At 61.4% G+C, this 57,671-nt stretch carries 51 protein-coding genes and 3 tRNA genes; 16 read left to right on the top strand and 38 right to left on the bottom strand.

Annotation, left to right across the window (positions count from 1 at the left end):
• Positions 1-273: 273 nt before the first annotated feature.
• Complete coding sequence (locus tag QWU44_RS10495; RefSeq protein ID WP_370915632.1) at positions 274-411, top strand: hypothetical protein; 138 nt, start codon at positions 274-276, stop codon at positions 409-411.
• Positions 412-496: 85 nt separating this feature from the next.
• Here the strand turns inward: QWU44_RS10495 and QWU44_RS10490 are convergent, their stop codons facing one another.
• The 3 genes from QWU44_RS10490 to QWU44_RS10480 form a co-directional block, all read right to left on the bottom strand.
• A complete protein-coding gene (locus tag QWU44_RS10490) occupies positions 497-898 on the bottom strand; it encodes a holo-ACP synthase (protein WP_370915731.1) in 402 nt (133 codons plus the stop codon).
• 132 nt (positions 899-1,030) lie between these two features.
• On the bottom strand, positions 1,031-10,144 hold the full coding sequence (locus QWU44_RS10485) for a fatty acid synthase subunit beta domain-containing protein (RefSeq protein WP_370915631.1): 9,114 nt from the start codon (positions 10,142-10,144) through the stop codon (positions 1,031-1,033).
• Between the two features lie 388 nt (positions 10,145-10,532).
• Positions 10,533-10,617, bottom strand: a tRNA-Leu gene (locus QWU44_RS10480).
• 122 nt (positions 10,618-10,739) lie between these two features.
• On the opposite strand from QWU44_RS10480, the gene QWU44_RS10475 reads away from it, so the two are divergent.
• Together QWU44_RS10475 and QWU44_RS10470 are read left to right on the top strand one after the other, a co-directional pair.
• Entirely contained in the window at positions 10,740-11,129 is a 390-nt protein-coding gene (locus tag QWU44_RS10475) for a hypothetical protein (RefSeq protein ID WP_370915630.1), read from the top strand.
• 35 nt (positions 11,130-11,164) lie between these two features.
• On the top strand, positions 11,165-11,503 hold the full coding sequence (locus QWU44_RS10470; RefSeq protein WP_370915629.1) for a DUF3817 domain-containing protein: 339 nt from the start codon (positions 11,165-11,167) through the stop codon (positions 11,501-11,503).
• Between the two features lie 51 nt (positions 11,504-11,554).
• Here QWU44_RS10470 and QWU44_RS10465 read toward each other — a convergent pair whose 3' ends face one another.
• Both QWU44_RS10465 and rph read right to left on the bottom strand, forming a co-directional pair.
• Positions 11,555-12,262, bottom strand: a complete 708-nt coding sequence (locus tag QWU44_RS10465) for a non-canonical purine NTP pyrophosphatase (RefSeq protein WP_370915628.1) — start codon at positions 12,260-12,262, stop codon at positions 11,555-11,557.
• Positions 12,263-12,268: 6 nt separating this feature from the next.
• Positions 12,269-13,012: a ribonuclease PH gene (gene rph, locus QWU44_RS10460; RefSeq protein ID WP_370915627.1), complete on the bottom strand. Its 744-nt coding sequence runs from the start codon at positions 13,010-13,012 to the stop codon at positions 12,269-12,271.
• Positions 13,013-13,364: 352 nt separating this feature from the next.
• Between rph and QWU44_RS10455 the strand changes: the two genes are divergently transcribed.
• A complete protein-coding gene (locus QWU44_RS10455) occupies positions 13,365-14,414 on the top strand; it encodes a zinc-dependent alcohol dehydrogenase family protein (RefSeq protein WP_370915626.1) in 1,050 nt (349 codons plus the stop codon).
• Positions 14,415-14,550: 136 nt separating this feature from the next.
• Here the strand turns inward: QWU44_RS10455 and QWU44_RS10450 are convergent, their stop codons facing one another.
• The 10 genes from QWU44_RS10450 to clpS form a co-directional block, all read right to left on the bottom strand.
• Positions 14,551-14,751, bottom strand: a complete 201-nt coding sequence (locus QWU44_RS10450; RefSeq protein ID WP_370915625.1) for a hypothetical protein — start codon at positions 14,749-14,751, stop codon at positions 14,551-14,553.
• Complete coding sequence (locus tag QWU44_RS10445) at positions 14,739-15,506, bottom strand: hypothetical protein (protein ID WP_370915624.1); 768 nt, start codon at positions 15,504-15,506, stop codon at positions 14,739-14,741. Before QWU44_RS10445 ends, QWU44_RS10450 begins: the two co-directional genes overlap by 13 nt.
• Before the next feature lie 51 nt (positions 15,507-15,557).
• Positions 15,558-15,737: a hypothetical protein gene (locus tag QWU44_RS10440; protein ID WP_370915623.1), complete on the bottom strand. Its 180-nt coding sequence runs from the start codon at positions 15,735-15,737 to the stop codon at positions 15,558-15,560.
• A gap of 401 nt (positions 15,738-16,138) precedes the next feature.
• Positions 16,139-16,906, bottom strand: coding sequence for an MBL fold metallo-hydrolase (locus QWU44_RS10435; RefSeq protein WP_370915622.1), 768 nt, complete (start codon positions 16,904-16,906; stop codon positions 16,139-16,141).
• 72 nt (positions 16,907-16,978) lie between these two features.
• Positions 16,979-17,797: a glutamate racemase gene (gene murI, locus QWU44_RS10430; RefSeq protein WP_370915730.1), complete on the bottom strand. Its 819-nt coding sequence runs from the start codon at positions 17,795-17,797 to the stop codon at positions 16,979-16,981.
• Positions 17,798-17,873: 76 nt separating this feature from the next.
• On the bottom strand, positions 17,874-18,551 hold the full coding sequence (locus QWU44_RS10425) for a hypothetical protein (protein WP_370915621.1): 678 nt from the start codon (positions 18,549-18,551) through the stop codon (positions 17,874-17,876).
• 39 nt (positions 18,552-18,590) lie between these two features.
• On the bottom strand, positions 18,591-19,511 hold the full coding sequence (locus tag QWU44_RS10420) for a hypothetical protein (RefSeq protein ID WP_370915620.1): 921 nt from the start codon (positions 19,509-19,511) through the stop codon (positions 18,591-18,593).
• Positions 19,508-20,182: a rhomboid family intramembrane serine protease gene (locus tag QWU44_RS10415; RefSeq protein ID WP_370915619.1), complete on the bottom strand. Its 675-nt coding sequence runs from the start codon at positions 20,180-20,182 to the stop codon at positions 19,508-19,510. The genes QWU44_RS10420 and QWU44_RS10415 overlap by 4 nt, the downstream gene beginning before the upstream one ends.
• Before the next feature lie 43 nt (positions 20,183-20,225).
• Entirely contained in the window at positions 20,226-20,765 is a 540-nt protein-coding gene (locus QWU44_RS10410) for a DUF2017 domain-containing protein (RefSeq protein WP_370915618.1), read from the bottom strand.
• Between the two features lie 10 nt (positions 20,766-20,775).
• Positions 20,776-21,069, bottom strand: a complete 294-nt coding sequence (clpS, locus tag QWU44_RS10405) for an ATP-dependent Clp protease adapter ClpS (RefSeq protein ID WP_198736867.1) — start codon at positions 21,067-21,069, stop codon at positions 20,776-20,778.
• A 133-nt stretch (positions 21,070-21,202) separates the two neighbouring features.
• Between clpS and QWU44_RS10400 the strand changes: the two genes are divergently transcribed.
• The 4 genes from QWU44_RS10400 (at position 21,203) to QWU44_RS10385 (ending at position 26,697) form a co-directional block, all read left to right on the top strand.
• Entirely contained in the window at positions 21,203-22,525 is a 1,323-nt protein-coding gene (locus tag QWU44_RS10400; RefSeq protein ID WP_370915729.1) for a nicotinate phosphoribosyltransferase, read from the top strand.
• A gap of 177 nt (positions 22,526-22,702) precedes the next feature.
• Positions 22,703-24,667 (top strand): ATP-dependent DNA helicase, encoded by a 1,965-nt coding sequence (locus QWU44_RS10395; RefSeq protein ID WP_370915617.1) that lies wholly within the window; start codon positions 22,703-22,705, stop codon positions 24,665-24,667.
• Positions 24,664-26,094, top strand: coding sequence for a class I adenylate-forming enzyme family protein (locus QWU44_RS10390; RefSeq protein ID WP_370915616.1), 1,431 nt, complete (start codon positions 24,664-24,666; stop codon positions 26,092-26,094). Before QWU44_RS10395 ends, QWU44_RS10390 begins: the two co-directional genes overlap by 4 nt.
• A gap of 48 nt (positions 26,095-26,142) precedes the next feature.
• Positions 26,143-26,697 carry a GNAT family N-acetyltransferase gene (locus QWU44_RS10385; RefSeq protein ID WP_370915615.1) on the top strand — a complete coding sequence of 185 codons (555 nt, stop codon included), beginning with the start codon at positions 26,143-26,145 and terminating at the stop codon, positions 26,695-26,697.
• Between the two features lie 44 nt (positions 26,698-26,741).
• Here QWU44_RS10385 and QWU44_RS10380 read toward each other — a convergent pair whose 3' ends face one another.
• The 3 genes from QWU44_RS10380 to QWU44_RS10370 all read right to left on the bottom strand — a co-directional run bounded on the left by QWU44_RS10380 (position 26,742) and on the right by QWU44_RS10370 (position 28,129).
• The gene (locus QWU44_RS10380) at positions 26,742-26,984 is read right to left on the bottom strand and encodes a helix-turn-helix transcriptional regulator (protein WP_370915728.1); all 243 of its coding nucleotides are present in this window, start codon (positions 26,982-26,984) and stop codon (positions 26,742-26,744) included.
• A gap of 10 nt (positions 26,985-26,994) precedes the next feature.
• Positions 26,995-27,420 (bottom strand): hypothetical protein, encoded by a 426-nt coding sequence (locus QWU44_RS10375; RefSeq protein WP_370915614.1) that lies wholly within the window; start codon positions 27,418-27,420, stop codon positions 26,995-26,997.
• A 574-nt stretch (positions 27,421-27,994) separates the two neighbouring features.
• Positions 27,995-28,129 carry a hypothetical protein gene (locus QWU44_RS10370; RefSeq protein ID WP_370915613.1) on the bottom strand — a complete coding sequence of 45 codons (135 nt, stop codon included), beginning with the start codon at positions 28,127-28,129 and terminating at the stop codon, positions 27,995-27,997.
• A gap of 179 nt (positions 28,130-28,308) precedes the next feature.
• Between QWU44_RS10370 and QWU44_RS10365 the strand changes: the two genes are divergently transcribed.
• Positions 28,309-28,668 carry a hypothetical protein gene (locus tag QWU44_RS10365; RefSeq protein WP_370915612.1) on the top strand — a complete coding sequence of 120 codons (360 nt, stop codon included), beginning with the start codon at positions 28,309-28,311 and terminating at the stop codon, positions 28,666-28,668.
• Positions 28,669-29,357: 689 nt separating this feature from the next.
• On the opposite strand, the gene QWU44_RS10360 is transcribed toward QWU44_RS10365, so the two are convergent.
• The 4 genes from QWU44_RS10360 to nrdF form a co-directional block, all read right to left on the bottom strand.
• Entirely contained in the window at positions 29,358-30,176 is an 819-nt protein-coding gene (locus QWU44_RS10360; RefSeq protein ID WP_370915611.1) for a YwiC-like family protein, read from the bottom strand.
• A 238-nt stretch (positions 30,177-30,414) separates the two neighbouring features.
• On the bottom strand, positions 30,415-31,656 hold the full coding sequence (gene serB, locus QWU44_RS10355) for a phosphoserine phosphatase SerB (protein WP_370915727.1): 1,242 nt from the start codon (positions 31,654-31,656) through the stop codon (positions 30,415-30,417).
• 197 nt (positions 31,657-31,853) lie between these two features.
• Complete coding sequence (gene ctaD, locus QWU44_RS10350) at positions 31,854-33,581, bottom strand: cytochrome c oxidase subunit I (RefSeq protein WP_370915610.1); 1,728 nt, start codon at positions 33,579-33,581, stop codon at positions 31,854-31,856.
• Positions 33,582-34,081: 500 nt separating this feature from the next.
• Positions 34,082-35,095, bottom strand: coding sequence for a class 1b ribonucleoside-diphosphate reductase subunit beta (gene nrdF / locus QWU44_RS10345; RefSeq protein WP_370915609.1), 1,014 nt, complete (start codon positions 35,093-35,095; stop codon positions 34,082-34,084).
• 607 nt (positions 35,096-35,702) lie between these two features.
• Between nrdF and QWU44_RS10340 the strand changes: the two genes are divergently transcribed.
• Positions 35,703-36,206: a ferritin gene (locus QWU44_RS10340; RefSeq protein WP_370915608.1), complete on the top strand. Its 504-nt coding sequence runs from the start codon at positions 35,703-35,705 to the stop codon at positions 36,204-36,206.
• Between the two features lie 63 nt (positions 36,207-36,269).
• Here the strand turns inward: QWU44_RS10340 and QWU44_RS10335 are convergent, their stop codons facing one another.
• Together QWU44_RS10335 and QWU44_RS10330 are read right to left on the bottom strand one after the other, a co-directional pair.
• Positions 36,270-36,797, bottom strand: a complete 528-nt coding sequence (locus tag QWU44_RS10335) for a gluconokinase (RefSeq protein WP_370915607.1) — start codon at positions 36,795-36,797, stop codon at positions 36,270-36,272.
• A 45-nt stretch (positions 36,798-36,842) separates the two neighbouring features.
• Positions 36,843-38,243 carry a GntP family permease gene (locus tag QWU44_RS10330; protein WP_370915606.1) on the bottom strand — a complete coding sequence of 467 codons (1,401 nt, stop codon included), beginning with the start codon at positions 38,241-38,243 and terminating at the stop codon, positions 36,843-36,845.
• Positions 38,244-38,589: 346 nt separating this feature from the next.
• Here QWU44_RS10330 and QWU44_RS10325 point away from each other — a divergent pair, with 346 nt between their 5' ends.
• On the top strand, positions 38,590-39,309 hold the full coding sequence (locus tag QWU44_RS10325) for a FadR/GntR family transcriptional regulator (protein ID WP_370915605.1): 720 nt from the start codon (positions 38,590-38,592) through the stop codon (positions 39,307-39,309).
• A 103-nt stretch (positions 39,310-39,412) separates the two neighbouring features.
• Here QWU44_RS10325 and nrdE read toward each other — a convergent pair whose 3' ends face one another.
• The 4 genes from nrdE to ykgO form a co-directional block, all read right to left on the bottom strand.
• Positions 39,413-41,569, bottom strand: coding sequence for a class 1b ribonucleoside-diphosphate reductase subunit alpha (gene nrdE, locus QWU44_RS10320; RefSeq protein WP_370915604.1), 2,157 nt, complete (start codon positions 41,567-41,569; stop codon positions 39,413-39,415).
• 69 nt (positions 41,570-41,638) lie between these two features.
• Positions 41,639-42,097, bottom strand: a complete 459-nt coding sequence (nrdI, locus tag QWU44_RS10315) for a class Ib ribonucleoside-diphosphate reductase assembly flavoprotein NrdI (protein ID WP_370915603.1) — start codon at positions 42,095-42,097, stop codon at positions 41,639-41,641.
• A 204-nt stretch (positions 42,098-42,301) separates the two neighbouring features.
• Positions 42,302-42,535 (bottom strand): glutaredoxin-like protein NrdH, encoded by a 234-nt coding sequence (gene nrdH, locus QWU44_RS10310; protein WP_370915602.1) that lies wholly within the window; start codon positions 42,533-42,535, stop codon positions 42,302-42,304.
• 439 nt (positions 42,536-42,974) lie between these two features.
• Complete coding sequence (ykgO, locus tag QWU44_RS10305) at positions 42,975-43,097, bottom strand: type B 50S ribosomal protein L36 (protein ID WP_012732041.1); 123 nt, start codon at positions 43,095-43,097, stop codon at positions 42,975-42,977.
• A gap of 239 nt (positions 43,098-43,336) precedes the next feature.
• Between ykgO and nadE the strand changes: the two genes are divergently transcribed.
• Positions 43,337-44,179 (top strand): ammonia-dependent NAD(+) synthetase, encoded by an 843-nt coding sequence (gene nadE, locus QWU44_RS10300; protein ID WP_370915601.1) that lies wholly within the window; start codon positions 43,337-43,339, stop codon positions 44,177-44,179.
• Positions 44,180-44,189: 10 nt separating this feature from the next.
• Here nadE and QWU44_RS10295 read toward each other — a convergent pair whose 3' ends face one another.
• The 4 genes from QWU44_RS10295 to QWU44_RS10280 form a co-directional block, all read right to left on the bottom strand.
• Positions 44,190-44,981: a fructosamine kinase family protein gene (locus QWU44_RS10295; protein WP_370915600.1), complete on the bottom strand. Its 792-nt coding sequence runs from the start codon at positions 44,979-44,981 to the stop codon at positions 44,190-44,192.
• Complete coding sequence (locus QWU44_RS10290; protein ID WP_370915599.1) at positions 44,962-45,384, bottom strand: pyridoxamine 5'-phosphate oxidase family protein; 423 nt, start codon at positions 45,382-45,384, stop codon at positions 44,962-44,964. The genes QWU44_RS10295 and QWU44_RS10290 overlap by 20 nt, the downstream gene beginning before the upstream one ends.
• A gap of 154 nt (positions 45,385-45,538) precedes the next feature.
• Entirely contained in the window at positions 45,539-46,528 is a 990-nt protein-coding gene (locus tag QWU44_RS10285; RefSeq protein WP_370915598.1) for an MDR family oxidoreductase, read from the bottom strand.
• A 37-nt stretch (positions 46,529-46,565) separates the two neighbouring features.
• A complete protein-coding gene (locus QWU44_RS10280) occupies positions 46,566-47,999 on the bottom strand; it encodes an MFS transporter (RefSeq protein WP_370915597.1) in 1,434 nt (477 codons plus the stop codon).
• A gap of 152 nt (positions 48,000-48,151) precedes the next feature.
• Between QWU44_RS10280 and QWU44_RS10275 the strand changes: the two genes are divergently transcribed.
• The gene (locus QWU44_RS10275) at positions 48,152-48,811 is read left to right on the top strand and encodes a TetR/AcrR family transcriptional regulator (RefSeq protein WP_370915596.1); all 660 of its coding nucleotides are present in this window, start codon (positions 48,152-48,154) and stop codon (positions 48,809-48,811) included.
• Between the two features lie 91 nt (positions 48,812-48,902).
• Here QWU44_RS10275 and QWU44_RS10270 read toward each other — a convergent pair.
• From QWU44_RS10270 to pgm, 5 genes are all read right to left on the bottom strand, one after another.
• A tRNA-Ala gene (locus QWU44_RS10270) sits at positions 48,903-48,975 on the bottom strand.
• Positions 48,976-49,052: 77 nt separating this feature from the next.
• Positions 49,053-49,125: transfer RNA gene (locus tag QWU44_RS10265), tRNA-Ala, on the bottom strand.
• A gap of 130 nt (positions 49,126-49,255) precedes the next feature.
• Positions 49,256-49,951 (bottom strand): DsbA family protein, encoded by a 696-nt coding sequence (locus QWU44_RS10260; RefSeq protein WP_370915595.1) that lies wholly within the window; start codon positions 49,949-49,951, stop codon positions 49,256-49,258.
• A 154-nt stretch (positions 49,952-50,105) separates the two neighbouring features.
• The gene (locus tag QWU44_RS10255; RefSeq protein ID WP_370915726.1) at positions 50,106-50,549 is read right to left on the bottom strand and encodes a DoxX family protein; all 444 of its coding nucleotides are present in this window, start codon (positions 50,547-50,549) and stop codon (positions 50,106-50,108) included.
• 240 nt (positions 50,550-50,789) lie between these two features.
• Entirely contained in the window at positions 50,790-52,448 is a 1,659-nt protein-coding gene (gene pgm / locus QWU44_RS10250) for a phosphoglucomutase (alpha-D-glucose-1,6-bisphosphate-dependent) (RefSeq protein WP_370915594.1), read from the bottom strand.
• A gap of 258 nt (positions 52,449-52,706) precedes the next feature.
• Between pgm and QWU44_RS10245 the strand changes: the two genes are divergently transcribed.
• The 3 genes from QWU44_RS10245 to QWU44_RS10235 all read left to right on the top strand — a co-directional run bounded on the left by QWU44_RS10245 (position 52,707) and on the right by QWU44_RS10235 (position 55,506).
• A complete protein-coding gene (locus QWU44_RS10245) occupies positions 52,707-54,125 on the top strand; it encodes an alanine/glycine:cation symporter family protein (RefSeq protein WP_370915593.1) in 1,419 nt (472 codons plus the stop codon).
• Between the two features lie 683 nt (positions 54,126-54,808).
• Entirely contained in the window at positions 54,809-55,162 is a 354-nt protein-coding gene (locus tag QWU44_RS10240) for a fluoride efflux transporter family protein (protein ID WP_370915592.1), read from the top strand.
• A complete protein-coding gene (locus QWU44_RS10235; RefSeq protein WP_370915591.1) occupies positions 55,159-55,506 on the top strand; it encodes a CrcB family protein in 348 nt (115 codons plus the stop codon). Before QWU44_RS10240 ends, QWU44_RS10235 begins: the two co-directional genes overlap by 4 nt.
• 190 nt (positions 55,507-55,696) lie before the next feature.
• Here QWU44_RS10235 and QWU44_RS10230 read toward each other — a convergent pair whose 3' ends face one another.
• Positions 55,697-56,365 carry a replication initiation protein gene (locus QWU44_RS10230; RefSeq protein ID WP_370915590.1) on the bottom strand — a complete coding sequence of 223 codons (669 nt, stop codon included), beginning with the start codon at positions 56,363-56,365 and terminating at the stop codon, positions 55,697-55,699.
• Between the last annotated feature and the right edge of the window lie 1,306 nt (positions 56,366-57,671).

The following is a 57,671-nucleotide window of genomic DNA, read 5'->3' as shown; positions in this document are numbered from 1 at the left end:
ATTCGGGGTGGGGTTGTATTTGTGCCATGCCGATATTCACGGCAAATCGTGGCATCAACCGAGACAGTCCATTCGATCACCCGGCAGTATTCGCGTCAGCCAGAATGGCCGACAGAATCCGGTCACACCTGCCTTCCCAAGCGTAGCGGGTGTGGCGTTTCAACACATTTTACCACAGGCCGAACACCTCCTGCAGTGCGTCTCGACCACGGAGTCCCTGCGCAGTAGCGATAAATGATTCCCTCGACCACCCTGAGGTTGGCTGGCAAATAGATGCCCTTTGACTCCCCGCATTCAAGGATCAGCAAAGGACTCGATCCGATCTCATTGTTCGTCGACGTACTGGCGAAACCTCAACTTCGACTGTCCTATACGGACATCGCCTCGCAAGTCACCACCCAGCTAAGGTAGGCAGCCCTAGATAGACAGCACACTTTTACGACCCACTCAATTTTGTCGATGAACTGAATACACAGCGAAAATCGCTCGTAAATCATTATCCAACCCAACACACTGCCGTGGCGTAATCCCCGTCGTGGCTGATGGACAGGCTCACCCGTACATCACCCAAGCTGAGGTTCACAGTCCGGGCCACCTCACCGTGGAGCGCGAGCGTAACCCTTCCCCACCTGTCGGGTCGGACCTCGATCTCCTGCCAGTTCACTTTCTCGGGGTGGATGACGGGCGACTGTCCGTAGAGCGCGGTGGACCAGGCTTTGATGAATGCTTCTTTGGCGGCCCAGCGCCCGGCGAGGTGTTCGGCGCGCAGGTGGGCGGGTTTGCGGCCTGCGATACGCTTCTCCGTGGTGGTGAAGACGTCTGCGAAGGTGCTGCCCGGGGTGCCCAGTTGTTCGGCGAAGCCGGGGATGTGAACGAGGTCGATGCCGGTGGCAGGGATGAGGGGCGCGGGCATGGGGCCAGTCTACTTTCGGAGGTCCGCACCGCAGGATGATAGAACACACAGCCGCCGCCCCACCTGTGTGAACGGGTGGGGCGGCGGCTGTCTTTTTTGGTCAGGCGCGCGACACCGTTAAATCTCGGTCCCGGTGCGCAGGACGCCGTCGACGAGTCGGGCATCATCGTCCAGTAGGACGCTCGCCTCGCGTTCCTTGGCCGCTGCGCCGGTGGCTCCGAGGTTGCGGTCGGTGGGGCGGGTGAACAGGGCGGGGCCGCCGTAGATTCCGCTTAGGATGCGGCGCAGGCCGGCTTCTTCGCGGGCGGTGGCCCGTGCGGTCCAGGATGCGACGGCATCGTCACCTTGTGCGGTGCGCAGCGCCTCGACGAAGGCGCCCGGGTGGACGATGGCGACCAGTGCGGAGACGTGGCCGAATCCGAGGGAGGTGACCAGTCCGGCCTTCGGGGGTCGTGCAGCCAGGTTCAGGGGGCTGCGCAGCCACACGAGGTGATTGTGCTTCGCCAGGACCGGGTCAACGCAGTCGAGGGCCCGGTTGGCGGGCAGGACACCGCTGCGGAGGACCTGGGTGAGCCCGATCATCTGGAAGGCCGCGGCTCCGCCCTTGGCGTGGCCGGTGAGCGACTTCTGGGAGATGACGTAGAGGGGATTTCCGTCGGCGCGGCCGATGGATGCGGCGATCCGCTCGTGCAGGTCGGACTCGTTGGGGTCGTTCGCGGTGGTGGAGGTGTCGTGCTTGGAGATGACGGCGATCTCGTCGGCGGTGACCCCGACCGATTCGAGGGCCTTGGCCAGTCGGGAGTTGATGCCTCCGCGGGCCGCGGACAGGGCGCCGAGGCCCGGCGCCGGGATGGAGGTGTGCGCACCGTCTGCGAAGGATTCGGCGAAGGCGATCACACCGTGCACGGGGAGGCCGAGTTCGGCGGCAACACTCGCTCGGGCGAGCAGCAGCGTTCCGCCGCCCGCGGAGGAGACGAATCCGCCGCGGCGTCGGTCGTTGGCGCGGGAGAAGTACTTCTCCTCGATCCCCTTTCCGGCCATCTCGGCGGAGTCGGCGGTGGCCGCCATGTCGCCGAAGCCGGTGATGCCCTCGACGGAGAGATCGTCGAAGCCACCGGCGACGACGACGTCGGCCTTGCCGAGCTTGATCTTGTCCACGCCTTCTTCGACGGACACTGCGGCGGTGGCGCAGGCGGCGACTGGGTGGATCATCTGGCCGTAGCCGCCGACGTAGCTCTGCATGACGTGCGCGGCGATGACGTTGGGCAGAGCCTCTTGGAGGATGTCGTTGGCGCGGGGCTCGGCGAGCAGGCGGTCGATGTAGAGGGAGCGCATGGATTCGACGCCGCCCATGCCGGTGCCCTGGGTTGAGGACACGCGGGCGGGGTGCACGGCGCGCATGAGTTCGGCCGGGGTGAATCCGGAGGACAGGAACGCGTCGACGGTGCAGACGATGTTCCAGAGTGCGACGCGGTCGAGGTTGTCGGCCATGTCGGCGGGGATGCCCCACACAGTCGGGTCGAAGCCTTCGGGGATCTGGCCGCCGACGAAGCGGGTCATGGCCATGCGGCGCGGGACGCGGACGGCGGACCCGGCGTGGCGGGTGACGTTCCATTCGCCGCTCTCCTCGTCGAGCCAGGCGCTGGTGTTGTCCGGTTCGGAGTCGACGAAGCTGCGGGCGGCGTCGGCGTCGGAGACGCTGAAGGTCATGTCCTGGTCGAGGTAGACGGTGGTCAGCTCGGGGGCGAGGTTGTCCACCATGTCGAAGTCGTCGTGGTAGCGGCGCACACCGACGCGTGCCAGGACCTCGTCGTGAAAGCGGTCGTAGATGTCCTCTTCGGCGATTTCGGTGCCCTCGGCGTCGTACCAGCCGGGGGTGGGGTCGGCGTCCCAGGTGATCAGGCCCATGGACCAGGCGAGTTCGATGACGCCTGCGGCGGTGAGGTCGCCGCTGACCTCGGCGTCGAAACGCGTGCGCGCGGAGCCGTAGGGGCCGAGCTCGCCGGTGCCGACGATGACGACCATGTCGTCGAGGTCGGCGGTGACCTGCCCGGTGAAGTCCGGGGTAGTTTGCCGCACGCGGCGGTACGGGGTGGGCAGTGCAATGAGTTCGCGCGTGTCGACGTCCGTCTTCTCAGCGTCGGCTGCGGCGGCGTCGCGGGCGGCGGTGCGTCCGAGTTCGGCCAGATCCAGGTCTGCTTCACCGAGTCCGCCGGTGAAGTCGACGGTGACGGGTGACTTGGCGGCGGTGGTGCGCACGTCGGTGGTGATCTGGGTGAGCAGTTCGGTGGCGATCTCCTCGGTGGAGTAGGTGCGCACACCGGCTGCTTCAACGGCCTCGACGAGGGGGTCGTTGCCGCCCATCAGTCCGGTGCCTCGGACCCAGCCGATCAGGGCGTGAACGAGGGAGGTACGTTCGCCCCACACGGGTTCGGCGTTCCAGCGGGTGACCAAGGCGTCGAGTGCTGCCTTGGATTCGCCGTAGGCGCCGTCGCCACCGAAGCGGCCCCGGTTCGGGGAACCCGGGAGGACGATGTGCATGCGGCGGCCGACCTGGATGTCGGTGCCGATGGCGGACAGTCCGGAGATGAGCCTTTCGACGGACCAGAGAAGCAGGCGCATCTCGTTCTCGGCGCGGGGGCCCGCGTCGTCGAGGCTGCCCATGACGCGGGGTGCGGCGAAGGGGAACAGCAGCGTCGGAACGAGTGCCTTCTTGGTGACCTTCTTCTCGCCGTTGACGGTGGCGGTCTGCTCGGAACCGATCCACTCGATCACGGATTCGAGGTCGGCGTAGGAAGTGAGGTTCGCGGGCACGATCCACAGGGCGGCACCGCCACGGGCATTGTCGCGGTAGAGGCGCTTGTAGAACTCGAGGCGGTCATGGTTGAGCGAGGACGTGGTGGCGACGACTGTCGCTCCACCGGCGAGCAGCTTGGCGATGATCGCGGCGGCGATGGAGTTCGGTGATCCACCGGTGACCACGGCAACATCATCGGTGTACTCGCCGGGGCGGGTGTCGCGTGCCTGGTCCGCGAGGCGGCGCAGCGTGGCGGCGGTCGCCTCGTCGGCCCTGGTGGCGAGGTGCGTGGCGAGGTCGGCGACGGCGCTGCCGGTCCCTGTGACATCGAGTTTTTCGGCGTCAAGCTCCCCGGCGGCGACGCGGATGATGTCCTCGCGGGCGGAGGCCCACCGGTCATCAATGAGCACGGTGCGCTCAGCCTCGAAGGTCTCCGAGACGAGACGCGGCCAGTCTGAGCCGAGTTCCTTGCTGACGAGCTCGAAGAAGCTCTGGTCCGCTTCGGCGGCGGAGAGGTTCGCGGTGCGCGGGGTGTGGTTGAGCCCGAGCTGCGCGAGGATGGTGCGGGCGGTCGCGGCGAGGACGCCGGCCTTGCCGGTGACCTGCTCCGCGAACTCGCCGAGCGCGGCGGAGTCGACGACCCCACCACCGGCGCCACCGGCGGTCGGCAGACCCACGGAGATGCCGTGGGCGGCGGCGACCTGCTGGATGGCGGCGTCGATAAGGGCGTCGAGTTCACCGGCGTTCGACGGGGCTGCGGGACTCAGGGTTGCCAGCTCACCACCGCGCAGGGAGGCTCCCTCGCGGGAGCCGGTGACCACGGCGGCGGTGACGTGGTCGGCCCAGCCCTGGCCGAGCTGCCAGGTTCCGGTGACGCGCCCCGCGACATAGCCGGGGCGTTTACCGGTGGGTCCGGTGATGCGGCGCAGGGCATCGGTGATCGCGTCGGACAGCACGGGGCCGAAGGCGGTGTAGCCCTTGGCCATGCGGGAGACGGTGTTCTTCAGGTCGGCGATCTCCGCGTCGGCGGCGCCGTCGATGGCGCCGAGCCCGAACTCGACGCCGAGATCGAGCAGGAGCTGGTTGCGGCGGGAGGATACGCCGTCGACGAGGGTTTCGATGGAGTCGGTGACGCCCATCTGCTCGGGACGAACCTTCGTCCACAGGGCGATGAGTAGTGCGGTGGCGTCCTCTGGGCCGTAGGCGAGGTCGTCGGGGCGGGGGCCACCTGCCGGGGCGACGGGTGCGGCCGGTTCCACGGCGGCGGGCACCGCTGCGGACTCGGGTGCATCCGGTCCTGCGGTGGCACCATTGTCCGGAGTTTCTTCGTCGGCAACCTCGCGGACGATCTCGTCGGTAGCGAACACGACACTGCGGTCGCGCTCGATGTTGAGCACCTCGATGTCACAGTGGGCGTACTGCGGGAGGCGCAGTGACTGGCCCATCATGTTCGCGATGGTCGGGGCAGAACCCACACCGACCTCGACGAAGCGCTCCACGCCGAGTCCACCGTGATCGGTGTCGCGCAGGACGAGGTCCTGGGTCTCGATCCACCGGACCGGGGAGGCGAACTGCCAGGCGAGCAGCTCGACGAGGATGGTGCGGGCGAGTTTCTGCTCGTTCGCGGCCGCAGCATCGAAGTCGGTGAGGATCTCGGTCAGAAGCGGCGAGTCGACGACCTCGGTCATAGATTCGACGAAGTCACGGGTCAGCTCGAACGGGCGTGCCACCAGGTTCGGGATGTAGCGGCCGACGAGTACATCGAGATCCAGTTCCTGCGGCAGCAGGGAGTTGAGGTGATCGCGGAAGTCACCGACTCCATCGCGCAGGACGGAGGAGTGGAAGGGCACGTCGATGCCGGGGATGAGGATGAACGCGCGCTGGCCGGGGGCCGCCTGCTCCGCAGCGGCGCCGAGGGCCTTCAGGCCGGTGACGGTGCCTGCGACGGCGTACTGCAGGCCCGCGAGGTTGTAGTTGACGATCTCGAGGAACTCGCCCGATTCCTCGGCGATGCGGGCAACGAACTCGCCGACGTTGTCGGCGGTGAGCCCCATCTTGTTGGGACGCAGTGCCGCGAGCGCGTAGTTGGAGTTACCGTTCTCGTCGCGGTCGACGAGACGGTGCATGGTGAGTCCACGCCGGTAGACGATCTCGACAACGGATTCCAGGGTCAGCGCCCGGGCGTAGGCGGCGAGCGCGTTGTATTCACCGACGGAGTGCCCGGCGAAGAAGGCCCGCTGGTTCAGGGCGTTGGCCTCCCGCATCTCGGCGACCTGGGCGACGCCGAGGGTGGCCATGGCGACCTGGGTGAACTGGGTGAGGAAGAGAACACCGTCCGGGTGGTGGAAGCGTTCCCCGTCGACGACGACCTCGGTGGGGTTGTTGCGCACGATCTCCAGGACGGAGAAACCCAACCTGGTGCGGGTGTGGGCATCCGCGCGGTCCCAGACCGCCTTCGCCGCGGCGGAGGACAGGTAGGCATCCATCCCCATGCCCTGGGACTGGATGCCCTGGCCGGGGAATGCGTAGAAGGTCTTCGGGGCGGCCATGACGGCGGTGGCCACGAGGACGGGGTTTCCGCCAACGGTGGCGGTGACGCTGCGGACCTCGCCGCAGCCCGGTCGGTTGTCGATGCCGGTGCGTTCGACGGTGAACTCGATCGTGGAGCCGGGCAGGACCGGGGCGAGCATCGTGGCGGTGTACTCGACGACGCGGCCCGGCGCGGTGGTGGTGGTGTCGTCGGAGAAACCGGCGGCGGCGATGAGTTCGCCGATGGCGGAGGTCCACATGCCGTGCACGATGACGCCGGGCAGGCCGGCGAGTCCCGCAGCGGTCGGCGAGACGTGAATGGGGTTGCGGTCGCCGGAGACGACGGCGAAGGGCCGGAGGTCCTTCGGGGCGGCGACGGTGGCGATCGCGCGGAAGGAGCGCGGGGTGTCGACAACGCTGGGCAGAACCGAGGTGTTGGTGTTCGCGGTTGCCTTGCCGTTGCGGCCGCGGATGGCGAAGCGCTCGGACAGGGTGCCGAGGGGTTCGCCGTCGGCGGTGATCCGGGCGCGGACGACGACGACGCGCCCGATATCGGTGTCGGTGACCTCGTCGGCGGTGGCGGTGACGTCGAGCTGGACGGTCTTGTCCGCGGTGGGAGCGGGTAGTTCGCGGTCGAGTTTGAGGTGGTGCTCGAGATGTACCAGGGACAGCATGCCCTCGACGACGGAGGCTGAGTCGGTACCTGGGATGACGGCGGAACGCACGGCGGCGAACACGGCGGGCCAGGCGCGGCCGACGAGGACGTCGGGGGCGGTGCCTGCCGGGGTGAGGGTGTCAGGCAGGTAGCCGGTGGTCACGCCCTGGTAGTCGGCCATGTGGCCGAGGTCGAGGGTGGTGGACCAGTTCGCGGTGTGTCCATCGAGTTCGGCGAGGGTGCCACCGGCTGCAACGCGGGTGAGTTCACCCATCGCCTCCTCGGCGTCGGCCTGGGTGACCTGCGGAACGGAGCCAGGGACCGCGTCGGCGGGCAGGGTGAAGCGGATGGTGAGGTCCGTGGTGGTGCCAGCGGCGGTGGACCCCGCGAGCGGGACGGTGAGCACCGCGTGGGTGTCGTCCTGCTCGGTGAGGGTGGACCCGGTCGCGGTATGCGTGGCGGAGCGGCCGTCGGCCGCGAGTTCCCAGGCGTCCGGGGCGCCGAGTCGGGCGATGAGGGACGCGGCGTGGCGACCGGCCCAGTAGGTGCCCGAGGCGGCGAGAACACGCGGCACGGGGGCGGTGTCTACGGTGGCGGGGGCCTCGGTTGCGGTGTCCCCGACGCGTTCGATGGTGGCGGCGTTGAAGCGTGCGAGCAGGTCTGCGACGGGCTCGTTCATGCGGGTGATGCCCGCGACAGCCGCCGGACCGGGGATGATGCACACCTGGTCGGCGTCGTAACGCTCATCCTGTGCCTGCCACAGGGAGTCGGAACGCCACCAACGGCGCACGTTCTCATCGATGACGGGCACGAAGTTGACGGGTTTACCCGGGGTGCGGCACAGCCCGAGGAACCAGACGACGTCCGCCGGGTGCAGCAGCTCGGTCACGGCGTCGGGGTAGGCCTCGACGAGCTTCTCGACGGCGCGTTGCGGTGCGTCGTTCTCGTCGAGTTCAACGATGGGCGTGAAGGTGCCATGATCGGTGTCGGTGAGGCGCGCCTCGGCGCGGCCGAGCATCTGCTCGAAGCGGGTGAACCAGGTGATGTCGGTCCACCGCTCCTGGTACGGGCCGGACAGCTCAAGATAGCGCTGCAGCCAGGTGCGGTAGGTCATGCCGGTGAGGTCACCGAAGTAGGGCTTGCAGGTGCGTCCGATGGCGTCGATGATCTCATCACGGCGGGCGGCAACCGCCTCGGCGTCACCGGCGACCTCGTCAAGGAGTCGCCCCGCCTTCGCAGCGGAGTTATCAATCTCGTGGATGTCCGCGCCGAGCTGACTGCGGCCGGAGGCCATCCCGCCTGCGGCATGCCCGGCACCGACCCAGTCGTCGATACCCGCGGTGTCGACGAGAAGCTGCTTGACGGACTCGGAGGTCTTCGCCTCTTTCGTCGCCATCGCGGCGGTACCGACGAGAATGCCGTCGACAGGCATGGCGGGCAGGCCGTGCACAGTGGCCCAGTCGCCCGTGATGTAGTCGGCCGCGCGCTCCGGCGTACCGATGCCACCGCCGACGCAGAGCACCACGTTCGGGTGGCGGCGGATGTCGCCGTAAGTGGCGATCAGCAGATCGTCGAGGTCCTCCCAGGAATGGTGCCCCCCGGCCTTACCGCCCTCCACCTGGATGATGACGGGGACATCCGGGACGGCAGCCGCGACGTCGAGGCACTTGCGGATGTGCTTGACCGCGCCGGGCTTGAAGCACACCCAGGGGATGTTCGCCTCGCGCAGTTCGTGGACGAGCTCGACGGCCTCGTCATGGTCGGGCATACCCGCCGTGATGACGACGCCATTGATGGGGGCGCCATTGGCCCGGGCACGCTGCACCAGGCGCTTGCCACCGATCTGCATCTTCCACAGGTACGGATCGAGGAACATGGAGTTGAACTGGGCGTTGACACCCGGTTCAAGTAGGTCGGTGAGCTTCGCGATGTTCGCTTCAAGGATCGCCGGCGTGACCTGCCCACCGCCGGCCATCTCCGCCCAGTTCCCGGCGTTCGCCGCCGCCGCGACGATCTCGGGGTCCACGGTCGTGGGAGTCATACCGGCGAGCAGCATGGGCGAGTAGCCGGTGAGCTCGGTGAAACGGGTGACCAGGATGTCCCTGCCGTCCGCGTCACGGGCGACGCGCGGGGCGAACTCACTGAAGTCCGCCGGGGGTTCCATCGGCAGACCCGGATCGAACAGTCGCGACTGTCCCGACTCATCATGGACGGCTAGAACACCGACACCACGGCCAGTGACTATCTGCCGGGTGAGCCCGGCGACACCTCCATCGGGCCCGACCTCGAAGATCCAGCGGGCTCCTGCATCAGCCGCATCGGTGACCTCGGCAACCCAGTCGACGGGGTTGACCATGACATCGGCGGCGACCTCACGGGCAAGACCGGTGTCGATGCCGCAGGCGGAGGCCCATTCGACGACCTGCTCCACGCCCGACACGAAAGCCGGGTGGTGGAACCCTGTCTGCACCTTCAGATCCGTGAAGATGGGCGCGAACGGCTTGCCGCCACGTTCCTTGTTCTCGATCGCCTTCGCGTCGCGGGCGGCGTACTTCTGCAGCAGTTCCTGCACCGCAGTGACGTCTGCCGGCCTACCGACGACCACGAAGGCGTCAACACCGTTGCGGAGGCCGATGACCGGGCGGAGTTGTTCATCGACGTCGCCACAGGTCGCGGCGATCGCCTTGGTGAGCTGCTCCCGGGTGACACCCTGAATCAGCAGCATCGGATAGGCGTTCCCCTGCTGAATGAGCCCGGTCATCCGACCTGTCCGGGTCATGGCGGCGCCGATGAGCTCGGCGACGGCGAGGAGCTCCGCCGCGCGCGAAACATCCTTCAGCAGATGGACACCGAGCACGCCCTGGGAATGTCCGATGACCGCCGTGGCGCGCTCGATGTCGAGCCCCTGAGATTCGAGGGCATCCAAGACCGCGAGCTGCGCGGTGAAGATCCCCGGCACACTAACAGCGGCCTGCGCTGTGTCAAAGGTCGGAGCCTCCTCGGTGTTCGCCCACGTAACCGGGGCGAAACCGTGGGGCCTAGTGCCGACAAGCGCGTCGGACACCGGTGCCAATAATTCCCCGGCTTGTTCCACGATCATGGCGATATTAGAGCCAGCACCGGTAGCGAGTGCCGCCCGCAGCGTGCTCAACCAATCAAACCCCTGACCGGAGAAACTCAGTGCGTAGCTCTGCCGCCCCAGGTTGTCGATGAGACGGTCGGTACCGAAGGTGTGCTGGTGCTCAGTCACGTAGAAACTCTCCTGTTTTTGCATGTTAGTGGGCGGCCCGGGAGCCGCTAGTTTTGCCCAGGCAAATGTGCCACAAAATCATGAGGAAAGCGTCATCTTTTGCAATCATGTCGACAGTGGTGCCACGTCAGCCCCGCGATGATCCCGCCGAAACCATAGTTGAGCGGGAGAAACCGTTTTTCCCACCATAGTCAGACCACACACCCCCAAAAGGGGGCATAAAATGCTACATGGGACCTGTGGGCAACGCACCACCCGACTCAACCAAGCAGAACCCGACCCCTCTCCCACGGTGACACAAACACCGGATGAGCACATCCCCACACATCATCTACACCAGATAAAACGAAAACCCCTCCCGAAGAGAAACACCGGAAGGGGTTTTACGTGGTGCGCCCGGGGAGACTTGAACTCCCACGTCATAAGACACTGGAACCTAAATCCAGCGCGTCTGCCAATTCCGCCACGGGCGCGTACGTGCAGTATTCACACGTCTTTCGTCATCCTACAAGCAACAGGCGAACCTTCCGAATCCGATCCCGACGGGTACCGGTGTCCAGATCGCCGTGAGGTATCGTCAACAGATGTGAACGACATGGATAAGCCCAGAAAACCGGTGCGCCCGCGCGTCCGTGTCTTCCGGCTCCTACTCCTCGCCATCGCCGTACTGTCGACCCTGTTCCTCGCCTGGTGGCAGTGGACCCGGTTCCAGTCCGGTTCAGGTTCATTCCAGAACCTCGGATATGCCCTCCAATGGCCCACATTCGGAATCTTCTTCATCTACGCCTACCGAAAGATCGGCCAGTACGAACGCGAAGTCGAGGAAACGGGTCAAGCCCCCGCGGAGCGGGAGAAGGCCGAACGCAAGGCCCGCGGGGAAATCACGGAGATCGACGAGAGTTTCCTCCCACCCCGGCCTTCAATCGACATCGAGACGTTCAACACTCTCAACACCCCCCGGCGCCGCCGCGACACCTCCGAGTGAAAGAGACCTCTACCGTGACTTCCCCGTCCTCCAGTATGAACCGCCCGAACAGTCGGCAAGAGCGGGTCCGGACCGCCCTCCGGATCTTCGTGGTCGCAGCCTGGGTGACCGGCATCTGGCTGCTGATCCTCACCGGTCGGATGATCCTCGACTACATCTTCCACGTCGAGATGCCGAGCTGGGCGACCCTCATCGGCCAGCTACACGGCCTGTTCTACATGTGCTACCTCATGGCGACGATGAACCTCGGCATCAAGGCACGGTGGGCGCCGCTACGCTGGCTGACCACCGCACTCGCCGGAACCGTCCCCTTCTTCTCCTTCTGGATGGAGCACAAGCGGCGCCTAGAGGTAAACGCCGCCTTCAACCTCTAGGTTCAGCCACTTTCCCGCGTCAGTTACCCCCAGGGAGTGTCCCCCATTCCCCTATTCCTGGTCGCCGGTATCAACCGCGATAACACGTCCCTCATCATCACCTACCGCCGTACCGTCGGCTTCCGCCCTGCGGGCGAGCTCCGCGAGTGCGGGGACAAGCGCGGCGAGGGCCTTGCCCCTGTGCGACAAAGCATCCTTCTCATCGGGTTCCAACTCCGCAGAGGAACGCGGGCGCTCCTCGGTTCCCGCCACGCGCTCATCCTCCTCCTGCGGGATGAACAGTGGGTCATACCCGAAACCGTTCTCCCCAACCGGGGTCCGGACGAGCCGACCCGACCAGGTTCCCTTCTCCACCCATTCCTCACCGTCGGGAGTGACCAGAGCGCACACTGACACGAATGCTGCACGCCGTCGCTTCAGTGGAACATCCGCCATCTGCGCGAGCAACAGCTCATTGTTCGCCTCGTCATCTCCGTGCCTGCCACACCACCGGGCGGACAGTACACCGGGCATCCCACCAAGCTCCTCGACCGTGAGGCCGGAATCATCCGCAAGAGTGGTGATGCCCGTAGCCGCCGCGCCAGCCCGGGCCTTGATGAGAGCATTGTCGGCGAAGGTCCGCCCATCTTCAACTGGCTCCGGATATCCAAGCAGATCCTCGGATGAGACCAGTTCGACCCCCTGAATACCTGCGGTGTCCAGGACGCGACGGAGTTCCTTCAACTTCTTGGGGTTGTGTGAAGCCACGTGGAGGAGCACCGGCGCTCAGCCCTTCAGGGGTTCTGCGAGCGCGGCCTTCTGCGCGACAATGAGCTGACGGCAGCCCACCTCCGCGGAGTCCAACATCGCATTCAACTGGTCACGGGAAAAGGTACCGGCCTCGCCAGTCCCCTGTACCTCGACGAAATTACCCGATTCCGTCATGACGACGTTCAGGTCGACCTCCGCACGGGAGTCCTCTTCATAGGGGAGATCGAGGCAGACCCGCCCGTCGATGATACCGACGGAAACCGCGGCGACCGGGGGAAGCAACGGATCCCCGCTCAGGACACCACGCTCACGCAATGCCGCAACGGCGTCGGCCAGTGCGACGTATGCACCGGTGATCGCTGCCGTTCGGGTGCCACCATCTGCCTGGAGCACGTCACAATCCAGTGCAATGGTGTTCTCCCCGAGCTGGGAGAGGTCGATGGCGGCACGCAGTGAACGTCCGACGAGCCGAGAAATCTCATGGGTCCGCCCCTTCACCTTGCCCCGCATCGATTCCCTCGGCATCCGGTCATGGGTTGCCGCCGGGAGCATCGAATACTCGGCGGTCAGCCAACCTTCTCCGGAACCGACCTTGAACCGCGGGATCCGCTCCTCAACGGACGCCGTGCACATGACCCGGGTGTTGCCGAACTCAACCAAAACACTACCTGCGGGATTGGTGGTGAAACCTCGGGTTATGGACACGGGGCGCATCTCGTCGAGTGAACGACCATCTGCGCGGATAAAAGTAGTAGTCATGTCCGCCAGGATACCCGGCGGCACCCCCGACACTGCGCCATCACACGGGTGTGATCCACACAGAACCGGGGCAGTAGACACCCTGGATTCCGAAGAATGGCACCCAGGAGAGGCGCAGAACGATCAACTCCGACACTCCTCAGACGATTGTGAATCGTTTCGGCGACACCTACAGACAAAAATTAGACCACCCCCGAGATGCCCGCGTATTCAAAAATGTTGATCTAGCTGGCCTTTAAAGCAAACATAAAATTATCCCCTGATGCGGGGTGGGAAATTGCGCTAACCTCGGCCCATAAGTTCACCAGAACTTCACATAAGTGAAAACCAATCCCAATAAGGAGAGTTCATCATGAAGGCCCTCGTCTACCACGGTCCCGGTCAGAAATCCTGGGAAGAGGTTCCGGACCCCACAATCCAGGACCCAACTGATGTCATCTGCAAGATTGACGCAACCACCATCTGCGGCACTGATCTCCACATCCTCAAGGGAGATGTTCCCGCAGTCACCGACGGCCGCATCCTCGGACACGAAGCGGTCGGCACCATCACCGAAGTCGGCTCCGCCGTGACCGATCTCAAGGTTGGAGACCGAGTCATCATTCCCGCCATCACCTCCTGCGGCAAGTGCACCTTCTGCAAGGTCGGCAATCACTCACACTGCCAGTCCGTCGGAGGAATCGGTTGGATCCTCGGCCACCTCATCGACGGAACCCAGGCCGAGTACTGCCGGGTCCCCTTCGCTGAAACATCCCTCTACCGAGTACCCCAAGGCCTGTCCGACGAGCAGGTCCTCTTCCTCACAGACGCACTCCCCACTGGTTTCGAGGTCGGTGTTCTCAACGGCAACACCAAACCCGGCGACACCATCGCTGTCGTCGGTGCCGGACCTGTCGGCCTCTCTGCCGTCATGACCGCAAGCCTGGCCGGCGCCGGCCGCGTCATCATCGTCGACATGGACGAAAACCGGATGGACACCGCGATCGAATTTGGCGCGACAGACAAGATCAACGCCGGAGATCCCGACGCGGTCGAGCAGATCAAGGCGCTCTCCCATGACGGGCTCGGCGTCGATGTCGCCATTGAGGCCGTCGGAATCCCACCGACATTCGAAACCTGCCTGAAAATCGTCCGCCCCCACGGCAGTGTCGCCAACGTCGGCGTTCACGGAAAATCTGTCGAACTCCCACTCCAGGATCTGTGGATCTCCAGTATCAACATCTCCATGGGCCTCATCGACGGCTACTCCATCGACCGCCTTCTGCGCATGGTCGCTTCAGGAAAGCTACCGGCAGAGAAGATGGCCACCCACCGCTTCAAGATGGATGACTTCATCGAGGCCTATGACCTCTTCGCAAATGCCGCCGAACACAAGGCTGTGAAGCTCGTGATCACGCCCTAAGCCCCGTCCATCGACCCACTCCACAAAGCAGAGCACCCACGGAAACGACGCCCCGAAGGCAGTCCGGAGAATGCACCCCACTCACCAACCGGACCCCGGGGCGTCGCGCACGCCATCCCCAACCAGCGTAACAATCTCAGCGTCGACGCCGCAGAACCCCCACCGCAGCCGCAACAAGCACCAGAGCACCAATGACGAGAGACGCAACCCACACCGATGCAGACCTCAACCACGAATCACCCGAGGCGGAGGCCGTCTGTTGGATCTGCGACTTCGCATTCTCTGCATCCGATGCCGACCGGCTCTCCGCAACCACAGCACTTCCTACGGAATCCACACTGTCGCGCCCCTTCCACTGACGCTCAGCATGATGATTCCCACCATGTCCGTGATCGTGCCCATGTCCGCCGTGATCGTGCCCGCTGTGGTCATGTCCGCTGTGGTCATGTCCGCTGTGGTCGTGACCATGACCATGCCCGTGATCACCATGTCCGTGGTCACCATGTCCGTGATCGTGTCCACTGTGGTCGTGAGCATGACCATGCCCGTGGTCACCATGCCCGTGGTCATGTCCACTGTGGTCGTGAGCATGACCATGCCCGTGATCACCATGCCCGTGGTCACCATGTCCGTGATCGTGCCCATGTCCGCCGTGATCGTGCCCACTGTGGTCATGTCCGCTGTGGTCATGTCCGCTGTGGTCATGTCCGCTGTGGTCATGTCCGCTGTGGTCGTGACCATGACCATGCCCGTGGTCACCATGCCCGTGATCGTGTCCACTGTGGTCGTGACCATGACCATGCCCGTGGTCACCATGCCCGCCGTGATCATGTCCACTGTGGTCATGTCCGCTGTGGTCGTGACCATGACCATGCCCGTGGTCACCATGTCCGTGATCATGCCCGTGGTCACCATGCCCGTGATCGTGTCCACTGTGGTCGTGACCATGACCATGCCCGTGGTCACCATGCCCGCCGTGATCGTGTCCACTGTGGTCGTGACCATGACCATGCCCGTGGTCACCATGCCCGCCGTGATCATGTCCACTGTTGTCATGTCCGCTGTGGTCGTGACCATGACCATGGCTGCCATGACCATCGGTTTTGCCGGGTTTCTCCGTACTGGACCCACCGCCGGACCCACTCAACCCTTCAGAGGAACCGATTCCCCCGAAGAACGGGAAGTCCGGTGTTTTTCCACCGGCTCCTTGCTCAGGTGTGCTTGGCCCGGCAGGATCAGTGACTCCTGGGCGCTCGCCGTCATCCGTCCCATGATGGCTGTGGTCATGCCCATCATGACCATGACCACCGTGACCATGATCATGCCTATGGTCTTCTTCGCCAGAATCCCCAGCTTCAGCAGACACTTTTTCCGGGTTATTGGATCGGGATTCCGCGTTCGCGTTATTTGGAGTGCTCTCGATATTTTGTTCGGGTACAGGCTCCTCGGCGTGGGCAGTGGCGGGCACCATCACGGCTAGCGGCAATGCGGATGCGAAGGCAATCGCCAGCACCCGGTTCCTCATGTGCATGTCCAACTCCAGCGTTAATAGACAACGATTCCCAACAAACCTAGCTCGGCAGTTGCCTAATGAACACTTTTTTCACCAAGGGGGGTATGTAAAACCACCCCAGACGCAAAAGAAACCCTGCTCGGCAGGGATTATTCACACTCGGAGAAGGCTTCACATGGGTAGTACACACCTTTCAAACGGATGCATTTAGCTACACATCCATCTGCATACCCGCATGCCCGATGAGAATCTCACCGTCAAACTCGGAGCGAGCCGCCTCCAGAGTGACGCTCTCATCAACCCACGGTGGGATATGCACGAGGACGAGGGTATGCACTCCCGCAAGGCGCGCCGCCTTTCCCGCTTCTTGTCCGGATATGTGCATGTCTTCAGGCTTTCCGACGGGTTCCGCACCCCACGTCGCCTCACAGAGGAATACATCGGCATCACGGGCGAGTTCAACAAGGTTGTCACACCACGCAGTGTCACCGGAGTAGGCGAGAACACGTCCGGTCGAAGGTTCTTCAACACGCAGCCCGTATGCCTCGATGGGGTGCACAACCGAGTATGGCGTCACCATGTAGTCGGTGAGAGCCACGGTTTCACCGTGCCTCCACGGCACGAACATGAAGGAATCAGACATATCATCCACCTCCCCCTCGACATCGGAGGACAGTCTTCCGAGCCGCGTCGGTAGGTCACCGGGACCACAGCAGAGATTCCGTTCCGGGGCAGCGGATGCCGGATGGTAACGGCGCCACACCATGAGCGAGGGGAAATCGAGGCAATGGTCCGCATGCAGGTGGGAAAACACGATGTGCGCATTCGTCGGATTCTGAACCCGTTGCAGGGCAGCAAGGGTTCCGGGGCCCAGGTCCATGATTACCGATGGCCCGTGGACCCCGTGGAGAAGGTACCCGGAAGCGGGCCCCTTGGGGGCTCCCAGACTGCCGGTGCACCCGAGGATGGTCAACTTCATAGGAATCACTGTGCCACGCCTGGAGCCCTCATGGGTATCTCTTGGACTGAAAACTCCCGTGTCCGGGCCGAATTACAATCTGTCCAAATGGCTGACCTGGGTCACATCCGGCCCGAGGAATCGACCGGCTAACTGTGTGAACAGCCGTGGATCACCAGTGGACTCGAAGGTACGCTCCGGCGTCTCAGATTCGGCCAGAAGATCCATCTCACTCAATGTCCGAAGAACATCCTTCGCTGTTTCCTCCGCTGAGGACACCAGAGTGACGTGTTCCCCCATAGCCAACTGTATGACCCCGCTGAGCAACGGATAGTGGGTGCAACCGAGGACCAGTGTGTCAACCCCCGCGGCCTGAAGCGGTTCGACGTAGGCCTGTGCCACCCCGAGAATCTGTCTACCCGAGGTGATTCCCCGTTCCACAAAGTCCACAAAACTGGGACATGCCGTGGCATGACACTTCACCGACGGCGCCGCCGCGAAGAGTTCCTGGTAGGCGCCCGAGCTGATAGTGCCGGAGGTTCCGATGACCCCAATCCGTCCGTTTCGGGTTGTCGCCACGGCACGGCGTACAGCAGGAAGAATGACACCGATGACTGGAATTTCGTAACGCTCGCGGGCATCCCGAAGGAAGGCTGAAGTCGCGGTGTTACAGGCGATGACGATCATCTTGCAGCCCCGGCGTACCAGTTCATCCGCGACGGCCATCGAATGTTCCCGAACCCGCCGGATCGGCAGTGGCCCATACGGGCCGTTTCCGGTGTCCCCGATGTATATCATCGACTCCCTGGGAAGTTGATCGACTATCGTCCGGGCAACGGTCAGCCCGCCGACCCCCGAATCGAAGATACCGATCGGGGATTCAGCCGTCGGCGGCGTCGCGGCGCGGACTATCTCATCTGCTGGGGATTCGGGGACACTCACAGTCCCCGATCCTATCTACCTTTCCGCACCAATGGGCCGGACGTTCTCACCTGAGCGCAGAGAAGGAGACCGTGACGGGGGTCGATGCGACGAGTTCACTTCCCTTCGTCACATCAAGTCGGTCCCAGTGCACGTGAATCAACGATTCCGCGGCGGGTACACGGAAGTAGAGGGCATCAGGATCCGACGCCGCGACATCCACCGGTGCGGCATACTCCCCGCCCCCCACGAAACCGTTGTAGGTCAGTACTCCGGATTCCGGTTCGAGACACACCGTGACGTAATCACCGTCATCACTACGCCCTGCGAACGCCGCGGTTGTGCCCGGCGCGCAGGAGGCGCGGGCGACACCACCCTCCGTCCAGGCGACACCGTCGAATCCATCGGGGTAGTCGGTGCCGGTGAGTCTGGCCGCATAGGCGTCGGTCATCACCGTCTCCCCGTCCGGGGTCATGATCGTCAGCGGTTCCGCCCGATCCTGGGGTGTCACAGTCGGAACGCCGTTTAACACGCCACCACCCGTGTCCTTCCCCGATTCTCCGAACACACCACCGAGCAGCCGCCATGCGAGGAATACGGCGACGAGTACGAGAACAATGAAGAGAATCGTCGCCGTCGTCACACTCCGGGACCGGAGCGTGCGCCCGAGATCTTCAGTGCTGTCACGGTGTGGTTCCGACGCGGGTTCGCCGCTCACGGACCCGTTGCTCAGCGTGTCACTCATTTTCCGTCCTGATCTGTGATCGTTCACTGTAATCGTGGATCATCGAGTGCCCTCCCTATTCTGCTCCGGAAGGTGCTCGATAGCGCACGCTTTCGCCCCATCGAAAACACCATTCTCGATGCCGGTGGCGATTCGCTCGGCCATCCGGTCAAGGATATGCCGCCCGGTCCCGTACGTGCCGTCTTCCGGGCGTACGGCCAGCGCGATGCCGACGAAACCGTCAGCCGTCTGCAGAATCCCAAACTGCCGGACGAGATAGTCACCGTCCCGATCAGGTCCCCATCCCCCCTTGAACGGGAGAGCCGGGATTGTTCCGAGACCGTAGGACTGGGTATCGATGACCTGGTTCATGGCGGTCAATACAGCTCCTGCTCCCGGAATACAGGTCATCTGCTGCGCGAAGCGTGCTTGCTGTAACAGTGACCAGTCGGTTTGTCCCGCCGCGGAGAATCCTTCCCTCGTGACGTCCGGGAGAATAGTGGTGTCGTCTCCACCGCTCCGCAGAACCTCCTCGGTCGCTTTCGCAGCTTCGACACCATCACCGAGGGAGTGCCACAGAGCGTCGAAGGCAGCGTTGTCACTCTGGGTAATCGCCCGTTCCACGGTGCTCAGAGTTTCAGTCCCGTGGTACAGAACCGCCATGGACACGGGAACCTTGATGGTTGACCAAGCTGGTCCACCGGTGATCTCCCCCGACTCCACGACGTACCGACCGTCGGCGAACACGACACCCACCTGCCCGTCGGAGTCCGCGGCGGAGGCAACCTCTTCGGCGAGACGGCGTAACTCGGGATCATCTACCCCCGTTTCTGAAGGGACGGAGGAAACCCACCCTGATGCAACATTGGACTCCCGGGTAGCCGATGGGCTGTTGTCCGTCGCCGATTCACCGTCCCCGGTTGAAATCGTGCACGCTGCGGTAACGAAGGAACACAGGAGCACACTCACCAGTTTCTTCATGAACCACCTCCGCTTCGTCGCGGCATGGATCCGATAGTGGCCCCGGCGATGACGCCTCCGATCGCCCCAAAAAGGTGCCCCTGCCAGGACAGTCCTGCCTGCGGCCAGAAGCCGTGGATCATGCCGGAAAAAGCGAACAGCATTACCGTGCCGACAATGATCTGTCCCGGTGATCGATTGTAGAAACCACGAACCACCAGGTAACTCACCCATCCGTACACCACTCCGGAGGCACCGATGTGGTTCGTACCGGCTCCTCCGAGCAGCCAGGTCCCGGTACCTGCCACGGTAATGCAGATGAACGTCACCCCGAGAAAGGTCCGCTTTCCCGATAAACCGATGAGGAATGCGGCGACCGAGCCAACCGTCGTGTTACCCATGATGTGCGCGAATCCCGAGTGCAGGAACGGCGCGCTGGCTATAGCCGGGAGAAAAGCGGTATCCAACGGGCGGATCCCGAAGGAATTGAGATATCCGCCGCTGAACAGGTTGAGTAGGAATACACCCCAAATCGCAACGAGCCACGCAAGGGTGAGGTTCCCCGCTGTGCGCAGCCGCGCTCGGTAAGAGGCGACGAATGATGCCCCGGCCGGAACCGCTGTCGGCGCGCCGGAGACGGGTCCACCGGTGCCCGGAATACGGAAGTTGGAACGTTCGGGGTACTCGGACACGTCATTTCCTCATCGTTGCTGGATCGTCGACCGGAGCGGTGGATCAGCCCATGAGGGCTTCGAGCAAGGAGTTCTGGTTATAGGCGAGCCATTCGACGAGTGCTTCGCGTTCCTGTTCCGCGGCTTCACCCTTGACTTCGCCAGAGGCCACATAGAGGCGGATATCATTCAGCCCCGCAATCCAGGCGTGAACCTCTGTCTCAGGAACCGCCACTGCGACGTTGCCATTGGGACCGAGCGCCTCGCTGATCACCTGGAGATTCTCCAGTTTCCCGCGGCAGATGTCGTTCTCATGGAGACTGCGCAACAACGAATTATCCCCCTCGTATTCCTCGTCCCCCTCTCGCTCAAAATCCGGGAGCAGACGTCGCAAAGCGGGATCCTGCGGGGCCTCCTTGTGCCCGCTGGGCATTCCCGTCATCTCCGCCAGCTCGTCCTTGGGTGCCGACTGCGCCCGACGGATCAGAGCCTCCGCGACGGTCGCCGCGAGATCCCCGAGAACCTCACGCTCCATCGGTTCGAATGTCGCGGTGAACCGTGCCCGTCCACGAAGCAGGCCTTTCCTGCGTTTCCATGCGTCCATCTCGTCCCCCTCAACCGGCCTGCTGCATCGTCGCCCACAGGCCCGCAGTGTGCAACTTCTTCACATCCGCCTCGACCTTGTCCTTCTCTCCCGAAGACACGACCGCTTTTCCTTCGGTATGGACCTGCATCATCAGTTCCGTCGCACGTTTCCGGTCATATCCGAGAACTGTCTCGAACACATACGTGACGTAACTCATGAGATTGACCGGATCATCCCAGACGATGCACATCCAGGGCAGATTCTCACTCGTGAGAACCTCGACATTCTCCGTCTCTACAGGTACTGGTGTGGGCGAACTCATGCCCCAAGAGTATCCGTTTCCAGCCAAACATGCGGAACCTCCGCAGCCGGACGGGAAGCTTCATCGACCAGATCAGAGGTCGAACAGTATCAGGGGACGAAACCATGGGACTACAGTGGTTTCCGTGAACCACATCACCCCGGAATCAACAGACAACCGACGCTCCAGCGCCCTACTGACGGACATGTACGAGCTCACGATGCTGCAGGCGTCCCTCCGCGACGGCACCGCAGATCGTGCGTGCGCCTTCGAAGTGTTCGCCAGAAGACTACCCAACGAACGCCGCTACGGCGTCGTCGCCGGCACCGAACGTGTCCTCCGCGCCGTGCAGGACTTCGTGTTCACCGAAGACCAGCTCACGTCACTTGACTTCCTCGACGGCCGTACGCTGGACTATCTGCGAAATTACCGTTTCTCGGGCCAAATCGACGGCTACCGAGAAGGCGAGCTCTATTTCCCACATTCACCGATCCTCACGGTCCGCGGCACTTTCGCCGAGTGTGTCCTCCTGGAGACGGTCATCCTTTCGATCATGAACGCCGACTCAGCGGTCGCGTCAGCAGCCGCCCGTATGGTTACCGCGGCGAATGGCCGAACGATCATCGAGATGGGCTCCCGTCGAACCCACGAATATGCCGCCGTGGCTTCCTCCCGCGCGGCTTATCTCGCGGGCTTCGATTCAACCTCAAACCTCGAAGCTGCGCACCGCTACGGCATTCCCGCAGGCGGTACCGCGGCCCATTCCTGGACCCTTCTCCACGTCAACGAGGACGGTAGCCCCAACGAGGAAGCTGCATTCCGGGCACAGGTCGATTCCCTCGGCGTCGGAACCACCCTCCTCGTGGACACCTACGACATCACGAACGGTGTCGAAACAGCGGTTCGGGTCGGCGGGCCCAGGCTCGGTGCCGTTCGCATCGACTCGGGAGACCTCGGTATGCTGACCCGGCAGGTCCGTCGCCAGCTCGACTCCCTGGGCAACCACAACACCAAGATCGTCGTCTCCTCAGACCTTGATGAGTTCGCCATTGCCGGACTATCCGGCGACCCTGTCGACATCTACGGTGTCGGCACCTCCGTTGTCACCGGCTCCGGCGCCCCGACGGCGGGCATGGTGTACAAGTTGGTCGAGGTCGACGGCAAGCCTGTCGCCAAGCGCTCGCGCAACAAGGCGAGCCGTGGTGGCGCGAAGCGAGCGCTGCGCACGCACCGTGACACGGGGACAGCGGTCGAGGAGATCGTCCTGCCGATCAGCGCCGAAACCCCTGACGTGGGAACATTGACCGCCCGTGAACTGACAATCCCGATGATCCGGGACGGCAAACCTGTGGACGGATTGCCAACGCTGAAAGAAGCCCGCGAGCACCTGGCAGCACAACTTGTCACTCTCCCGTGGGAAGGCCTCGCCCTGTCCCGGGACGAGCCCGCGCTCAGCGCCCGCTTCGTCGGGTTCTGACCCTCGCCCCGTCCGCTCGATGAGTACGGCCCCGGAATGTCTCAATGTTCCGGGGCCGTACTCATCGAGCGGACGGTTAGACTGCAGAACAGCCCATTCCGCACAGCCGCAATCAGCCCGGTTCCCGACCGCCTGGAATGCACCTCTGACTCATCGAACCCTTGCCGGGAAGGATCCATGCCTGAGACTGCCCTCTCGCCCGACACCATTCATCTTCTCGACGCTGCGGTGTCCGCGATCGGCGGAACCACGCGCCCCGGCCAGGTCGCGATGTTGAAGGCCGTGACGAAGGCGATGCGCGAGGAGCGGCATCTTGCGGTGCAGGCGGGCACGGGCACGGGGAAGTCCCTGGCGTATCTCATCCCGGCCCTTGCGCACGCGCAGGCAACGGGAACAACGGTCGTGGTGTCGACGGCGACGATCGCTCTACAGCGTCAGTTGGTGGAGCGTGATCTTCCCCGCCTGGCGGATGCGTTGGAACCGGTGATGGGGCGGCGCCCGACTTTCGCGATCCTGAAGGGCCGTTCAAACTACCTGTGTCTGAACAAGATCAGCCAGCCGGAGGCCTCGGAAGAGGCGCTGATCGATGAGTCGGATCTGTCGTGGATGGGTCGGCACATCGTACGCCTGAATGAATGGGCTCAGGAGACGGAGAGCGGCGACCGGGATTCCCTGGCTCCGGGTGTTCCCGATCTGGCTTGGAAACAGGTCAGTGTCACGGCCCGGGAGTGTCTGGGGGCCAGCCGCTGTGCGCACGGGGAGGACTGTTTCGCTGAGGCTGCACGCACGGAGGCACAGGATGTCGATGTGGTGGTGACCAACCACGCGTTGCTCGCGATTGACGCTTTGTCTGAGGGCACGATTCTGCCTGAGCATGACGTGGTGGTCATCGACGAGGCCCACGAGCTGGATGGGCGCATCACGGCGGTGGCGACAGCCGAGGTCTCCGGCCCGGCGTTGACGCTGCTGGCCAAGCGCGCGGGAAAGCTCGGCGCGGAGGGCCGAGAGGAGAAAGTCACCGATCTAGCCGGGGACTGGGAGAAACTCATCAGCGCACTCCCCGAGGGCAGGTGGAACGTGATCGATCCGTCAGCCATGTCCCTCCTCACCGCGCTCCGTGATGGGCTGTGGTCACTGCGACAGTCCATCACGCGTAGCCCCGACGGCGAGATCGCCAACGATCCGGCGACGGCTGCGGAACGGCAGTCCGTAGCAACGGCGCTCCAGGAGATCCACGATTCGATCATCCGTATCCTGGAGGTCTTCGCAATCGCCGATCCAAAGAAGCAGCAGGATGTGGTGTGGCTGAACCGGGATGACCGCCGTGGTGACACCCTGCGGGTTGCACCGCTCTCGGTCGCGGGTCTGCTGGCCTCGCGGCTGTTCGCGGAACAGACGGTGGTCCTGACCTCCGCCACACTGACCCTCGGTGGGCGCTTCGACGCCATGGCCGCAGCGTGGGGACTCACGCGTGGATCCTATGACAGCCTCGACGCCGGCACTCCCTTCAATCCGGCGAAGGCCGGGATCCTCTACACCGCGCGCAACCTGCCCGATCCCGGCCGGGACGGACTCCCGGAGCAGACGCTCGACGAAATCGCCGGTCTGATCACCGCAGCGGGTGGGCGGACACTCGGACTGTTCTCCTCCCGGCGCGCCGCGGAACAGGCGGCTCACGCGATGCGGATGCGGCTGCCGTTCGATATTCTCTGCCAGGGCGACGATGGAACGGGGGTGCTGGTGGAACGCTTCGCGAAGAGTGAAAACACCTGTCTCTTCGGCACCCTCTCCCTGTGGCAGGGAGTCGATGTACCGGGACGGACGTGTTCCCTCGTCATCATCGACCGGATCCCATTCCCACGCCCCGATGATCCTCTGTTGCAGGCCAGGAAGGACGCGGCGGACGCTGCCGGGCGGAATGGGTTCATGGAGGTCGCCGCGAGTCACGCCGCGCTGCTCATGGCGCAGGGTGCGGGACGGCTGCTCCGTCGTACCGATGATCGTGGTGTCGTCGCCGTCCTGGATAACCGACTGGTCACGCGCCGCTACGGTTCCTTCCTCATCAACTCGATGCCCCCCTTCTGGCGCACGACCGACCCGAAAGTCGTGCGCGGTGCCCTCGAAAGGTTGGTTTCGCGGTGATCTATCCCGCTTGTTCCCTACCCGAGCTCCTGTTCACCGGTGTTCTCCCGGATACCCCGGCGATCACCGATCCGTACCGCTCAGTCACCTATCCGCAGCTCGCCGCTGAAGTGGCCGAGGTCGCCGGTGTACTCCACGAGAGAGGGATCCGTGCAGGTGATCGCGTCGCGGTGCAGGTGCCCAACGGGATTGATTTCGCGGTCGTTTTCCACGCGGTGCTGTCGATCGGTGCGACCGTTGTGCCGATCGGGACGCAGGTGACTGCACAGGATCTCGCGTGGCAGTTGCGGCGAGCGGGAGTGGCTCTGCACATCGACGCTGCGGTAACAGCCGATCTCCGTGCGGCGGCGGGAACGGCGCTGGCCCCTCAACCCGTGGACCCGGATTCTGTGGCGGTGCTGCCCTTCACATCAGGAACGACGGCGACACCGAAGGCGATTCGGCTGACGCACCGGAACATCGTGTCGAACACGATGCAGTTCGCCAGGGTACTACCGTTGGCTGCGGGGGAGACGTGCATGTCCGTACTGCCGTTCACCCACGCCTACGGCATGACCTCCCTGCTCAATGCCCCCTTACACCTACGTGGCCACATCATCGCGGAACCATTTGATGCGCAGCGGTTCCTGCGGGGACACGGTGAGCACGATGTGGCACTCTGCTTCATCGCACCTCCGCTCGGGCGGCTACTGGCACACCACCCGCTCGCTGCGGAGACCGATTTCTCCGCCCTGCGCACCGTCATCAACGGTGCCGCTGCCCTGGACCCTGTCCTCGCAAGGAACGTCGAGCGCCGTACCGGGGCGCGGGTGATCCAGGGGTACGGGCTGACGGAGGCATCTCCGGTAACCCACCTCGCCATTGATCCGGATTGTCCTCCCGACACGATCGGGCGCCCGCTCCCGGACACGCTCGACCGGATCGTCGATCCGGAGTCGGGCCGGGATGTCGCACCTGGTGGCGCCGGGGAGCTGTGGGTCCGGGGCCCGCAGATCATGGAAGGCTACCTGGATGATCCGGAACGAACCGCCGAGCGGTTCCGGGCAGGTTGGTTACGCACCGGGGACTGGGCAGAACGTGACGGAACCGGCAGTATCCGGCTCATTGATCGGATCAGCGACGTCATAAATTCCCGGGGATTCCAGGTCTCCCCCTCCAAGTTAGAGCGCATCGTCACCGCACTCCCCGGAGTCGCGGACTGCGTGGTCACCCGGGGGTTCACGGTCGACGGTGACGAGTGCCCCGTTGCCTTTGTCTCCGCAGTGGAGGGAACTCACCTGGATCGGGAGACGATCCTGGCCGAGGTGGCATCGAGGACCGCGCCCTACGAGCGCATCCGTTTCGTGGAGTTCGTGGACAGTGTTCCGCGATCAGCGGCAGGCAAGGTACAGCGGCACTCGCTGCCCACGATCCGTCTCGACATGTGAGTGTCATCCCCCGGGCGCACCTCTGCGCAGGTGGATAAGCTGGTGGACATGAGCGAGATGACCTGGCCTGTGCCCCCGGAAACGCTGACTGATGGTGTGATCCGTCTGCGTCAACCCTGCGACGGTGACATCCCCGAGGTGTACGCCACCGCCGTTGATCCACTGTCGGTCAACTTCACCTCCGTCCCGGAGAAGTACACCCGCGCCATGGCTGCCGATTACCTCCGGGAATGCGCGGAGAACCCAAACCTGACGTTCTGGGCAATCGAGCTCACCGGCGATCCCGGGCACTACGCCGGAAATATCGCGCTCCGTCTCGTCGATGCTGCGGTTGGTACGGTCGCGGTGAGTTACGCTACCGCCCCCTGGGCACGCGGTCGACGGATCATGCCCCGCGCGTTGGAGCTGGTCGTCGACCATGCACTGACCCACGGTGTTCACCGCATCGAGCTGCACACCTTCGTCGACAATGTCCGGTCTCGATCCGTTGCCGAACGCTGTGGCTTCATCTTCGAGGGCGTTCAGCGGCAAGCTGCGCTCCACCGGGGCCGGTACGTGGACACAGCGCACTATTCACTGCTGGACACCGACCGATCCTGTTGATCGCCGCGATCTTTCCAGCGGCGACACGAATCAGACCGGTCCAGTCAGCCAGTGACGGGATGCCTGGATGTCGGTGTCCGGGCTGAACTCTCCCGGCCGTCGGGATGCACATGTCCTCGATATGTACCTCGGACAGATCCGGGAATGCGAAAAGCCAGGGGCAGGGCGGGATCGTATATTCCGCGTTCTACCGCATTCACCGTCTGTCGGGATACCCCAGACAGTTCCCCGAGCCTGGCCTGACTGAGTCCGGCCGTGCACCGAGGATCTGGAAGATCGTTCCTCATGTCCATTGGCTCAGTGTGACCAGATACCGAGCCGTAGATTCAGCACCACAGTCGAGACAACCCAGGTTGTGGCATAGACCGGCCAGACGAACATGTAGTTGATGTCGGGTGCACCGAGGAACACCTGCGCGCATCCGTAGCTGAAGGTGATCGCGGAACCACCCGCGAAAGCGATGGCCAGTGCCCTGAGTGTGATGCCGAACTCGAACTCGTCCTGGTCCGCGCACATGGCTGTCGCCCCTCCGAGAACAATCACCACGCCTGTGACGATGAGGATGAAAGCGATCTCGCGGGCGAACGGGACGGTGTCGTCGACAACGATCGCGAACACCAGGAACACGAAATACCCGACCATAGACACGACGAAGGTACGCTGCCCCTGTCGGAGCCGATTCCACCACTTCCGATTGTCCCGGTCACCGGGGTACGCATTCATGGCGTCCCACTCCATTCCTCTTGTGCAGGGACCATCCAGGCCCCTGCACGATTATGTCAAGTCTCCTTGACACTAGCCACCGGATCATGGAGCCATCAAGAAAGCTTGCTGGCTCACCTCGAAGCCGAGGCTGTCCTGATAGCCAGGACAACCAGTCCCCCAGCCCAGTTCAGTTCGCGCCAACCCTGTAGGTCCGAATATGCGGAACGCAACTTACCGGCAGTGTCGCCGGTGGAAACACCACCGTCGGTCGTCCCACTCACCGCCCCTGGGGAATCGAGTGGTCACCGCCGGCACAGTCATGATCATCCCCCCTCGCGCGATCAGTGCGACGTCCGGAGAATCCGGAACGACCTTGGACTGCGTGGCACCGGGAGGCATCAACGCCGCTTTCTCCCCCAATTTTCAGGGGACCATAACCGTCGAAACTGACCACGAGCTTCCCCGAATCTGCGGAAGACTACTTGACCGGTGGCGTGCAGACGCACAATTCGATCACCGTGATCGTCCCAGTCGATCCGCCATCGGAACTCGTGAAGGTGATCTGCCAGTACCGCCCGTCACTGGCGGGGAATCACGCGTGCCATGAATCGCCCTGGATATGCGCCTTCACCACCGGGGCACCGAATAGCTCGGACGCATGCTGCAGCGGGCTGCCCTGACCGAGGCCGTCAATCATCACCGACTCTCCGAGAGGAACAATGGCCACCAGGACACCCTCATAGTTGAAGTACCAGGGCAGTCTCGCCAGACGATCACGATCCGGCCATCATCGTTCTCCCCGGTCCGGAGATCCGGGAAATCACGTCTTCCCGCACAAATGGCGGAGATGCCGTGCGAGCCCAATGCCGTAGATCCCCGAATCACCGAGACACTCACGCGGCCCCGATGCCGACCGTGTTCACCGTCACCCCGGTGAGGTTTCCTGATGCTGCGGGCCACGTCTGCGGGATCACCATCTCCGCAGGTATCCTCTCCGTCCGAGAGCAACCCGATCGTCGCCGGTTCATCCCCGGCACAAAGCTCATCCTCGGCTTGCTCGAGTGCCCGCTTCAGCGGGGTGTATCCACGTGCTCCGATACCACCGATGATCTTCCATGCCTCTTCCGTGTTTCCCTTATCGGGTGGAAAGTGAATCGTGACATCGGCTCAGGCCTTCGCCAGGCCTTCCGGGAACGCGCCAAACATGTTCGGAGACTCGTGATCAGAGAGCGGAGTATCTTCTCCGAGCGGATCAAGCAGCACTAGGATATCTGTTCCGCAGCTTCGAGCCGTGTGACGCTGCCCGCCATCGTTAAGCATGCTGCCTGATGCGTCGTAGAACAGGATGAGCGGTGAATCCCCACCCGCCGTAGACGTTCCGACCGCCTCTCTCTTTTCACCAGATGCGTCAGTGCTTGATGGTGACGTTGAACCATCTGAACCATCGGTATCACCACATACCGCAATCAACGGAGCCGGAATGACGAGAAGACCAACGCAAAAACCCTGACGACTCGCGAACGAGAAATGGAACAACCTTCCCCGCGGGATTAGGCACATGACACCGTGATGGGTGAAAGAAAGCACTCCTACAACCGAATATCTCCAGAGCACCACTCTCCTCTGATGCTAACCTCCGGTTCTCGCACCACAAGCCCTCATTTCTCAGGGTCCCAGACAGACACTCTTCGCCACCATCCGTCACGGGGTACCGCACGACAAAGTACGGAACCGCACTGCGGACAGTGACACGCTCCCTGCCCCAGCGGACCAACTGATCTACAGAAACCTGCTGCCGCCCTTCATCGCCGCGCGGTCTCGGCTGACCATTTCACTGGGCTTTTCAGCAAACCGTGGGCAGCAACTGAAACGATGTCACCCCCGTGATCCCCCGGAGACTGCCCCGGTGATTCCATGCCGACAATATCTCCGTCACCCGAAACCCGGGGGCACCACTACGCTACGTATGGTGGCACGAGCGCAGCGATCAGCACCAGCGCCGTGACCGCCATCTCGCCGAAACCAACTGTCCTGGGACGCCAGGGCGTACCACGACGTGTGGCACGCCAGGGCATCCACCAGGCGCGAACCGCTACAAGCCCGAAGAAGGGTACGGCCAGGGGTGTCACCAGTCCGATGCCAGCAAGCACGAGAATCACGGCGGTCGCCGCGGTATGGTAAGTCACCGACCCGAGGAACCATGCCCGGTCCCCACGTTTGCGAATCAGCGTTTTGACGTACGGCACGGTTCCACAGAAGTAAAGGGCGAACACGGCGGTGCTCACCCACAGTCGTTCCGTCATAGGTTCTCCGGCAGCCCACGCGGTGACGGGAATCATCGCACAACTGGCGAGCACCGTGGATTCCCCGGAAACCAGCGAGCGAGGACGCCGTTGCCACGCCTCCCACACTGCGGCCGCGACGAGAGGCCCGAAGACAATGGCGAAAATGAGGATGCTGGGCTTCATGATGATGACAATCAGCGCAGCGACCGTGCAGATCGTACCGTACGTCAACAACGGGGTAACATAACGCTGTTTCCGCGGCCCGCGGGCCTTCAGCCAGAGACCCAGTGCAAAGAAGGCAAAATAGCCGATGAACCAAGCCGCCGCCAGCGGCAAATGGATCAGCGCGGGACGAGCCAGAACGATTCCCACCACAAGTGGGAGGATGACCATCACCCATGCACCATGCTGATCCGGCACCCACCCCGATACACCGCCCCGCTTCTTTCGTGCGCGTGTCGCCTTTTCCCGGCTCGCTGCCTGGGTCATCTTCGTCGCCTTCCTTTCAATTCAGGAAGGCTCGCGGTTCCTCATCTCTGCAACCTGTGGCAGATATCCCGTCACGGGAAGAGCGTGGCCTCCCTCGTCGCCCCCGGCCCTCGGGGTAGACGTCCCTGCACCCGACGCGTTTCTGGCGAGTCTGGTGGCGTCCGAGTATCGGAATCGGCCGCAGGTCCACTGTAACCGGTAGTAACGCTCCCATCCAGAGCCCCGGATCAGGCGATCATCAGTTCAATGGCACTCGGCGCAGCGTCCCATCGGATAACCCGGCCTCATCAATCTCTTCCCGGGAGATACCCATGATGTGCAGAACCTCATCGAGAAACGGATGATTAACGGCTGCATCAGCAACGTCACGCAGCGCGGGCTTCGCGTTGAAGGCAATCCCGAGGCCCGCCGCCGATAACATATCGATGTCGTTGGCACCATCCCCGACTGCGACAGTCTGGTGCATCCCGAGTCCCGAAGCGGCGGCGAACTCCGCGAGGAACTCAGCCTTCGCGGCGCGGTCGACGATCTTCCCAATGACGCGGCCCGTGAGCTTTCCATCCTCGATCTCGAGGGTGTTGGCTCGAACATAGTCGAGTTCGAGCTCCGCCGCGAGCCCCTCAAGCACCTGGATGAAACCACCGGACACCACCGCCGTTTTGTATCCCATACGCTGCAGGGTGCGAATGGTCGTGCGGGCACCCGGGGTCAGAACAATGTCCGCAGCCACTTCATCAATCACGGAAGCATCCAGTCCCGCGAGAACCGCAACCCGTTCACGCAGCGATTCCTCGAAGTCCAATTCACCCCGCATCGCCCGTTCAGTAACCTCAGCAACCTCGGCTTCCTTGCCCGCGTGCGCGGCCAGCATCTCGATCACCTCACCCGTGATAAGGGTGGAGTCACAGTCGAAACAGATGAGGTTCTTCGCGTACCGAACCAGTCCAGCCCGCTCGATCGCGATGTCGACACCGATCTCCTGGGTGAGTGTGGCCAACGCCTTACGTAATGCCACACCACCCCCGGGTTTCGGGTCCGCGACCGTGACCTTGAGCTCCAGACCTGTGACCGGGTAGTCGGAGATACCGCGGATCGTATCGATGTTTGCACCATAGTCGGCCAGCGTCTGACCAATGCGTGAAATGTGTGCGGCGGTAACCGGATCTCCGAGGACCACGACGGCGTGGGTCGACAGTGCCCGTGTGGATCGCAGTGAGTTCTGGACCTCGACCGTGACGGTCTGGCCGTAGGAACGGAGCGTCCCGGACAGGCCTTCGGTGAGTGTTTCCAGGTTCTCCGGGCTACAGCCCACGAAGGCCGCGAGATTCAGACGACCTCTGAAGAGCGACTGCTCAACATCGAGCACCTGGACGCCATGAGCGGCCAAAACTCGGAAGAATGCGGCGGAGACACCGGGACGGTCCCGCCCCACGACGGTGACGACTGCGGGAACTGAGCCCGGTGGAAGCGTGACGGTGATGTCCTGGATAGCAGGAGCAGCGGTACGGGCAGCATAGTTGATTGTCTGACTCACGATGCCATTGTTCCATGTCATCGCCCCCGGGACAGACATCACCCCCACAGAAACCATAGTTCCTGTGGGGGTGATGGTGCGTATGTCATTCGGTGATCAGACCCATGTGTGGTCCAGCCTGACCGCGTCGTACCGGGTGCAACTTACCTGTTCTTCTCCAATACCGGGGAGTCACCCGCCGGGCGACCGACGTGTGCCTCGGCACGCATGCGCTCAACCATGTGCGGGTAGTGCAGCTCGAATGCCGGTCGCTCCGAGCGGATCCGCGGCAAAGAGGTGAAATTGTGGCGCGGCGGTGGGCAGCTTGTAGCCCATTCAAGGGAATTACCGTAGCCCCACGGATCATCGACCGTGACGATTTCACCGTAACGCCAGGACTTGAACACGTTCCAGATGAATGGGATAACGGAGAGCCCCAGGATGTAGGCGAAGACCGTGGAGATCTGGTTGTAGATGGTGAAGCCGTCGCTCTCCAGGTAGTCGGCATACCGGCGCGGCATGCCCATGTTACCGACCCAGTGCTGGATGAGGAAGGTGCCGTGGAAACCGATGAACGTCAGCCAGAAGTGGATCTTTCCGAGCCGCTCGTTGAGCATCCGGCCCGTCATCTTCGGGAACCAGAAATACACACCGGCATAGGACGCGAACACGATCGTGCCGAACAGTGTGTAGTGGAAGTGCGCGACGACGAAGTAGGTGTCGGAGATGTGGAAGTCCAACGGCGGGGAGGCCAGCATGATGCCCGTCAAACCACCGAAGAGGAAGGTCACGAGGAAGCCGAAAGCGAAGATCATCGGTGTCTCCCAGGTGATGTGACCTCGCCACATCGTTCCCAGCCAGTTGAAGAACTTCACACCGGTGGGCACCGAAATCAGGAACGTCATAAACGAGAAGAACGGAAGTAGAACCGCTCCAGTGACGAACATGTGGTGCGCCCAGACCGCCATGGACAGGGCCGCGATGGACAGCGTCGCGAAGACGAGGCCGGCGTAACCGAAAACGGGCTTCCGGGAGAACACCGGGACAACCTCTGAGACAATTCCGAAGAACGGCAACGCCAGGACGTACACCTCCGGGTGACCGAAGAACCAGAACAGGTGCTGCCAGAGGATCGCGCCACCGTTGGCGGGATCGTAGATGTGTCCACCGAGCTTACGATCATAGAGCACGCCCAGCGCAGCAGCGGTCAGCATCGGGAAGATCATCAACGCCAGGATCGAGGTGACGAAGATCGTCCAAGTGAACACCGGAAGACGGAACATCGTCATACCCGGCGCCCGGAGACACAGGATCGTGGTGATCATGTTGACGGCCGACAGAATCGTCCCGATACCACCGGCGCCGACACCGACGATCCACATGTCCGCACCGATACCGGGCGAATGCGCGGCGTCAGAAAGCGGGGAGTACATGGTCCACCCAAAGTCAGCGGCGCCGCCCGGTGTGGCGAATCCAGAGAGCATGATGATGCCACCACCGGTGGTCAGCCAGAAACCGAAGGAGTTGAGTCGCGGGAACGCGACGTCAGGTGCACCGATCTGGAGGGGCATGACGAAGTTGGCGAAACCCCAGACAACAGGAGTTCCGTAGAGCAGCAGCATCACCGTGCCGTGCATGGTGAAAAGTTGGTTGAACTGCTCATTGGAGAAGATCTGCATTCCGGGATAGAAGAGCTCGGTCCGGATCAACAGGGCCATGAAGCCACCGAGGAAGAAGAAGCAGAAGGACATCATGATGTACATGACGCCAAGAAGCTTGTGATCCGTGGTGGTGAGCATCAACCAGGCGAGACTGCCCTTTCGACCGGTTCCCTTCGGAGCCGGTCGTGCTGGAGCGACATGTTGGTCGCTCCGTTTCTGTACAGCGGTCATTTGGTTCCTCCTGACTACGCAGTAGCCCCGACCAGCCAGGACTACCCATGTTTCACGCTCACTTGATCGTAAAGGATCGGGACTGGTGGTTCCAGCCGGAAGCAGCCCCGACAAACCAGTACAGAGCAGTTTTATCCCGGTTTCCCCCAGGGGAGTCACCGTTGACGCCGGTTGCCCCTGCACGCACTCCAAACACTCCAACAACACTGTGACATCGAACACCTTTGGGACTCATGTGATAAGTCTGCGTTTTCGAGATCAAAACACCACTTTTTCACCCCCGCTTGGGTTAGAGCTAAAGGTGTAGACGGTAAGACGCGGGCAATTCCCCTCGACCTAAATGAGCGTGACCCGACACCCGACAGGACCTCACGACTCCCGTCACATAGACATGTGTAGGCCCGTCCTATCCCCGATATCAACACCTCGGAGATGGGACGGGCCTACACCCAGGCACTACAAAAGACGACGGTGCCTCACGAACCGTCCGGCCGGCCGATCTAGAAATCCCAGTCGTCGTCCTCCGTGGACTCTGCCTTACCTATGACATAAGAGGAGCCCGACCCCGAGAAGAAGTCATGGTTCTCATCGGCCCCCGGGGACAGCGCCGAAAGGATGGAGGGCGACACCCGGCATTCATCCGTCGGGAAGAGTGCTTCATATCCGAGGTTGTTGAGCGCTTTGTTCGCGTTGTACCGGAGGAACCGCTTGACATCCTCGGTCCATCCAAGATCATCGTAGAGATCCTCGGTGTAGCCGATCTCGTTGTCATAGAGATCGTAGAGGAGATCGAAGGTGTACTCCTTCAGCTCATCCCGACCCGCCTGATCAAGCTGCTCGAGCCCCTTCTGATACTTGTACCCGATGTAGTAGCCATGAACCGCTTCATCACGGATGATCAGGCGGATGACGTCAGCGGTGTTCGTGAGCTTCGCGCGACTGGACCAGTACATCGGCAGATAGAACCCGGAGTAAAAAAGAAAGGACTCAAGCAGCGTCGAGGCAACCTTCCTTTTCAGGGGATTCTCCCCCTCGTAATAGGAGAGAATGATCCGCGCCTTCTTCTGCAGCGCCTCGTTCTCCTCCGACCAACGGAAAGCATCGTTGATCTCCTGCGTGGAGGCCAACGTCATGAAGATCGATGAGTAGCTCTTGGCATGCACCGATTCCATGAATGCGATGTTCGTGTACACCGCCTCCTCGTGCGGAGTGAGCGCATCCGGAATCAGAGAGACAGCGCCAACGGTCCCCTGGATGGTATCCAGCATGGTCAGACCCGTGAAGACCCTCATGGTGGCCTGTTGCTCAAGGGCATTGAGGGTATTCCAGCTCTTGATGTCATTCGACAGGGGCACTTTTTCGGGCAACCAGAAGTTGCCCACCAGGCGATCCCAGACCTCAAGATCTTTGTCATCCGGAATCGTGTTCCAGTTGATTGCGGCGATCGGGCACGGACGAGCCTCGGGATGCTTCTCGCGGTGCGCCGGGGTGGAGGGGGGACAATCCTGGGCCATGTACGTTCCTTTACTTACTGACAGATATGCATTCTGTACCGTCGCAGCGCGGAAATTCCGGCCCCGGAATCACCTGAGTTTCTCCGGCGACGGCTCCGTCCGGGGACTGGACGGGGGACGGCCACTAATCGGGCCACTGCTCGACCATACCGCCCGATGGGCGGTACTGCAGCGGCCGACTCCGCTAGGTACACCCCGTTCCCCGGAAAGGCGCCCAGACACCCCGACCCGGCCAATTTGCACGCCATATTTTTATGATTTCCCTCACAAAGGGTGCCCTGACCTGCAGATTTACCGCATCCCCCCTACTCCACTACCCGCCTCGGCGGATATCGCGAATAGAATCACCGCAACCATCACACCTGCCAATTCACCCCCCTCCCCAGGCGGCCCCGAACACCCCGTTCACGCTGGTCGTTTACACGAGAGGTAAAGTGATGAATCTCTCGGCCCTCTTCCCCCGAGATGGGGCTGCACCGCGACCCAAGGATGTCAAAACCAGCCCTCAAAACCCCCCTTTAAACTAAGCCAAACCATACCAAAAACACTAGTTAAGCTGGGCTTTACTTACATGCAGAGCCTACGGAAGTGCCTTACCATGAGAAACATGAAAATCAATTCGAAACTTGAAGCCGAAATCAACAAGCAGGTCACCGCTGAACTCGAAGCCGCAATGACCTACCTGCAGTTGTCGTACCTCCTCGACAGCCTCGGACTGACCGGCATGCGCGACTGGATGAAAGCCCAGTCCGAGGAAGAACTGGTCCATGCACAGCGTTTCGCCGACCACATGCTCGACCGCGACTGCGTTCCCAGCATCGGTGTCATCAGTGCACCAGATCTCAAGATCGACTCAGCCGCTGACGCCTTCGAGGCGGCACTGAAGCACGAACAGAAGATCTCCGGGATGATTCGGGATCTCACCCGTCTCGCCGCTGAAGAGGGCGATCTGGATTCCCGCCCACTGCTCGATTCCTTCCTCGCGGAACAGATCGAGGAAGAGTCCACCTGCAAGGAGATCCTCGACCGGCTCCGTCTCGCCGGTAACGACGGCTCCGGTGTCCTGCGCATCGACTCCGAGCTGGGGCAGCGTAACAGCGACACCCTCTGATTCCCCAACTCCAAATGGGCGGTCCGGTTCCCGATCACATGGTCGGGAACCGGACCGCCCATTTCATCGTCGTCGGCAGGCTGGGCTCCGCCCGGTCGCACAGCAGATCGTCGCAACAACCTCATCCAACGATCCACTGTTGTCAACGGTGAATCCGACTTCCCCGGGCATGAGCGGCTCCAGAATCTCCAACTGAGAATCCAGTAGCGACGGTGACATAAAATGACCTTTTCTGCACTCGATTCGGGTTCGGGTGAGGGCGGGGTCCGCAGTGAGGTGCACGAAGCACAGCGTCCCCCGGGCCTCCAAGAGAATTCTTCGGTAGCTCCGGCGTAGCGCGGAGCATGCGACGACGGTTCCCACCCCGCTACCGGAATGGACATTCATCCAGTCACGAACCGCCCGCAACCAGGGCAGCCGATCCTCATCACAGAGCGGTATACCGGACGCCATCTTCCACACGTTTTCCACGGGATGAAGATCATCCGCATCAATAATCTCGAGACCGCACTTCTCCGCGTAGGCTCGGGCGACGGTGGTTTTCCCACATCCTGATACACCCATCACCACGACGTGATCCGGTGGCCTCATCCGGGGTATCCCCGGTCCGGGTACCGCTCTCAACACGACAGCCTCCTACCCGACGGCTCCGCCGACCACATACACCGCAACCGCGAAAACGAACCCGGTAACCGCTATCAGCGTCTGGTTCACGGTCCAGGTCCGAAGCGTCGTCGCAGGGTCCATCCCCATGAGCCTACCCACCAGCCAGAAGCCCGAATCATTCACGTGGGACGCCGCAACGGACCCTGCAGCAGTCGCCAATACAATCGCCGACAGTTGCACAGCCCCCAGATCAGCGGCAGTGACGGCCGGGGCCATGAGTGCCGCAGCGGTGGTCAACGCGACAGTAGCTGACCCCTGGGCTATCCGCAGGATCACCGCAGTCAGAAACACCGCGAGCATCAACGGAACGCCAAGGCCCCCCAGGGTCTCCGCGAGAGCTTCACCGATACCCGTCGCCCGGAGAACGCCGCCGAACATACCTCCAGCCCCTGTTATGAGAATGACAGTGGCGACAGGCCCCAGCGCCCCGTCAAAGGCACGTTCAACCACCTCGCGCCCCATCCCTAATCGACTCCCCAGGAATACGGCAGCCACCAGAGTCGTGATCAGTAACGCCACCGGTGTCGCTCCGAGAAATTTGAGAACCTGCACCCATCCCTCATCAGGATCAACCCACCCCTCGGTTGCTGCCATGGCAAGTCCGGTGTTACCGAAGATAAGTAGAAGTGGCAGTATGAGAACGGCCAGAACCGTAGCAGTTCCCGCAGTCCGTTCGGGCATCTCGGAGTCCGCGACCACTGGGCCGCCCGCCAACAGGTCAGGTACCGCAAGCGGGAACCGATGTCCGCAGTAAAGGCCCCATCGATAACCCGAGAAATACCAGACGGGGCAAACCAAAAGAAGGCCAATGGCCAAGACCATCCCGAGGTCCGCGCCGTACAGCTCAGCAGCCACGATCGGCCCAGGATGAGGTGGTAAAAAGACGTGCATGACGCTGAAAGCACCGGCTGCCGGAATTCCGTAGCGGAGAACCGGTTCACCTAGACGCCGGGCGATCGCGAACACGACTGGCAGCATGACCATCAGACCAGCATCAAAGAAAATCGGAAATCCCACGATTAGTGAGCTGACACCGAGTGCCAACGGAGCACGATCCTCACCGAATGCCCTGGTCATCGATTCCGCAAGGTTCCGGGCACCCCCAGAAAGCTCGACGAGGCGCCCCAGCATCGCACCGATCCCGACGAGGAGAGCAACACTGGCGAGTGTCCCGCCGAAGCCATCCATCATTGCGGGAAGTACCTCTCCAACCGGTAGACCCGCCGCAAGTGCCGTCCCCGCCGACACGAGAACAAGCACCAGGAAGGCGTGCATCTTTAGCCGGATCACCAGAAAGAGGATCGTCGCGATCGCAGCCACCGCAATACCTAGCAGAGGGCCCGCTCCCAGCGTCTGGTGCCACATATCCATCAGCATTCTCCATCCATTGTTTTTATGATCCATTAAGCATTATCAGAGAACTTGTGGGAGACCCCCAACACCCCCTCAAATTTCGCGAGCGAAACAGAAAACCACATATTAAATATGACCATTATAAATTTTTCCCCCTTTTGGGGCTACGTCTTGGTAGCGCGACCTGCGAAAGTGGAAAACGGTCGCCGTTTCCGAACAACATGGGGTGGGACGAGACCTGTATAAACCTGTGAAACAGTTATGCTAAATAAATGCTACTGAAACCGGAGACATTTAGCTCCCGGCCTACAGTGCCATCAAAACCCGGACAACCACTTTCTACGGAAACAGAGAAAATCCAAATATGAGTGCACGCACCACTACCCATCCCCCGTTGCTTGACAGCGTCCTTGACAAACTAGGTTCCGAAATTGTCAGTGGAGAACTCGCCCCGGGTGAGACGTTCACCCTGCACGACATCTGCGAGCGCTTCACCATCTCACGGACGGTTGCTCGTGAGACGATGCGTGCCCTGGAACACCTTCACCTGGTTTCCTCCTCCAGGCGCATCGGCCTCACTGTCCAGCCCTCTTCTGCGTGGAAGGTGTTCGACAGCAAGCTCATTCGCTGGCGTCTGGAGTGCCCCACTGAGCGAAGTAACCAGTTAGCTTCCCTCACCGAGTTGCGGGAAGCCGTAGAACCAATCGCCGCACGCTCAATGGCACTGTCCGGAACCCCTACTGAGCGGGCCCGTCTCCGCGAACTCGCTGCCACGCTCAGAAGACTCGGCCATGAGGGACGGGGAGCGACAACAGAGTTCCTCAACGCCGACATCGAGTTCCACACCCTGCTGCTCACGGCTTCCCGCAATGAGATGTTCGCCGCCCTGTCACCGACCGTTGCAGCAGTACTCGCAGGCCGGACCGACCTTGGCCTTCAGCCAGAGTACCCGACGGATGAGGCGATGAATGTTCACGAGGCACTCGCAGACGCCATCCTCCGTAGCGATCCCGCTGAGGCTGAACGCCAGGCGCGCGCACTCGTTTCCGAGGTTGGCGCAGCCCTGGCCGTACAGCAGTCCTAGAAAATACGAACACCGAAGAAGGGGCACCCCACCGGGATGTGTACTCCAGTGAGTGCCCCTTCTTCGTTCGCCCGGCTTCTCCGGGCGTCTCTCATTTTCGGATTCAGAGCATGCAGCTCACGCACCCCTCGACCTCAGTGCCGACGAGTGCTGTCTGGCGGAGTCTGATGTAGTAGATCGTCTTGATCCCCTTGCGCCAGGCGTAGATCTGTGCGCGGTTGATCTCGCGTGTCGTGGCCGTGTCTTTGAAGAACAAGGTCAATGACAATCCCTGATCGACGTAACGGGTGGCCACTGCGTAGGTATCGATGATCTTTTCATAACCGATCTCGTATGCATCCGCGTAATATTCCAGATTCTCATTCGTCATGTACGGTGCTGGATAGTACACACGGCCAATCTTCCCTTCCTTTCGAATCTCGATGCGGGAGGCGATCGGGTGGATCGATGACGTGGAATTGTTGATGTAGGAGATTGATCCGGTCGGCGGGACCGCCTGCAGATAGCGGTTGAATATTCCGTGTTCGGCGATGTCAGCCTTCAGTTGTGCCCATTCCTCCGCCGTCGGTGTGTGAATCGACGATGCCGCGAAAAGTTCTTTGACCCGATCCGTTTTCGGCTCAAACTCCACCGGATCATATCGATCGAAGAAGCTGCCGTCAGCGTAGTCGGAGTCACTGAATCCCTCGAATGTCTCGCCCCGCTCCCTGGCGATCAGCATCGAGGCACGCAAGCACTCGTACATCACGGCGGCAAAGTAGGCGTTGGTGAAATCCAGCCCCTCTTCCGAACCGTAGTGGATACGTTCGCGTCCGAAGTAGCCGTGCAGGTTCATCTGCCCGAGGCCAATGGCATGGGCGGCCTCGTTGCCTTTGCGTATCGATGGCACGGAGTCAATGGAGGTCTGCTCACTGACGGCCGTCAGACCCCGGATCGCGGTCTGGATCGTACCCGAGAAATCCGGGGAATCCATCGCCTTGGCGATGTTCATAGAGCCGAGGTTGCAGGAGATATCCTCGCCAACGTGGGAGTAGGTGAGGTCATCGTTGTACGTGGAGGCCGTGGACACCTGGAGGATCTCAGAACACAGGTTGGAGAGGGTGATCCGACCATCGATCGGGTTCGCCCGGTTCACGGTGTCCTCGAACATGATGTACGGGTAACCGGACTCGAACTGAATCTCTGCCAGGGTCTGGAAGAAGGACCGGGCGTTGATCTTGGTCTTACGGATGCGCGGATCCTCCACCATCTCAGCGTAGTGCTCTGTGACAGAAACGTCGGCGAAGGGTTTTCCGTAGACACGTTCGACATCGTAGGGCGAAAACAGGTACATGTCGTCGTTGTTCTTCGCGAGTTTGAACGTGATGTCGGGGATCACGACTCCGAGAGAGAGAGTTTTGATGCGGATCTTCTCATCGGCGTTCTCTCGCTTTGTATCCAGGAACTTCAGGATATCGGGATGGTGGGCGTTCAGGTAGACGGCACCCGCACCCTGCCGGGCGCCCAACTGGTTGGCGTAGGAGAAAGAATCCTCGAGGAGCTTCATCACGGGGATGACGCCGGAGGACTGGTTCTGGATCTTCTTGATCGGCGCTCCAGCTTCACGGAGATTCGACAGTAACAGAGCGACACCACCGCCGCGCTTCGACAGTTGGAGCGCAGAGTTGATAGCGCGCCCGATGGACTCCATATTGTCCTCGATACGCAGCAGGAAGCAGCTCACCGGCTCACCCCGCTGCGCTTTTCCACAGTTGAGGAAGGTGGGTGTAGCTGGCTGGAAACGGCCCGTCATGATCTCTTCAACGAGATGCTCGGCCAGCTCCTTGTCTCCTGCGGCGAGCGTCAACGCGACCATGCACACGCGGTCCTCGTAGCGTTCCAGGTAGCGGCTGCCATCGAAGGTCTTGAGGGTGTAGGAAGTGTAGTACTTGTAGGCACCGAGGAAGGTCTGGAACCTGAACTTGTGGGCGTAAGCCTGTTTGAAGAGGGACTTGATGAAGTCAAAATCGTACTGTTTGACGACCTCGGGATCGTAGTAGTCATTCTCAAGCAGGTAGCGGAACTTCTCCTCAAGGTCATGGAAGAACACGGTGTTCAGGTTCACATGCTGGAGGAAGTACTGGTTAGCCGCCTCGCGGTCCTTATCGAACTGGATCTGCCCCTCGTCATCATAGAGGTTCAGTAGCGCGTTGAGCGCATGGTAATCGAGCTTGTCTGACTTCTGGACTGGCTCTGGAACGGTTTTTCCGATCTCTGACATGTCTCTCCTGATTTCGCCGCTTCCACGGCGATTGGGTGGGTGGGTGATAAAGCGAAAAGTATATGGGTGTTATCCGGCCGGAGCCGTGTGCGCAGCCCTGGCATCCGTCAGCAAACCCAGTTTCGCACCGTGCTCCACTAGGCCGTGACGCAGGGTGGCAACATCTTCAGGCGTGCCCATGAGCTCGAAGCGATAGACGAAGGGGACGCCGCATTTAGCGGAGATGACGTCTCCAGCACGGGCGTAGTCGACACCGAAGTTGGTGTTTCCACTGGCGACGACCGCACGAATCAGACTGCGGTTGTGTGGGTTGTTGAGAAAGCGGACAACCTGGGACGGAACCGGCCGTGATTCATGTCCGGCAACAGAGGCTCCACCGCCATAGGTGGGGCAGATGAGAACGTAAGGTTCGTCGACGACCACCGGGGGATCAGCACGGCGCAGCGGGATACGGACGCTCGGGAGATCCAGATGGCCGACGAACCGGTGGGTGTTCTCGGTAACGGATGAGAAGTAGACGACGAGCATCGTCCGTGGTCACTTCCTTTCCGGTGCTGGTGACTGGTGAGATTCGACGGAACAGGCGAAGCCACCGTCGCCACGGTCCGAGCTTTCTTTCCGGTTGTCCATCAGTTTTGGGTGAGGACACAGCGAAGGCCGCGCGGCGGGACGGTTGCCACCACCCTCCGCACGGCCCTGTTTCACTCACATTCCGCGATGACCGCCCTGAATCTAGGCGACCTGTGCCGCCAGTCCACGGATACGCTCCGGACGGAAACCCGACCAGTGTTCACCATCCACCTCGACGACCGGGGCCTGCAGGTACCCGAGAGCCATCACGTAATCGCGGGCTTCATCGTCAAGGCTGATGTCGACAAGCTCATAGTCGAGGCCCGCGCGATCCAACGCCTTCTTGGTCGCGTTGCACTGCATGCATGCGGGCTTACTGTAAACGGTGATGGCCATGAGTGAGACTTCCTTGTGTATTCGAAGCTTATGCGTCTGCGTCCGAGCGGTGATGCAAGCTGCCGTTGGGCGACTGTCCAGGTCTCCGCCGAGGGCCGATCAGATGAACGTCGGCTCAACCGGTGACAGGTAGGAACACTATACTTTGTGGTCAATCGAATCAAGTTACACAACATATAGTAGTTACGGCCATTAAACTCCCAGCAAACCCCCGCTCGGCGGCACAATATCTGCCCTTGCCGCCCGCCATGAAATTACACGCATGTTGCCCCGACTCGAACCATCCAGACATTTCCCCAGTTCACCCCGGAACAAACTCACTAATGTTACAAAAACGTTATAATTCAAGGCCTTCCCCGGAGGGACGATACAAAAAAGAGCCGGGCGGATGAAAGAGTTTCCTCCCTCATCCGCCCGGCTCTTTCCGGGACACGGCCAATTAACCCTGACGAGCCTTGAAACGCGGGTCCTTCTTGTTGATCACGAACACCTTGCCGTGACGACGCACGACCTGGGCGCCCGGCTTGTTTTTCAGCGACCGAAGTGACTTACGGACCTTCATCGGGCGCTCCTTTCTCTCATGCGCGTGGACCGGCGACCGCCGGTTTGTCTGCTTCCCTGACCGGTTCCAGTCCCCGACACCGGTTGTGTACGCTACCTGGTGACATATCGGGACGGCCTTGTCATGACACGAGGACTAATACTATCGGAAGGTATCCTGCGGAACAAACCACCTCCGCCAAGCTCCGCCCATCGACAGTCGGACGCGGGTGTCCGGTCCGCTCACTAGACTGGTCGACCATGACCCCCGAACAGCAGCTCACCCGCGAAAACATCATCGCTTCCCTGCATACGAAACCGGAGATCGATCCGGCTACGGAAGTGGAGGAACGAATCACCTTCCTCGCAGACTACCTGCGCAAAACGGGATCGTCCGGCTACGTTCTCGGAATCTCGGGTGGCCAGGATTCGACTCTCGCCGGCCGCCTGGCTCAACTTGCGGTGGAACGATTGAGAGATTCGGGCACCGAGGCAGCGTTCCACGCCGTGCGCCTCCCCTACGGTGTTCAGTTGGACGAGGACGATGCGCAGGTGGCCCTCGACTTCATCCGTCCCGACCACACTCTGACGGTGAACATACGGGAGATCGCCGACGCCGTCGACACCGCAGTGTCTGCGGCCCTCCGAATCACCGCTCTAGGGGACTTCAACAAAGGTAACGCGAAGGCACGCGCGCGAATGCTCGCGCAATACGCCATCGCGGGAGAAAAAGGGGCTTTGGTGATCGGAACCGACCATGCCGCAGAAAACGTCACCGGCTTCTTCACCAAGTTCGGCGACGGCGCCGCTGACGTCCTTCCCCTGTTCGGGCTCTCGAAGCGTCAGGGTGCTGCTCTCCTGGCCGAACTCGGGGCACCCAGCTCGACGTGGACGAAGGTCCCCACAGCAGATCTCGAGGATGACCGCCCCGCGCTTCCTGATGAGGAGGCGCTGGGGATCACCTACCGGCAGATCGACGACTACATCGAGAACACAACCGTCGATGTCCCCGACGCCGCAGTACAACGATTGGAGCACCTGTGGCGAATCGGCCTGCACAAACGCGCCCTCCCGGTCACTCCCCATGATGACTGGTGGCGCTGATCAAGTCCGGTCACGAACTTTCCCCGAGCAAGCGGAGGACATTACCCGCAGTCCGATGGAGTTCCCGCCCGTATGTAGATCCGTGGGTCAGGGCATGGACCGCGAGTGGGTGGAGCTGGTGGATCGGAGTTGAGACCATGAAATCCGGGGATGCCCCGGATTCCTCGACGTAACCCCGACGGATCTCCCCGAGATGAGGTGCACCGAACAGGGCGAGCATGGCGAGATCGGTTTCCGGGTTGCCTCCGTGCGCGGCCGGATCAATGAACACCGGCCCCGTCGTTCCGAAGAGCAGGTTCCCCGCCCACAGATCACCGTGAACCCGTGCAGGAACAAGATCCCAGCGGTGCCCTCGGAGCGCAGCGCAGGCACGTTCCACGAGATCAACCGTTTCCGTGGTGACGGTTCCCCGTCCATGGGCCTCACGGACGAACGGAAGTACCCGCTGCTCCGTGTAAAATTCCGCCCAATCATCCGTCGGATCACAGCGTTGGGGAATGGAGCCGATGTAGTTCGTGCCGCTCCACGGGTGCCCATCCGGCGCAGGTGGGCACCCGAATGCCTCTGCCCCGGAGGCATGTATCCGGGCCAGTTCACGGCCCGCATGATAAGCGGCTTCCGGGGTCGGCCGAACCACTTCGACCATTTCAGTGGTTATCGACGCACCATCGACATCCAACACGTCGACCACACAGGAACTTCCCTCACGCAGCCACCGGAGTCCGGCAGCTTCCGCTCGGGCAGCATCCGGTGAGTACGTCCGTTTGATGAATCCCACCTGGTCAGTAGCGCTCAGGTTCATCGCCGAGCACGAACTCACGCCCGTTCAACTCTCGTGGCGTGATGCAGACATAGTTGTACTTCAGGGTCGGCAGCCAGGGCTTGAGCGGCAAGGTGTCTGCGTGCTGGATCGCAGCACTGGATTTCAGCAGCTCCGCCTCCCCCTTGACCACAACCGACCACGCACGCCCATCCACGACCTCGTCGGCTTCGAAGAGCACGTCGTGGTTGAGTTCGATCGTGAACAGTTTGGATCCCTCAGCGGTACGGAAGTAGATCCGCCCCTCATCCGTCACGAAATTGACAGGGAAGATGTCCATGTCGTCGGAACGCCGCACGACAACACGGCCGAGTCGAACACGCTCTAGACGTTCGATGCACTCCTCACCGTTGAGAACCTTGATGATGTCATCGTTATTTTCCATGACTCCATTGTTGCACCGAAATGATCTGCAGGTGTGCCCGGACCCTGTGACAGGCACCCCAGCTAGGGGCTAGGTAGCAGACTCCACTGTCCGAGACAGCCCGACCCCGCCGACACGTGGGCGCAACCACTACGCCCGAACGGGGAACCGGGATTCAGACTCCGACATCGAGCACCATACGGCCCGCGAGCCGTCCACCCAACAAATCCTCACCCGCCTGCACGACACCGGAAAGAGGAACGAGGGTGGTGATCCGATCAAGGGCATCAAGGTTCAGATGGGTCGAAAGCAGATTCCATGCCTGCCTCCTGAGCGCTATCGGTGCATCGACCGAATTAATACCGAGGAGTTTCACCGAACGCAGGATAAAGGGCATGACATTCCCCGGCAGGTCCGGCCCTTGGGCGAGACCGCAGGCAGTCACCGCACCACCCCATTTCACCTGCGCGAGAGCATTGACCAGGGTATGCGAGCCCACCGAATCGATTGCTCCGGCGTAGCGCTCCGACTGCAGCGGCCTGCCGACGCCCGCCAACCCGTCTCTGTCGATAACCGTGACGGCACCCAGTTCCCGCAGCATCTCCCCATGTTCATTCGCCCGCCCAGTTGCCGCGACAACTTCGAAACCGAGGCTGGTGAGCAGCAGGATCGCCGTACTACCCACGCCTCCTGTCGCTCCGGTGACCAATACCGGCCCGTCATCCGGAGTGACGCCCGCCCCGCTGAGCGCACAGACGGAGAGTGCGGCGGTGAACCCGGCGGTTCCGACAGCCGCCGCCCGAACTGTACTGATCCTCTCCGGAATATGCACGGTCGACGCCGAATCGATCCGTAGTCTGAGGGTGTACCCACCAGCCCGTGTCTCCCCCAGCCCGGCGCCGTTGAGAACAACGCGGTCCCCCGGGGAAAAACGGGCGGAGCCACTGTCGACGACGGTTCCGCAGGCGTCAATCCCCGGAATCAGCGGCCAGGTCCTGACAACACCCTTCGTCCCCCGGAGCGCGAGTGCATCCTTGTAGTTCAGGCTGGAGTACTCGACGTCAATGAGCAAGTCACCTTCGCCGTACACCGTGTTGTCTCCCGCGATGACACGGTGAATGACACTGTCGGAATCCGTGGGACGTTCAACGATGATGGTGGTCATTCCCCAAGTCTAGGCATCGCGCACCCGACGGGTATCCTCACGCAGTCATCTTCTCACGATCCGGACGAATCAGGCTCCACGCCACAACAGCACCAAGCAAAGCCATCACAAAAATGACGATGTAGAGCCTTCCGGTGGCTGCACCGAGTGCCTCCAACTGACTGGTATACGGCCCCTCCGCCAGAACTCCGGTAAACACCGTGCCGAGAACCACCGTGCCCACTGATGCACCGATCGGGAAGAAACTGTTGATCAGTCCCGTGGCCATACCAACCTGCTGAATCGGCACCGAGCTTGTCGCAACATTCATCAGTGGGGTATTCACCAGTGCGTTACCTGCGCCCCAGACCATCGTCGCCGGAATCAGCCACAACGGATCATGCAGTGCGGTCAACTGCCACACGAACACCACAGCGGCCACAGCGATCAACACACCACCAACCGCGAGCACACTGTTCACGGGATACCTGCCCTGTAGTTTTCCTGCGCCGATGGATCCAGCCATGGCACAGGCACCAAGCGGAAAGAAGAGCAGCCCCGTTTGCAGTGGCGAGTAGCCATGTCCCTCCTGAAGATAGAGCATGAAGTAAACCATGGCACCACCGGTGATGAATCGGTTGATCACCGCGATCAACGAGATCCCGAGGAAAGAGGGGCGGGTGAGCAGACGAAGATCGAGTACCGGAGCGGAGCAGCGAAGTTCACGGGCTGCAAACAACGCCAGCAGAACAACCGAGGACCCGAGCAGGGTGAGCACCGTGTTATGCAGCCAGCCATCTTCCTGAGCACGGGTGACACCGTAGTTCAGTGCGAGGAGAGCACCCGCGAGAAGTACAGCCCCGGTGAAGTCAAAGGGCCGGGAATCCCGCTGCCGGTCATGGTCCATCGGCAGATATCTGACCGCGATGACGACCGTGAGCACACCCAGCGGAAGATTGATCAGGAACATGGAACGCCAACTAAATGCATCGACGAGCAGGCCTCCGATCACCGGTGAGAGCACTGCAGAGATTCCTACCGCACCGCTCCAGATCGCGATAGCCATCGTTCTACGTTCACCGTCGAAGCACCGTGCCATGAGCGGCATCGCATTGGCAAACATCACTGAGGCGGAGATGCCCTGGGCTGCCCGGAACCCGATGAGTGCACTCATCGAAGGTGCGAGACCACAGGCGGCGGATGCGACGGTGAACGCAACGATCCCGGTCATGAACATCCGCTTGCTGCCAAGCCGATCACTCAGTGCCCCCGCCGGTTGAATCAAGGCACCGAACGCCAGCGAATAGGCAACGATGATCCACTGCATCCGGCTGAGAGTCGCGTCCGTCAGCTCTTCCGCGATGGCCGGTAGCCCGACCGCAACGATCATCATGTCCGCAACCATGAGCGAGGACGCCAGAACAACTACTGTGAGGGTCCATCTCTCAGGTGCGGTGTACCGAACTTTCACCGCTTTTCGCTGCTGCGTCATATCCACTCCTAGTTTTCCCCGGTGCGCCCGATGGCACCGACAAGCGTAAGGGTAGGGTATGCCTAACCTATTTGCAATAGCTAGTGTGTAATACGTAATTCCCGGCATCCGAGGGTAGAATCGGAGACATACGTTCCACAGTCAGGAGCTCCATGTTCACCAGAGGCCCCGGCCGACCCGCGAAGATCAACCGCGTCGACATCGAACGGGCCGTCCTCACTCTGGGGTTCACTGACGCAAGCACAACGGCGATCGCCCGCCATCTCGGAGTTGATCAATCATCCCTCTACCGGCACATCGGCTCCCGGCGCGAACTTCTCCGCGGAGCAGTGGACCGAGCCATCGCAGAGAACACCTCAGATTTCTCCCACTCCACGTGGCGAAACTACCTAACCGGACTCGCTGAACGCGAGTGGTCTTTCCTCGCCGAACATCGGGGAATCGCCGGAGTCCTCCAGGATCTCGAGGCAACCCCACCCTCCGGCATCATCAGACTCCTGGAGGAATCGGTTCAGGTTCTACACAAAACCTACGACTGGCCCATCCCCGATGCCCTACTGATTCTTGACACCCTCATGGACATGACGATAGACACCGTCAACCGCACGGAACGTCTACTCGCAAAAGTCGACGCCACCGATCTCGACACTGCGGCCGGCGATCTTCTCCGGCACTCAGAACTCTCCACAGATATCACGGGCACACTCAGCGACATCATTGAAACCGGTCTGGACCAGTGGTGGCGTCGAAAGGTGGAGCTACTTCTCGACGGTGCCGAACGGCTGGCCCCTCATCACGGTGGCACCGACTGACCTCAGCCACAGATATCGTGCAGTGTGGAAACACAGAGAAAGAAGAGCACTCCGTTTCATCGCGGAGTGCTCTTCTTTCATTCATGAGAAGTGGAGCTAAGGGGACTCGAACCCCTGACCCCCACACTGCCAGTGTGGTGCGCTACCAGCTGCGCCATAGCCCCTGATATGAACTTGATGTGCCCGGGGTCGAAACCTGCGGGCGGTGCACCGGAGTGATTTTTAATCTTCCGGTTCACAGTGGAGCTAAGGGGACTCGAACCCCTGACCCCCACACTGCCAGTGTGGTGCGCTACCAGCTGCGCCATAGCCCCTTGTTTGCGACTCCCCCAATCTACACGGTAGAACCCTCTGCGAACAAATCACCTGTTCCCCGCACAACACAATGATGGTGGAGTCCCATCCGCCCACGGACGTGACTCCACCATCGAGTGAGACCGGGAATTAGCCGGTAACCGTGGCCACCCAGTTCTCCAGCGGGACATCCTCGCCGTCACGAATGATGCGCGGGGAGGAAACACGGCCCGTCTGCGCCTTCAATTTCTCGGCGTTCTCAGCGGCGATCTCATCGAATCGTTCCTGCTCTGCGCCGGAACGGATCTTTGCAACGGTTTCTTCATTCGCCCCGACCTTGAGTGCCGCATCCGCAAAATTGTTATAGTCCCACTTGCCGAAGATCTTCGCCTGCTCGTCCATCAGCAGCGTCCGGAAATTCCAGTAGACCTCTGCGTCACCACTCTCTGCGACGGTCAGTGCGGCGGTGCCCGCCAGCGTAGAGTGTTTGCCGTCACCGGCAGAAACGAAGCTCAGCGGGTGGATGTTGACAATCAACTCACCGTCAGTGATCGCCTGTTTCATGTCACCGTCCGTCGCTTCAGCCAGTTCCGCACAGTGCGGGCATGAATAGTCCTCATAGAGATCAACGGTCGGAGTGTCGGATCCCGCCGAGTCCGAGGCGAGGGCGATGTACCCGTCCTCGTGATTCACGGTGAAGGCGACTGGTTCGATTTCTACCGGCTCTTCCTGATTACCCGAGATGACGATGTAACCGATCACGAGCACTGCCACACCCAGTACAGCCAGCAGTGCCCAAAGGAAACCATGCCCCTTTTCATTCGGGGACTTGATCTTGGTGCTCACGTTCTTTTAAACCTCTACGGTTGAAGTGGATATTCGGTCCGGGTATTACTGCGACCAGCACAGCGCCCGATCGGGCGAGCCCCAGCCGTCACGAACGTGGGGTGCCCCGCGAGGAGGCCGGTGGCACTCCCCGATCTAGCAGCCTAGTCCCCGTTCAGCCGTGGAGTGCGAATCGTTTGAAAGGCCAGCGAAGAACGACCCAGGACAGAACCAGGAACACGACATCCCGGAGAATCTCCGAAAGATAATTCCACCAGGTCACCTCAGCATTTGCGCCGCCTCCGCCAAAGCACCCACAGTCGATGGACAGACCGCGGGACCATGCCCAGCCAATGCCTCCGATGAATACAAGGAGGAGCACCCCGGAAATGAAGGCACTAAAACGAAGGAAAAGACCGATGAGGATGAGCACACCGAGAATCAACTCACCGATCGGCAGGACTATTGCTATAAGGTCCGCGGTATCGTCACTGAACAGTTCGTAAGCTCGAACAGCCTGTTTGGTGGATACAGGCTCCGTGATCTTCTGCCACCCGCTGTAGAGCCACACCACGGCGAGAGCGAGCCGGGCCAAGGCAGAAACAACATCAAGGACCACCGATCGGCTGTCGTACCTCGCCGGGACAAACTCAGGCTTCGCGGCCTCGACATGTGCCGCAGGATTCATCGACATATTCTTCATATTTTTGGTCACAATCGCTAACCCTAGCGCAGATCATGCATCTCGCGTCGATTCATCTTTCCCCGGAAGGCCATCGACAGCGGGGCCGCGGCAGGATCGAGACGACCCCAATCCGACAGCCCCGCCGCAGATCAGCTCCGACAGCCCCGCCGCAGATCAGCCTCCCAGCACCTCCGAAACCAGTTCCTGTGCCTGTGCCTGAACCTCACTCAGGTGTTCCTCTCCCAGGAAGGACTCCGCGTAGATCTTGTACTTGTCCTCGGTTCCGGAGGGACGCGCCGCGAACCAGGCAGATTTCGTCGTAACCTTCAGTCCGCCGATCGCTGCGCCATTTCCGGGTGCTTCCGTAAGTTTCGCGGTGATCGCTTCACCAGCCAATTCCGTGGCTGTGACATCAGCCGGCGACAGTTTCTTGAGCACCGCCTTCTGCTGCCGGTTCGCCGGGGCATCCGTCCGCGCGTAAACCGGACTACCGAACTTCTGCTCCAGCTCCGCATATCGCTCCGACGGGGTCTTCCCCGTCGCTGCGGTGATTTCACTCGCCAGCAGATCAAGGATGATCCCGTCTTTGTCAGTGGACCACACGGATCCATCCCGCCGCAGGAAGGAAGCACCCGCAGACTCCTCACCACCGAAACCGATGGTGCCGTCAATGAGACCCGGTACGAACCACTTGAACCCGACGGGAACCTCGACGAGTGTGCGTCCGAGTTCAGCGACGACCCGATCAACCATCGATGAGGACACCAGGGTTTTACCGACATTGATGCGCTGATCCCAGTTGTGCCGACGCCGGAAGAGATAATCGATGGCCACTGCGAGATAGTGGTTCGGGTTCATCAGCCCCGCATCCGGGGTGACGATGCCGTGCCGATCCGCATCCGCGTCATTTCCGGTCGCGAGATCAAAGCTCCCACGGTTCGCCACGAGCGACGCCATGGAATTCGCACTCGAGCAGTCCATCCTGATCTTGCCGTCGGTGTCCAGCGTCATGAACCTCCACGTCGCATCGACCCGAGGATTGACAACGGTCAGGTTCAGTCCGTGAGCATCCGCGATCGCGCCCCAGTAATCCACCGCGGCACCACCCATCGGGTCCGCCCCGATGGTCAGACCCGATTCCCGGATCACCTCCATATCCACCACATTCGGCAGATCGGCGATGTAGGTGTCCATGTAGTTGTGCCTGCTGCAGCGCTTGTCGAGAACACCGGACACCGGGGTACGCAGCACTCCCGCCATGCCTTCCCGAAGCAGATCATTCGCGCGAGCGGCGATCCAGTCGGTGGCGTCAGTGTCCGCTGGTCCACCATTCGGAGGGTTGTACTTGAATCCGCCGTCACGGGGCGGATTGTGCGACGGCGTGATGATGATTCCGTCGGCTCGACGGGGATCTGTTCCCGTCACACCACCATCGAGCCGGGCGTTATGCGCAAGGATCGCGTGCGAGACAGCCGGCGTTGGGGTGTACCGCCCGCGGTCATCGACCAACACCGAGATGTCGTTGGCAAGAAGAACCTCCAGCGCGGAGACCATCGCAGGTTCGGAGAGCGCATGGGGATCGCGACCGATGTAGACGGGACCCCCGATCTTCTCCCGCCTGCGATAGTCGACGATCGCCTGCGTCGTCGCGAGGATGTGGTTTTCATTGAACGCAGTGTCCAGGGATGAACCCCGGTGTCCGGATGTCCCGAAGGCAACCTGCTGGTCAGGGTCCTCCACATCCGGGGTGCGGGTGTAGTACGCGGTGACGACCTCCGCGATGTCGATGAGATCACTGTCAAGGGCGGGTTGGCCTGCGCGGTCGTGTGCCATGTCTGTGGAGGCTCCTTCTTGTTCGACGGGTTGCCGGGCGGATGCATCGGGTACTGCACTGACGACACCCGTCCGCGGACTCACCCCCAATCTTCCCCCGAATTTGTCCGGCGCGCAGGGAATCACCCCCAGGATTCTCGTCTTCACGATATTTCGGAAATAGCCAGGAAAACCCCACGCAAAGCCGGGGGTGACCATGGGGGACGGTAATCAGGGAAAACCTGTGCTAACTAAACAGAACCTGTAATTTTCTACAGTATGTCCACGCTGAATGATCTGCTCGTCACCCTATCCGGCATCATCTGGGGCCCATTCCTCCTCATCCCGTTACTCCTAGGAACCGGACTGTACCTCACTATCCGGCTCCGCGGACTCCAGTTCCGCGCCCTGTTCCTCGGTTTGCGTCACGGTTTTGTCGATGCCAACGACAAAGAGGGAGAGGGTGACATCTCCAATTATCAGGCACTGACAACCGCTCTCGCCGCCACCGTCGGTGTCGGCAACATCGTCGGCGTCGCCACCGCACTCGCGGTCGGTGGACCAGGCGCATTGTTCTGGATGTGGATGACCGGACTCGTCGGTATGGCCTCCAAGTACACAGAGGCCTACCTCGGTGTCCGATTCCGCGTCACTGATTCAAAGGGCAACCAGTCCGGCGGACCACAGTATTACCTGAAGCGTGGTATTAAAGGCCCACTGGGCCGCTGGCTGGCACTGTTCTTCGCGATCCTCACCCCGATCGCGGCACTCGGCATCGGAAACCTGACTCAAGCCAACGCAGTGGCTGCAGGTATGGAAGACACATTCGGTGTGGATCCCTGGATCTCCGGAATCATCATGTTCGTTTGCACGGGAACAGTGCTGCTCGGCGGAATCCGGGCCATCGGCACCATCACATCCGCCTTCGTACCGCTCATGATCATCCTCTACATCGGCGGTTCCCTCGTCGTACTGTTCCGGAACGCCGCAGGTATTCCCGCCGCATTCGGTCTGATCTTCACCGACGCATTCACGGGAACCGCCGCCGTGGGTGGGTTCGCCGGCTCCGCGATCATTCTTGTCCTTCAAATGGGTGTGGCACGAGGCATTTTCTCGAACGAATCCGGTATCGGCACCGGAGCAATCGCGGCAGCCGCGGCAAAGACCTCGCATCCCACTCGCCAGGGACTCGTCTCCATGACCCAGACGTTCATCGACACCATCGTTGTCGTCACCTTCACCGGCCTCACGATCATCACCACCGGAGCATGGGACCTCGGCAAGGAACATGCCAACATCATGACCGCGGAAGCATTCTCCCGGGGACTCCCCGGACAATGGGGCGGGACCATCGTCTCCATGTCCGTCGTGTTCTTCGCTTTCTCCACGATCCTCGGCTGGTACTACTACGGGGAACGCTGCCTGCAGTCGCTCTTCGGAACCCGATCGACCGTCCCCTACAGGATGCTCGCAACCGTCTGCGTGTTCATCGGTGCGATTTCCGAGCTCACCCCGATCTGGACCTTCTCCGACGTTGCCAACGGCCTGATGGCGCTGCCCAACCTCATCGGACTGCTGATACTGTCGGGCCTCGTCGTCAAGGAAACCAACGCCTACCTGAAGTTCGATCCGGACCTCCGCAAGTCCCCCGAAGAATGCCAGGAATTCCTCGTTCGCCAGGAAATGGACTGGAAGTAGCGGGTACGTGAGTACAGCGGAAGCGGCCGCCTAGCCGACACCCGTTCGGCTCAACCGGTTACAGCGTCAAACCGGCGGATGCGGGGTAGTCAATCCGCTGCCTCCGCATCGCCGGAGATCACAGCGCGCCTGCTACACCAAAACACCACTCAACCCCACACGGAGCGCATATCCACCATTCACCGGCCCCACCCCGTTCCTCCGAAGATCACCTTCCGAACGTCTTCACCGCCACCGCCACCACCGGTGGTAATGCCGAGGCGGCCATCATCTTGGCGAGGCAGACGGGCACCACCCGTGGCCTTTCCTCCGACTAATCCGGTCCTCCGACTAATCCGGGCGAGCAGTGGAACTACAGCCACAAGAACTCTTCACAATGTCTATCAGGGGAACCTCTCCATGACGTGAAGATTCATCGACACACTAGACTGGTTCTACTGTGTCGAGCATTATCTGGTAAGTGCCTTCAGACCACGCCCTGCATCTAGCACGGACTCTCGTTCACCATCGCAGTTTTCACCGCCCTCGTGACTGAGCGGACCACTTTTGGATGTCCTCCGACTTCACCAACGGAATATAATCCTCCCGAATATCATCGGAATGATAGTTGTCTCCGACTACGTCGCACGAGGAACCGGGGTAGAGCGCCTCGATGCAGTGAGCCCTGTATAGACTGTATACCCATGATGCCAACCATCCTGGTGGCCACCGGAGCCGCACTCGGCGCCAGCCTCCGGTGGCTGGTCATCGTTGCACTCGGTACGGGCATCTTCCCGCTCATCATCATCAACGCCCTGGGATCCTTCGCGATGGGCTGGTGGAAACCAGGTCCGTTCCTGGGAACCGGAGTACTCGGAGGATTCACCAGCTTCTCGACGTTCGCAGTAATCCTCACCAAAGCGGACCCACCGCTCGCAGCACTCTATCTCGCCGCCACACTCGCTAGCTGTATCGGGGGCTGGCTCCTCGGTGACGCACTCAATCGACGAACATTGAACAATCATGGAAACTTCGTAGCAGAAGAGGGCACCCCATGAGCCTGAATGCCCTGCTACTGGTTGCCGTGGGAGCAGCAGTCGGTGGAACCGGCAGGTACTGGTGTACCCGTCTTTTGCCCCAACTCTGGGGTACTCTGCTGGCAAACACAACCGCGTGCTTCCTCCTCGGCGCCCTCGTTTCCGAGGAGGTCTCGACGATGCATCCCTCCCTGGTTCTGTTGGTCGGCGCCGGTTTCAGTGGCGCGCTATCGACGTGGTCGACATTGTCGAAAGAGATCGGCCAATTGATCAGAAACGGCTCATGGCGCACAGCCGCCATATATAGTACAGCGACAATCCTCTCCGGGATCTGTGCTGTGTTTTTTGGCGGGTGTGTGTTCTAGCCCCTCTTCTTTCATGTCGCCCTGCCCTAGACGGTTGGCCGTTTCCTTTTGTCGGGTTTTAACCGTGGCAATGGATGAGAAAACTGCCATCATCAAAACACCTGATTGGAGAGCGCGTTTTTGGGTGTTGTCTGGGCACAAGCGGGTGTCTCACTACTATGGACGGGTCTTTTCTCCGGGGATGACGGGTCTATCGCCTGCCAGCCCCTCGGGGTCGCCAAAGTGGTGCCGAACTGCACGATACGCCCATGTCCGCGCAGTCTCGAAAATGGCGCAGTTTCGCCCCAGACCGACCGGGTTTTCCGCCTGGTTCGTCGCCAAGATTGGGGCGGTAGAACGCCGATGTCGTCCAGCCATGCAGCAAGCTGGTCAAGCGTACGGAGTTCGTCGGTGATCCAGTGCGCGCGTCCCAGTCCGTGTGAAGCGGGTTTTTCGTCATCAGCCCGGAAGAGGACTTTTCCCCGCCTACGGACCGGCGCAGCCCTTCGCCTACGGACGCGGCATAAGTGATTGCTTTCCGGCTGGCGGACTCGGTGCGGGTGATGGGTTCAGTAAACGCCCAGACGGCGTGTTCCTGGCCGTTTTCGCGGGTTTCAACCAAACTTTCTTGCCCGTCCCACAGTGCTCGTAGAAGCTCGTCCGAGTGTCCAATATCGACCAACAGAAGGTTCGAGATAGCTTCTTGCGGGTTGGATTCGATGTAGCGGTGGCACAGCGCCGTGCCACGCGGCATGCGATAGATGCCCGCAGCGAGTTCATCGGTTGCTAGCAGTCGCTGCGGAAACCAGATCGAGTCGAACTGCTCGAGTGTTGGTGGCGTGGCTCCATGGAAAACACGGTCACTCGAAAATTTCAACATTTGCGTGAACCAAGTCAGATGTTTCCCTGATTCCTGCGGGAACCAGGGGAGAAATAAACCTTCCTGCGACCGCGTAGCGGTATCCTTTTCCGGCGGTTCCCTCCTCCCCCACCCGCACTGCATCAGCAAGCAAAACCCCGGGACGAGCGATTTAGTGCAAGAGGTGTGTTCGGGAGAATCCTGGCGAAACTGGCGCGGGCGATTATCGCAGGTGAGGTAGGGAAATTACGTAGGGTTATGCTCGGTTTTTGGGCGGTTGCTGTCGCGGTTTCTCCCTACGGCTTTTACCGGCTCTTGACCGGGCTGCGGACGTTGACGCGTTGGCAGACATGGTTAAGTCCACACGCCAACCCGGGGTGGGCGTGGGCTGTTCGGTGGCGGACAGTGCAGGCACACACAACTTCGTCTGTGACCTATCTGGATGGTGGGTGAGCTGTAGGCTTGGGGCGTAACCTCATCGAAATTCATAGGTAAGGGGTTCTTAATGATTCAAAAGAATATGCCAACACTTATTTTTGGTAATGTTGTTTTGCAGTCTCACCTTATGGGCACTGATTTGCTTATCTTTTCTGAGGATATGAGGTCTTACTGGACTCATGCTGATCCTCCGGTTTCTCTCAACGTCCCACTCCATGAGCTTCCTAATGCTTATCCGGAGGGAAAATTGGAGAAAATGGTTCAAGCCCTCTTTAGGAAAGTGAAGTCTCAGCTAGATGAGAGCTATTCCGGGGGATATGAAAGAGCGTGTGCTGACCTCTGTGAGTGGATCTTGAGCCCCACGCGGGGGTTATAGATTGCACGGCAAGTGAACTTCCCTTGAGTGTCCGCGACCGATGTGATCTGTGCGCTTAGTGGAAGAAATCCGGTGCCTAAGCATGACACACTGAGTCCATAGCTCGTGGGCTGGCTCCGGTCTTTTCAGCTAGCTCTCGTACACGACCCGCCGTGGCGTGGGTGCGGTCGGTTCGTCAGCTTCACCAAGTTTTCCTTTCGCGATCAACTCGTTTGCATGTTCTAGTCGCCATTTCGGCGGTTTCTCCGGTTTTTTGCCGTGTGCGGATTGGATGTTGATGAAGTTGGCTTCGTGGACGGCTGCGCCGTCACGCCACATGCGCGACTTACTTTAGTGATAATCCACCGGGAAATTGAGCGCGCGATAGCTTCGGCTTCGCTGTTGGGCAGCGCGGGTCGGAAAACTCGGCGTTGAGTTCGTGGACGTGGCGCGCAATCGCCCGCACAGTCTATATCAGACATGTCCGGGTTTGGGGCTTCTGGGGCGAGGTTTGGGTTGTTGCTGGATGCCTCT

This window comes from Corynebacterium sp. CCM 9203 (genome assembly GCF_041357675.1).
Lineage (GTDB): Bacteria > Actinomycetota > Actinomycetes > Mycobacteriales > Mycobacteriaceae > Corynebacterium.
This window is presented reverse-complemented; position numbering and strand designations above follow the sequence as displayed.

Excerpts from the sequence above, each read along its gene's own strand:
- QWU44_RS10495 (WP_370915632.1), top strand. The coding sequence starts at position 274 with ATGCCCTTTGACTCCCCGCATTCAAGGATCAGCAAAGGACTCGATCCG.
- QWU44_RS10475 (WP_370915630.1), top strand. The coding sequence starts at position 10,740 with ATGGATAAGCCCAGAAAACCGGTGCGCCCGCGCGTCCGTGTCTTCCGG.
- QWU44_RS10470 (WP_370915629.1), top strand. The coding sequence starts at position 11,165 with ATGAACCGCCCGAACAGTCGGCAAGAGCGGGTCCGGACCGCCCTCCGG.
- rph (WP_370915627.1), bottom strand. The coding sequence starts at position 13,012 with ATGACTACTACTTTTATCCGCGCAGATGGTCGTTCACTCGACGAGATG.
- QWU44_RS10455 (WP_370915626.1), top strand. The coding sequence starts at position 13,365 with ATGAAGGCCCTCGTCTACCACGGTCCCGGTCAGAAATCCTGGGAAGAG.
- QWU44_RS10445 (WP_370915624.1), bottom strand. The coding sequence starts at position 15,506 with ATGGCAGCCATGGTCATGGTCACGACCACAGCGGACATGACAACAGTG.
- QWU44_RS10440 (WP_370915623.1), bottom strand. The coding sequence starts at position 15,737 with ATGATCATGGTCACGGTGGTCATGGTCATGATGGGCATGACCACAGCC.
- QWU44_RS10435 (WP_370915622.1), bottom strand. The coding sequence starts at position 16,906 with ATGAAGTTGACCATCCTCGGGTGCACCGGCAGTCTGGGAGCCCCCAAG.
- QWU44_RS10425 (WP_370915621.1), bottom strand. The coding sequence starts at position 18,551 with ATGAGTGACACGCTGAGCAACGGGTCCGTGAGCGGCGAACCCGCGTCG.
- QWU44_RS10420 (WP_370915620.1), bottom strand. The coding sequence starts at position 19,511 with ATGAAGAAACTGGTGAGTGTGCTCCTGTGTTCCTTCGTTACCGCAGCG.
- QWU44_RS10410 (WP_370915618.1), bottom strand. The coding sequence starts at position 20,765 with ATGGACGCATGGAAACGCAGGAAAGGCCTGCTTCGTGGACGGGCACGG.
- clpS (WP_198736867.1), bottom strand. The coding sequence starts at position 21,069 with ATGAGTTCGCCCACACCAGTACCTGTAGAGACGGAGAATGTCGAGGTT.
- QWU44_RS10395 (WP_370915617.1), top strand. The coding sequence starts at position 22,703 with ATGCCTGAGACTGCCCTCTCGCCCGACACCATTCATCTTCTCGACGCT.
- QWU44_RS10385 (WP_370915615.1), top strand. The coding sequence starts at position 26,143 with ATGAGCGAGATGACCTGGCCTGTGCCCCCGGAAACGCTGACTGATGGT.
- QWU44_RS10380 (WP_370915728.1), bottom strand. The coding sequence starts at position 26,984 with ATGAGGAACGATCTTCCAGATCCTCGGTGCACGGCCGGACTCAGTCAG.
- QWU44_RS10375 (WP_370915614.1), bottom strand. The coding sequence starts at position 27,420 with ATGAATGCGTACCCCGGTGACCGGGACAATCGGAAGTGGTGGAATCGG.
- QWU44_RS10365 (WP_370915612.1), top strand. The coding sequence starts at position 28,309 with ATGCCGACCGTGTTCACCGTCACCCCGGTGAGGTTTCCTGATGCTGCG.
- QWU44_RS10360 (WP_370915611.1), bottom strand. The coding sequence starts at position 30,176 with ATGACCCAGGCAGCGAGCCGGGAAAAGGCGACACGCGCACGAAAGAAG.
- ctaD (WP_370915610.1), bottom strand. The coding sequence starts at position 33,581 with ATGACCGCTGTACAGAAACGGAGCGACCAACATGTCGCTCCAGCACGA.
- nrdF (WP_370915609.1), bottom strand. The coding sequence starts at position 35,095 with ATGGCCCAGGATTGTCCCCCCTCCACCCCGGCGCACCGCGAGAAGCAT.
- QWU44_RS10340 (WP_370915608.1), top strand. The coding sequence starts at position 35,703 with ATGAAAATCAATTCGAAACTTGAAGCCGAAATCAACAAGCAGGTCACC.
- QWU44_RS10335 (WP_370915607.1), bottom strand. The coding sequence starts at position 36,797 with ATGAGGCCACCGGATCACGTCGTGGTGATGGGTGTATCAGGATGTGGG.
- QWU44_RS10330 (WP_370915606.1), bottom strand. The coding sequence starts at position 38,243 with ATGGATATGTGGCACCAGACGCTGGGAGCGGGCCCTCTGCTAGGTATT.
- QWU44_RS10325 (WP_370915605.1), top strand. The coding sequence starts at position 38,590 with ATGAGTGCACGCACCACTACCCATCCCCCGTTGCTTGACAGCGTCCTT.
- nrdE (WP_370915604.1), bottom strand. The coding sequence starts at position 41,569 with ATGTCAGAGATCGGAAAAACCGTTCCAGAGCCAGTCCAGAAGTCAGAC.
- nrdI (WP_370915603.1), bottom strand. The coding sequence starts at position 42,097 with ATGCTCGTCGTCTACTTCTCATCCGTTACCGAGAACACCCACCGGTTC.
- nrdH (WP_370915602.1), bottom strand. The coding sequence starts at position 42,535 with ATGGCCATCACCGTTTACAGTAAGCCCGCATGCATGCAGTGCAACGCG.
- ykgO (WP_012732041.1), bottom strand. The coding sequence starts at position 43,097 with ATGAAGGTCCGTAAGTCACTTCGGTCGCTGAAAAACAAGCCGGGCGCC.
- nadE (WP_370915601.1), top strand. The coding sequence starts at position 43,337 with ATGACCCCCGAACAGCAGCTCACCCGCGAAAACATCATCGCTTCCCTG.
- QWU44_RS10295 (WP_370915600.1), bottom strand. The coding sequence starts at position 44,981 with ATGAACCTGAGCGCTACTGACCAGGTGGGATTCATCAAACGGACGTAC.
- QWU44_RS10290 (WP_370915599.1), bottom strand. The coding sequence starts at position 45,384 with ATGGAAAATAACGATGACATCATCAAGGTTCTCAACGGTGAGGAGTGC.
- QWU44_RS10285 (WP_370915598.1), bottom strand. The coding sequence starts at position 46,528 with ATGACCACCATCATCGTTGAACGTCCCACGGATTCCGACAGTGTCATT.
- QWU44_RS10280 (WP_370915597.1), bottom strand. The coding sequence starts at position 47,999 with ATGACGCAGCAGCGAAAAGCGGTGAAAGTTCGGTACACCGCACCTGAG.
- QWU44_RS10275 (WP_370915596.1), top strand. The coding sequence starts at position 48,152 with ATGTTCACCAGAGGCCCCGGCCGACCCGCGAAGATCAACCGCGTCGAC.
- pgm (WP_370915594.1), bottom strand. The coding sequence starts at position 52,448 with ATGGCACACGACCGCGCAGGCCAACCCGCCCTTGACAGTGATCTCATC.
- QWU44_RS10245 (WP_370915593.1), top strand. The coding sequence starts at position 52,707 with ATGTCCACGCTGAATGATCTGCTCGTCACCCTATCCGGCATCATCTGG.
- QWU44_RS10240 (WP_370915592.1), top strand. The coding sequence starts at position 54,809 with ATGATGCCAACCATCCTGGTGGCCACCGGAGCCGCACTCGGCGCCAGC.
- QWU44_RS10235 (WP_370915591.1), top strand. The coding sequence starts at position 55,159 with ATGAGCCTGAATGCCCTGCTACTGGTTGCCGTGGGAGCAGCAGTCGGT.
- QWU44_RS10230 (WP_370915590.1), bottom strand. The coding sequence starts at position 56,365 with ATGTTGAAATTTTCGAGTGACCGTGTTTTCCATGGAGCCACGCCACCA.